At 67.3% G+C, this 54,729-nt stretch carries 46 protein-coding genes (2 of these 46 cut by a window edge); 22 read left to right on the top strand and 24 right to left on the bottom strand.

The genetic code is table 11. The features are described from left to right. Positions 1 to 2,604: the 5' portion of a DUF748 domain-containing protein gene (locus PSEK12I1_RS0106065; RefSeq protein WP_027600985.1), read on the bottom strand. It extends 252 nt beyond the left edge of the window; only the first 2,604 of its 2,856 coding nucleotides appear in the window; its start codon is at positions 2,602 to 2,604; its stop codon lies off the left edge, out of view. A gap of 430 nt (positions 2,605 to 3,034) precedes the next feature. Between PSEK12I1_RS0106065 and PSEK12I1_RS0106060 the strand changes: the two genes are divergently transcribed. The 5 genes from PSEK12I1_RS0106060 (at position 3,035) to PSEK12I1_RS0106040 (ending at position 8,578) form a co-directional block, all read left to right on the top strand. Then, the gene (locus PSEK12I1_RS0106060; protein ID WP_027600984.1) at positions 3,035 to 3,988 is read left to right on the top strand and encodes a bestrophin family protein; all 954 of its coding nucleotides are present in this window, start codon (positions 3,035 to 3,037) and stop codon (positions 3,986 to 3,988) included. Between the two features lie 251 nt (positions 3,989 to 4,239). Next, entirely contained in the window at positions 4,240 to 5,544 is a 1,305-nt protein-coding gene (locus PSEK12I1_RS0106055; protein ID WP_027600983.1) for an MFS transporter, read from the top strand. Position 5,545: 1 nt separating this feature from the next. Continuing rightward, positions 5,546 to 6,649: a metallophosphoesterase gene (locus PSEK12I1_RS0106050; protein ID WP_027600982.1), complete on the top strand. Its 1,104-nt coding sequence runs from the start codon at positions 5,546 to 5,548 to the stop codon at positions 6,647 to 6,649. A 48-nt stretch (positions 6,650 to 6,697) separates the two neighbouring features. Beyond that, the gene (locus PSEK12I1_RS0106045; protein WP_027600981.1) at positions 6,698 to 7,966 is read left to right on the top strand and encodes an arsenic transporter; all 1,269 of its coding nucleotides are present in this window, start codon (positions 6,698 to 6,700) and stop codon (positions 7,964 to 7,966) included. 78 nt (positions 7,967 to 8,044) lie between these two features. After that, entirely contained in the window at positions 8,045 to 8,578 is a 534-nt protein-coding gene (locus tag PSEK12I1_RS0106040) for a cytochrome b (RefSeq protein WP_027600980.1), read from the top strand. A 139-nt stretch (positions 8,579 to 8,717) separates the two neighbouring features. Here the strand turns inward: PSEK12I1_RS0106040 and PSEK12I1_RS0106035 are convergent, their stop codons facing one another. After that, the gene (locus PSEK12I1_RS0106035) at positions 8,718 to 9,650 is read right to left on the bottom strand and encodes a LysR family transcriptional regulator (RefSeq protein WP_027600009.1); all 933 of its coding nucleotides are present in this window, start codon (positions 9,648 to 9,650) and stop codon (positions 8,718 to 8,720) included. 164 nt (positions 9,651 to 9,814) lie between these two features. On the opposite strand from PSEK12I1_RS0106035, the gene PSEK12I1_RS0106030 reads away from it, so the two are divergent. Next, positions 9,815 to 12,046, top strand: a complete 2,232-nt coding sequence (locus PSEK12I1_RS0106030; RefSeq protein WP_027600979.1) for an FUSC family protein — start codon at positions 9,815 to 9,817, stop codon at positions 12,044 to 12,046. A 101-nt stretch (positions 12,047 to 12,147) separates the two neighbouring features. After that, positions 12,148 to 14,580 carry a glucan 1,4-alpha-glucosidase gene (locus tag PSEK12I1_RS0106025; protein WP_027600978.1) on the top strand — a complete coding sequence of 811 codons (2,433 nt, stop codon included), beginning with the start codon at positions 12,148 to 12,150 and terminating at the stop codon, positions 14,578 to 14,580. 30 nt (positions 14,581 to 14,610) lie between these two features. Here the strand turns inward: PSEK12I1_RS0106025 and PSEK12I1_RS0106020 are convergent, their stop codons facing one another. Together PSEK12I1_RS0106020 and PSEK12I1_RS0106015 are read right to left on the bottom strand one after the other, a co-directional pair. After that, entirely contained in the window at positions 14,611 to 15,063 is a 453-nt protein-coding gene (locus PSEK12I1_RS0106020; protein ID WP_027600977.1) for a hypothetical protein, read from the bottom strand. Continuing rightward, positions 15,050 to 15,652, bottom strand: a complete 603-nt coding sequence (locus PSEK12I1_RS0106015) for a nucleotidyltransferase domain-containing protein (protein ID WP_027600012.1) — start codon at positions 15,650 to 15,652, stop codon at positions 15,050 to 15,052. Before PSEK12I1_RS0106015 ends, PSEK12I1_RS0106020 begins: the two co-directional genes overlap by 14 nt. 385 nt (positions 15,653 to 16,037) lie before the next feature. Between PSEK12I1_RS0106015 and PSEK12I1_RS0106010 the strand changes: the two genes are divergently transcribed. Further along, positions 16,038 to 17,183 (top strand): acyltransferase, encoded by a 1,146-nt coding sequence (locus PSEK12I1_RS0106010; RefSeq protein WP_027600976.1) that lies wholly within the window; start codon positions 16,038 to 16,040, stop codon positions 17,181 to 17,183. Here the strand turns inward: PSEK12I1_RS0106010 and PSEK12I1_RS23585 are convergent. Together PSEK12I1_RS23585 and PSEK12I1_RS0106000 are read right to left on the bottom strand one after the other, a co-directional pair. Continuing rightward, entirely contained in the window at positions 17,110 to 18,012 is a 903-nt protein-coding gene (locus PSEK12I1_RS23585) for an NAD-dependent protein deacetylase (protein ID WP_028700302.1), read from the bottom strand. The genes PSEK12I1_RS0106010 and PSEK12I1_RS23585 overlap by 74 nt on opposite strands. A 103-nt stretch (positions 18,013 to 18,115) precedes the next feature. Next, positions 18,116 to 18,565: a GyrI-like domain-containing protein gene (locus PSEK12I1_RS0106000; protein WP_027600015.1), complete on the bottom strand. Its 450-nt coding sequence runs from the start codon at positions 18,563 to 18,565 to the stop codon at positions 18,116 to 18,118. 264 nt (positions 18,566 to 18,829) lie between these two features. On the opposite strand from PSEK12I1_RS0106000, the gene fdnG reads away from it, so the two are divergent. From fdnG to fdhE, 4 genes are read left to right on the top strand one after another with little or no spacing between them, the layout of a single operon-like run. Then, positions 18,830 to 21,895: a formate dehydrogenase-N subunit alpha gene (fdnG, locus tag PSEK12I1_RS0105990; RefSeq protein WP_155951399.1), complete on the top strand. Its 3,066-nt coding sequence runs from the start codon at positions 18,830 to 18,832 to the stop codon at positions 21,893 to 21,895. Positions 21,896 to 21,905: 10 nt separating this feature from the next. Continuing rightward, positions 21,906 to 22,826, top strand: coding sequence for a formate dehydrogenase subunit beta (gene fdxH, locus PSEK12I1_RS0105985; protein WP_027600974.1), 921 nt, complete (start codon positions 21,906 to 21,908; stop codon positions 22,824 to 22,826). Then, complete coding sequence (locus PSEK12I1_RS0105980) at positions 22,823 to 23,530, top strand: formate dehydrogenase subunit gamma (RefSeq protein WP_007160995.1); 708 nt, start codon at positions 22,823 to 22,825, stop codon at positions 23,528 to 23,530. The genes fdxH and PSEK12I1_RS0105980 overlap by 4 nt, the downstream gene beginning before the upstream one ends. Further along, positions 23,530 to 24,453, top strand: a complete 924-nt coding sequence (gene fdhE / locus PSEK12I1_RS0105975; protein WP_027600973.1) for a formate dehydrogenase accessory protein FdhE — start codon at positions 23,530 to 23,532, stop codon at positions 24,451 to 24,453. The genes PSEK12I1_RS0105980 and fdhE overlap by 1 nt, the downstream gene beginning before the upstream one ends. A 15-nt stretch (positions 24,454 to 24,468) precedes the next feature. Here fdhE and PSEK12I1_RS0105970 read toward each other — a convergent pair whose 3' ends face one another. Continuing rightward, positions 24,469 to 25,068: a TetR/AcrR family transcriptional regulator gene (locus tag PSEK12I1_RS0105970; protein WP_007160993.1), complete on the bottom strand. Its 600-nt coding sequence runs from the start codon at positions 25,066 to 25,068 to the stop codon at positions 24,469 to 24,471. Between the two features lie 72 nt (positions 25,069 to 25,140). On the opposite strand from PSEK12I1_RS0105970, the gene bdcA reads away from it, so the two are divergent. Beyond that, complete coding sequence (gene bdcA / locus PSEK12I1_RS0105965) at positions 25,141 to 25,854, top strand: SDR family oxidoreductase (RefSeq protein WP_027600972.1); 714 nt, start codon at positions 25,141 to 25,143, stop codon at positions 25,852 to 25,854. 69 nt (positions 25,855 to 25,923) lie between these two features. Here bdcA and PSEK12I1_RS0105960 read toward each other — a convergent pair whose 3' ends face one another. Beyond that, entirely contained in the window at positions 25,924 to 26,781 is an 858-nt protein-coding gene (locus PSEK12I1_RS0105960) for a LysR family transcriptional regulator (RefSeq protein WP_027600971.1), read from the bottom strand. A gap of 150 nt (positions 26,782 to 26,931) precedes the next feature. Here PSEK12I1_RS0105960 and PSEK12I1_RS0105955 point away from each other — a divergent pair, with 150 nt between their 5' ends. The 4 genes from PSEK12I1_RS0105955 to PSEK12I1_RS0105940 all read left to right on the top strand — a co-directional run bounded on the left by PSEK12I1_RS0105955 (position 26,932) and on the right by PSEK12I1_RS0105940 (position 30,903). Then, positions 26,932 to 27,678, top strand: coding sequence for an SDR family NAD(P)-dependent oxidoreductase (locus PSEK12I1_RS0105955; RefSeq protein WP_027600970.1), 747 nt, complete (start codon positions 26,932 to 26,934; stop codon positions 27,676 to 27,678). 167 nt (positions 27,679 to 27,845) lie between these two features. Further along, positions 27,846 to 29,270, top strand: coding sequence for an MFS transporter (locus PSEK12I1_RS0105950; protein WP_223855377.1), 1,425 nt, complete (start codon positions 27,846 to 27,848; stop codon positions 29,268 to 29,270). A 31-nt stretch (positions 29,271 to 29,301) separates the two neighbouring features. Further along, on the top strand, positions 29,302 to 30,132 hold the full coding sequence (locus PSEK12I1_RS0105945) for an oxidoreductase (RefSeq protein WP_027600968.1): 831 nt from the start codon (positions 29,302 to 29,304) through the stop codon (positions 30,130 to 30,132). Positions 30,133 to 30,324: 192 nt separating this feature from the next. Further along, positions 30,325 to 30,903 carry a membrane protein gene (locus tag PSEK12I1_RS0105940; RefSeq protein ID WP_027600967.1) on the top strand — a complete coding sequence of 193 codons (579 nt, stop codon included), beginning with the start codon at positions 30,325 to 30,327 and terminating at the stop codon, positions 30,901 to 30,903. A 37-nt stretch (positions 30,904 to 30,940) separates the two neighbouring features. Here the strand turns inward: PSEK12I1_RS0105940 and PSEK12I1_RS0105935 are convergent, their stop codons facing one another. After that, entirely contained in the window at positions 30,941 to 32,206 is a 1,266-nt protein-coding gene (locus PSEK12I1_RS0105935) for an Hsp70 family protein (protein WP_027600966.1), read from the bottom strand. 129 nt (positions 32,207 to 32,335) lie between these two features. After that, a complete protein-coding gene (locus PSEK12I1_RS0105930; RefSeq protein WP_027600965.1) occupies positions 32,336 to 32,779 on the bottom strand; it encodes a thiol-disulfide oxidoreductase DCC family protein in 444 nt (147 codons plus the stop codon). 152 nt (positions 32,780 to 32,931) lie between these two features. Here PSEK12I1_RS0105930 and PSEK12I1_RS0105925 point away from each other — a divergent pair, with 152 nt between their 5' ends. Next, the gene (locus PSEK12I1_RS0105925; protein WP_027600025.1) at positions 32,932 to 33,729 is read left to right on the top strand and encodes an SDR family NAD(P)-dependent oxidoreductase; all 798 of its coding nucleotides are present in this window, start codon (positions 32,932 to 32,934) and stop codon (positions 33,727 to 33,729) included. 134 nt (positions 33,730 to 33,863) lie between these two features. Here the strand turns inward: PSEK12I1_RS0105925 and PSEK12I1_RS0105920 are convergent, their stop codons facing one another. From PSEK12I1_RS0105920 to PSEK12I1_RS0105900, 5 genes are all read right to left on the bottom strand, one after another. Further along, on the bottom strand, positions 33,864 to 34,601 hold the full coding sequence (locus PSEK12I1_RS0105920) for a DUF502 domain-containing protein (protein ID WP_027600964.1): 738 nt from the start codon (positions 34,599 to 34,601) through the stop codon (positions 33,864 to 33,866). 86 nt (positions 34,602 to 34,687) lie between these two features. Continuing rightward, positions 34,688 to 36,505, bottom strand: coding sequence for a S9 family peptidase (locus PSEK12I1_RS0105915; RefSeq protein ID WP_027600963.1), 1,818 nt, complete (start codon positions 36,503 to 36,505; stop codon positions 34,688 to 34,690). A gap of 231 nt (positions 36,506 to 36,736) precedes the next feature. Next, complete coding sequence (locus PSEK12I1_RS0105910) at positions 36,737 to 37,801, bottom strand: PA0069 family radical SAM protein (RefSeq protein WP_027600962.1); 1,065 nt, start codon at positions 37,799 to 37,801, stop codon at positions 36,737 to 36,739. 114 nt (positions 37,802 to 37,915) lie between these two features. Next, positions 37,916 to 39,181: an OprD family porin gene (locus PSEK12I1_RS0105905; protein ID WP_027600961.1), complete on the bottom strand. Its 1,266-nt coding sequence runs from the start codon at positions 39,179 to 39,181 to the stop codon at positions 37,916 to 37,918. A 252-nt stretch (positions 39,182 to 39,433) separates the two neighbouring features. Further along, positions 39,434 to 40,831 (bottom strand): MFS transporter, encoded by a 1,398-nt coding sequence (locus tag PSEK12I1_RS0105900; protein WP_027600960.1) that lies wholly within the window; start codon positions 40,829 to 40,831, stop codon positions 39,434 to 39,436. Positions 40,832 to 41,279: 448 nt separating this feature from the next. Here PSEK12I1_RS0105900 and quiC point away from each other — a divergent pair, with 448 nt between their 5' ends. Beyond that, positions 41,280 to 43,181: a 3-dehydroshikimate dehydratase QuiC gene (quiC, locus tag PSEK12I1_RS0105895; protein WP_027600031.1), complete on the top strand. Its 1,902-nt coding sequence runs from the start codon at positions 41,280 to 41,282 to the stop codon at positions 43,179 to 43,181. Between the two features lie 54 nt (positions 43,182 to 43,235). After that, positions 43,236 to 43,892 (top strand): TetR/AcrR family transcriptional regulator, encoded by a 657-nt coding sequence (locus tag PSEK12I1_RS0105890; RefSeq protein WP_027600959.1) that lies wholly within the window; start codon positions 43,236 to 43,238, stop codon positions 43,890 to 43,892. Positions 43,893 to 44,420: 528 nt separating this feature from the next. On the opposite strand, the gene PSEK12I1_RS0105885 is transcribed toward PSEK12I1_RS0105890, so the two are convergent. The 4 genes from PSEK12I1_RS0105885 to PSEK12I1_RS0105870 form a co-directional block, all read right to left on the bottom strand. Then, on the bottom strand, positions 44,421 to 45,278 hold the full coding sequence (locus PSEK12I1_RS0105885; RefSeq protein ID WP_027600958.1) for a glucose 1-dehydrogenase: 858 nt from the start codon (positions 45,276 to 45,278) through the stop codon (positions 44,421 to 44,423). Positions 45,279 to 45,310: 32 nt separating this feature from the next. Beyond that, the gene (locus PSEK12I1_RS0105880; protein WP_027600957.1) at positions 45,311 to 46,384 is read right to left on the bottom strand and encodes a class I mannose-6-phosphate isomerase; all 1,074 of its coding nucleotides are present in this window, start codon (positions 46,382 to 46,384) and stop codon (positions 45,311 to 45,313) included. A gap of 56 nt (positions 46,385 to 46,440) precedes the next feature. Beyond that, positions 46,441 to 47,298 (bottom strand): SDR family oxidoreductase, encoded by an 858-nt coding sequence (locus tag PSEK12I1_RS0105875; protein ID WP_027600956.1) that lies wholly within the window; start codon positions 47,296 to 47,298, stop codon positions 46,441 to 46,443. A gap of 100 nt (positions 47,299 to 47,398) precedes the next feature. After that, positions 47,399 to 47,986: a TIGR00730 family Rossman fold protein gene (locus PSEK12I1_RS0105870; RefSeq protein WP_027600035.1), complete on the bottom strand. Its 588-nt coding sequence runs from the start codon at positions 47,984 to 47,986 to the stop codon at positions 47,399 to 47,401. 330 nt (positions 47,987 to 48,316) lie between these two features. Here PSEK12I1_RS0105870 and azu point away from each other — a divergent pair, with 330 nt between their 5' ends. Then, entirely contained in the window at positions 48,317 to 48,766 is a 450-nt protein-coding gene (gene azu / locus PSEK12I1_RS0105860; protein WP_027600955.1) for an azurin, read from the top strand. A 661-nt stretch (positions 48,767 to 49,427) separates the two neighbouring features. Here the strand turns inward: azu and PSEK12I1_RS0105855 are convergent. Beyond that, entirely contained in the window at positions 49,428 to 49,976 is a 549-nt protein-coding gene (locus PSEK12I1_RS0105855) for a glutathione peroxidase (protein ID WP_027600954.1), read from the bottom strand. 80 nt (positions 49,977 to 50,056) lie between these two features. After that, entirely contained in the window at positions 50,057 to 50,386 is a 330-nt protein-coding gene (locus PSEK12I1_RS0105850) for a hypothetical protein (protein ID WP_007163001.1), read from the bottom strand. Between the two features lie 232 nt (positions 50,387 to 50,618). On the opposite strand from PSEK12I1_RS0105850, the gene PSEK12I1_RS0105845 reads away from it, so the two are divergent. After that, the gene (locus PSEK12I1_RS0105845) at positions 50,619 to 52,025 is read left to right on the top strand and encodes an L-cystine transporter (RefSeq protein ID WP_027600953.1); all 1,407 of its coding nucleotides are present in this window, start codon (positions 50,619 to 50,621) and stop codon (positions 52,023 to 52,025) included. 51 nt (positions 52,026 to 52,076) lie between these two features. Here PSEK12I1_RS0105845 and ureC read toward each other — a convergent pair whose 3' ends face one another. The 3 genes from ureC to PSEK12I1_RS0105830 all read right to left on the bottom strand — a co-directional run. Beyond that, positions 52,077 to 53,777, bottom strand: coding sequence for an urease subunit alpha (gene ureC, locus PSEK12I1_RS0105840; RefSeq protein ID WP_027600952.1), 1,701 nt, complete (start codon positions 53,775 to 53,777; stop codon positions 52,077 to 52,079). A gap of 340 nt (positions 53,778 to 54,117) precedes the next feature. Further along, entirely contained in the window at positions 54,118 to 54,423 is a 306-nt protein-coding gene (locus PSEK12I1_RS0105835) for an urease subunit beta (RefSeq protein ID WP_007162998.1), read from the bottom strand. Further along, positions 54,420 to 54,729, bottom strand: the 3' portion of a protein-coding gene (locus tag PSEK12I1_RS0105830) for a GNAT family N-acetyltransferase (RefSeq protein WP_007162997.1). Its footprint extends 200 nt past the window's final position; only the last 310 of its 510 coding nucleotides appear in the window; the start codon falls outside the window, past its right edge; the stop codon is at positions 54,420 to 54,422. Before PSEK12I1_RS0105830 ends, PSEK12I1_RS0105835 begins: the two co-directional genes overlap by 4 nt.

Genomic DNA, 54,729 nt, shown 5'->3' with positions numbered 1-54,729 from the left:
TTGCGCCTGCAGTCGCAGGCGGTACAGGCCTTCCAGCAGGGGCGCGCGCATGTCGGCGGGCACCTGCAACTGGCTGGGATCGGCCGGGACCTTGTCGCCGCGGCGCTGCAGCAGGTTGAAGTACTGGGTCTGGAAGTCCTTTTCCAGCTGGTTGGCGGCCAGGGCGCGCCCGTCGCTGGCGGCGCCGGCATGCCCCTTGACCTCCACCGTCAGCTGCGGCCGCTGGCGCAGGGCCGCGGCCAGCTTGTCCAGCTCGCCGCGGGCCTGGGCCGAGAGGCTGGTGCTGCCGGGGGCGAAGTCGATGGCGCTGAGATCCGCCTCGTGCCCGCCGACCAGTCCCGCCAGCATGCGGAAGGGCGCCTGGACGGCGCGGCTGAGCACATTGCGCAGGGTCTGCCAGACCACCGGCATGACGCTGAAGTTGGGGTCGGCGAGATTGCCCGCCACCGGCAGGCGCAGGTCGATGCGACCGTGGCTGTCCTTGAGCAGGGCCACCGCCAGGCGCACCGGCAGGTCCACGGCGTCCTTGCTGTCCACCCGCTCGCCCAGTTCCAGCTGGTCGAGCACCACGTGGTTCTGCGCCTGCAGTTTGCCGTCGTCGATGCGGTATTGCAGATCCAGGTCGAGGCGCCCCTTGCGCACCGCGTAGCCGGCGAACTTGCCGGTATAGGGCGACAGGGTGGTGAGTTCGACCTGGCGGAAATAGGCGGTCACGTCCAGCTGCTGCAGGGGATCGAGGGGATCGAGGCGGCCCTTGATCTCCACTGGGGCGAAGCGATCGACCTTGCCGGCGAGGTGGATGTCGGCCGGCTTGGAGGCGGCGGTGTCCAGGGTGCCGATGCCGCCTTCCAGGGACTGGATGTTGGTGGCGAAGCCGGGCTTCAAGCTGTTGTCGGCGAAGTCGGCGCTGCCGTCCCTGATGCTCACCCCGCCGATGCGGATCTGCAGCGGTGGCGAGCTGTCCTTCGACTCGGTTTTCGGCTGGGGGACCAGCAGGGCGCTGAAGTTGTTGCTGAGGTCCTCGTTGATCACCAGGGTGCCATAGGGCTTTTCCAGGTCGATCCTGTCGATCACCAGCCGCTTGCCCAGTTCGAAGGCGATGCCCTGCACGTCCAGCCGCTGCCAGCGCATGAAGTCCTGCTGGTGCAGGGTGTCGAGCACATGCACCTGGGTGACCTGCGCCGCGCCGCTGACGGTGAGACCCAGGGGTTCGCCCGGGGCCAGGGCCACCTTGAGCCGGCTGGCCAGCTGGCCGCTGCGGATCTCCAGGCGCACATAGGGGCTGAGATAGGGCTGGGCCTGGCGCAGGTTGAGTTCGTCGATGCCGATGTCGAAGCTGCCCTGCAGCGGTGTCAGCGCCAGCTGGCCATCGGCGGTGATGCGCCCGCGATCACCCAGGGTGGTCTTGAGCGCCAGGTCGAAGGGCTTGCTGCCGGCGCTGTCGAAGCCTTTCACGGCCAGGTCCAGGCCACTGAAGTAGAGACTGGCCGGCTCCTGGGGCACGCGGTCCACCAGGTGCAGCTGGTTGTCGCTGAGCTGGGCGTCGTCGAGGCGCACGCGCCAGCCCGGGCCGCCGCTGCTCGGGGCGTCGCTGGCGGGGAACAGCTTCTGCCAGTCGAGCGTGCCGTCCTGCTCGCGATTGCCCCAGGCATCCAGGCCATTGCCGCGCAGGCGGGCGATGCTGACCTCGCGCTGCTGCAGATCCAGGGCGATGCCCTCGGCGGCCAGGCGCTTGAAGCTGGCCTTGGGTTCGGCGTTCACCGCCTGCACGGCGACGTCGTCCAGCGCCAGGCGGCCCTGGCTGAGCTGCAGTTGCAGGGTCTTGCTCAGGTCCAGGCGGTAGTGGGCGCTGGCTTCCAGGCGGCCCTTGCCCAGCGCCAGGGGCAACTGGTTGCGCACATAGGGCCACCAGGGCGCGAGGCTGACGCCCTTGAGGGTCAGGTCGCCTTCGCTGCGCAGCGGCAGGAGATCCAGGCTGCCCTTCCAGGTGAGCTGGCCGCCCTGGGCGGTGGTGGCGGTCAGTGCCAGCTGGCCGGGGGTGTCGCCGCTGCGGGTGCGGAACTCCTGCAGGGTGGCATCCAGGGGGGTGAAGGTGGCTTCCACCGGCTGGGCGCCTTGGGCGTCGAGGAAGTGCAGCCGGCCACCGACCAGGGCGATGCGCTCGATGTGCACCGGGAAGGGTTGACCCGGCTCCGTGGCGGCCGGCGTCGGCGTGACGGGGGTAGCGGGCTCGCTGCGCCAGAGCTGGGCCAGATTGACCTGGCCGCCCTTGGCGATGCGCAGATCGACCTGGGGCTGGTCGAGGCGCACCTCGGTCAGGTGCAGGGTGCGCCGCCAGAGGCTGTCCCACTGCAGGTCGGCCGAGAAGCCTTCGGCGGCGATTACAGGATGCTCAGTCGGGCCGATCAGCAGCTTTTCGGCGTGCAGCTGCAGGGTGAAGGGATTGAACCTCAGCGCCTGCAGACTGGCCGGCTGGGTGAGGCGCTCGGTCAGCGTCTGGTTGAGGTAGTGCAGGGCGAGGCGCGGTCCGACCAGGAATCCGAGCAGACTGTAGAGGGCCAAGAGCACGAGCAGCACGAGGCTCGCTTTCACAATTCTGGACATGCAGGCATCTGGGACGGCGAAGGTGTCCGGATTATGGCACGGCACCCCCGGCGACGAGGGCGCTGGCCGTCCCAAAAGCGCTGCTGGCTATGCGAGCCATCAGGGACACGACTACAGGAGCGGTTGCAGGATCGCTCACATTTTCGCCAACCCGGACGAGTGGAGCGGACGTACGACCGATCAGTGGTCAGGTGGATGGGAAGGCTTCTGGTAGAGGCGTCGGGGCCTTTGCCGAAGGCTCTAACACGGCACTTTGCCATGATCCGCCCGTCGCTCCAGATTAAGTTTGACTTAAGGACCGCCGACTAGTCTCGCGAACAGGTTGCATTCTCAGGGAGGGGAGGCGGTGACGGGCTCGACGGCTCGCGGCGTGACGACAGGACGGCCAGGGCAACCGCGAATCGAGAATCCGCGTCGCCGGGAGTAGCAGATGTCCAGTCCGATCCAGCTCCATTCCATCCAGAAGAAGATCCAGTTTCTGCGCACCACCTTCAGCTATGTCGGCTGGTCGCTGTTCGGTCTGCTGCTGTGGGACGTGGCGGTGACGGTGGACGCCATGCTGTTCGTCGACGATCGCTTCGACCTGCCGCTGACGCCCCTGACCCTGCTGTGCTCGGCGCTGGTGGTGCTGATCAGCTTTCGCAACAGCAGCGCCTATGCCCGCTGGTGGGAGGCCCGTACCCTGTGGGGCGCCATGGTCAACAGCTCGCGCAGCTTCGGCCGCCAGGTGCTGACCCTGATCGACGACCAGGGCAAGGCGCAGAACCGGGTCAAGGCGGTGCTCCTGCGTCGGCACATGGGCTATCTGCATGCCCTGCGCGCCCAGCTCAAGCGCCAGGATCCGGCCCAGGCGGCCGCGCCCTATCTGGCCCGTCATGAACTGGTGCTGGCCGAAGGCAGCCTCAACTTCGCCAACGACATCCTCGCCGGCACCGCCGAGCTGATCGCCAGCGAATACCGCCAGGGCCGGCTGGACAGCATCCGCCTGGCGCGGCTGGAAGAGACCCTGGTGGACATGTCCAACTGGCAGGGCGGCATGGAGCGTATCGCCAACACCCCCTTGCCCTATCCCTACGTCTGCTTTCCGCAGCTGTTCAGCTTCCTGTTCTGCATCGCCATGCCGCTGGGCCTGGTCTCCACCCTCGGCTGGTTCACTCCGCTGGTGTCCACCGTGGTCGGCTTCATGCTGCTGGCCCTGGAGCGCATCGGCAGCGATCTGCAGGCGCCCTTCGCCGACAGCCAGCACCAGATCACCATGGACAAGCTGTGCGCCACCATCGAGGCCAACCTGCTGTCGATGCTGCGGCCGCGCAGCGAAGAGGGCAGTGCGGTGGCCCTGGCCCAGCCCGAGGCCGACGCCGCACCGAGCCGACGGGTGGCCTGACCGGCGGCGTCAGCCGGGGAGAGCGGGGCAGGTGGGAAGGAAAACGTGCGGAAAGTCCCGCGCCAGAGGCATTTCTTTCGTGAGGGCACGGCACTAGCGCCGCTTCGTTCCGGTCACATTTTGCAATCTCCCCTGGCAGCGGTGGTTGGCTGGGGCCCAGCGGCGCTTGCCGTGGGTCGCTGGCGGGCCGGGGCGAGAGGTGCCGTGGGACCTGCGTCCCGCGACCTATATCTCGCTACGGATGCCCGCTCATGTCCGAAACCCGTCTCCCGACCGCCGGGGCCAGCGCCGAACCCTCGCGCCGCGCGCGCCATGCCCTGGATGCCCTGAACTTCACCCTGGCCGACGTCCGCGACGGCCTGGGCCCCTATCTCGCCATCTACCTGATCGCCGTGCGCGGTCCGGGGGAGGGTTGGAACGAGGCCACCGCCGGTTTCATCATGACCCTGGCCGGCATCGCCGGGCTGATCGCCCAGACCCCCGCCGGCGCCCTGATCGACCGCACCCGCCACAAGCGCCTCATGGTCGGCGTCGCCGCCCTGGTGGTGACCCTCTGCAGCGTGCTGCTGCCTTTCGTCTCCAATTTCTACGTGGTGGCGGCCACCCAGTCGCTGGCCCACGCCGCGGCGGCCATCTTCGCCCCGGCGCTGGCGGCCATCACCCTGGGCATCGTCGGACCCAAGGCCTTCACCAAGCACATCGGCCGCAACGAGGGCTTCAACCACGCCGGTAACGCCGTCTCGGCGGCCCTGGCCGGTGGCCTGGCCTATTTCTTCGGTCCCACCGTGGTGTTCTGGCTGATGGCGTTGCTGGCGGCGGCCTCCATCGTCGCCATCGTCCGCGTACCCCAGGACGAGATCGACGATGACCTGGCCCAGGGACTGGGCGAGGAAAACGGCGCCCGCGATGCCAAGCCGGTGTCGGCCTGGCAGGCGCTGCTGGCCAATCGCAAGCTGCAACTGCTGGCGCTGCTGGCCGCCATCTTCCACCTGGCCAATGCCGCCATGCTGACCTCGGTCGGCCAGCAGCTGACCCATATCGTCGGCAAGGACAGCGCCACCTCGCTGGTGGCCGTCTGCATCGTCGCCGCCCAGTGCGTGATGGTGCCGGTGGCCATCCTGGTGGGGCGCAAGGCCGATGCCTTCGGGCGCAAGCCGATCTTTCTCTTCGCCTTCGCCGTGCTGGCGATCCGCGGTGTGCTCTACACTTTTTCTGACAGCCCCTACTACCTGGTGGCGGTGCAGCTGCTCGATGGCATCGGCGCCGGGATCTATGGCGCCCTGATGCCGGTGATCGTCGCCGACCTGACCCGCGGCAGCGGACGCTTCAACGTCAGCCAGGGCGCCATCGCCACCGCCCAGGGGCTGGGTGCGGCCATCAGCGCCACCATCGCCGGGATCATCATCGTCCGCTTCGGCTATGCGGCGGCCTTCACCACCCTGGCCGCCATCGCCGCGGTGGGCTTCGTGCTTTATCTGCTGCTGATGCCGGAGACCCGCGACGAGCACGTCGCCGGAGAGGCGGCGCGTTCCACCGGTACTGTGGTGGGAGGCTGAGATGGCACGCCAGGATGATTTTCTCGCCTTCGCCCATATCGGCGACCTGCACCTGACCACCGCCGAGGCCGACAACGCCCGGGACCTGCAGACCCTCCTGCAGCGCCTGCGCGGGTGCACCGAACTGGATTTCGTCTATCTGCCCGGGGACAACGCCGACAACGGCACCGCGGAGCAGTATCGGCTGCTCAAGCGGCTGCTGGACGACTTTCCGCTGCCGGTAACGGTGATCACCGGCGACCACGACATGGAGGGCGGCGATCTCGGCCCCTTCTATGCCGAGTTGCAGGTGCCGCAACTGCCTTATTCCAGGGAGGTGGGCGGCGTGCGTTGCCTGTTCCTCGACATGTGCGGACCGGGCACCGGCGGCCCGGATTTCCGCCTTGGTAGCGAGCAGCTGCAGTGGCTGGAGCAGGAGTTGCACGAGGCGACCCGGCTGGAGCAGCGTTGCGTGGTCTTCATGCACAGCTATCCGGCGGACCTGCAGGGGCCCGGCGAAGCCGAGCGGGTGGCGCGGCTGCTGCACGAGGGCCCGGTGCGCCTGGTGGAGATCGGCCATACCCACTACAACGAACTGGCCCACGACGGCGGCGTGCTCTATGCCGCCTGCAGATCCACCGGCCAGATCGAGGAAGGCGGTGTAGGATTCGCGCTGGTCACCCTGGACGGTCCGGCGGTGAGCTGGCGCTTTCGCGAATTGCCCGACGGCTGGCCCTGGGTGCAGATCACCGCGCCCGGCGATCCCCGCCTGAACGGCGCTGGCGTGGCCGAGGGGCACGAGTGCCGAGTGCTGGTGCTGGGCGACGCCGACCTCTCCGCCTGCGAATGGCAGTGCGACGACGGCCCCTGGTGGCCGCTGCAGCCGTTGGGCAAGGGTCGCTACCAGGGCGATCGGTCAGTGCCGGAAGGGACGCGGCGGTTGCAGGTGCGGGTCAGGGACTCTCGCGGCGGCGAAGATATCGACCGGCTCGACCTGGACGGCGGTCACCGGCTGCTGGCGACGCCGGCCGACTGGGGTTCGGATCGCACCCAACTGGGTGAATGGCAGGCCAAGGGCGTGCTGGGGACCCAATTGGGACCCAATCGCAATGGCCGCAAATGGTGAGGTCGGCAGCGCCGACCTCGCGACTCGACTAGAAGGAACAGCGCTTTCATGGGGTCCATCGTCACCACTCCCCACGTCCTGACGTGGGTCATCGCCGCCCTGGCCACCCTCGGGGTGGTCTCGCGGCCCTTCGGTCTGCCGGAGGCGCTGTTCGCCGTGGCCGGTGCCGTGCTGCTGGCGCTGTTCGGCCTGTTGCCGCTGGACGGCGTCTGGCACGGCATCGCCAAGGGCACCGACGTCTATCTGTTCCTTATCGGCATGATGCTGCTGGCCGAGATCGCCCGCAAGGAAGGGCTGTTCGACTGGGTCGCCGGCCACGCGGTGCGCGCGGCGAAGGGCTCGGCGCTGCGGCTGTTCGCGCTGGTCTATGGCGTCGGTATCCTGGTCACGGTGTTTCTTTCCAACGACGCCTGCGCCGTGGTGCTGACCCCGGCGGTCTACTACGCCACCCGCGCGGCGAAGGTGAAGAATCCGCTGCCCTATCTGTTTTCCTGCGCCTTCATCGCCAACGCGGCGAGTTTCGTGTTGCCGATCTCCAACCCGGCCAACCTGGTGGTCTTCGCCGAGCACATGCCCGAGCTGAGCCGCTGGCTGGCGCTGTTCACGGTGCCGTCGATCCTGGCCATCGCCGCGACCTTCCTCACCCTCTGGGCGACCCAGGCCAAGGTCCTGCGCGCCGAGCGGCTGTCCGAAGGGGGCACGGTGGATGCGCTGCCCACCACCGGACGCATCGCCGGCTGCGGCCTGATCCTGACCATCCTGGTGCTGCTCGGCGCCTCGGCGCTGGATCTGGAGCTGGGTCTGCCGACCTTCCTGGCCGGCTTCGCCACCTTCCTGGTGGTGGTGGCCTGCAAGCGCGGCGGCGGCCTGGAATTGCTCAAGCACATCTCCTGGGGCGTGCTGCCGCTGGTGGCCGGACTGTTCGTGCTGGTGGAGGCCCTGGAGACCACCGGGGTGCTGCAGGCGCTGGCCAATCAGCTGCAGGCCGCCGCCCAGGCGACCCCGGAGCGCGCCGCCTGGGGCGCCGGGCTGCTGGTGGCCTTTGGCAGCAACCTGGTCAACAACCTGCCGGCCGGGCTGCTGGCCGGGGCGGCGGTGCAGGCCGCCCATGTCTCGGAAAAGATCGCCGGCGCCGTGCTGATCGGCATCGACCTCGGCCCCAACCTGTCCATCACCGGTTCCCTGGCGACCCTGCTATGGCTGGCCGCGCTGCGCCGCGAAGGGCTGTCGGTGAGCTTCTGGCAATTCCTCAAGCTGGGCGCCGTGGTGATGATCCCGGCGTTGCTACTGGCGCTGGCTGCGCTGATCCATCTCTGACGGACGGTCTCCAGGCGTAGCGGCGCTGCCGCTGCGCCTGGGGCACTATCGGGGTTCGTCCGCTACGGAGCATCGCCCATGGCCATCGCCCGCTATACCGGCTTCGCCCAGGCGCTGCACTGGCTGACCGTCGCCCTGCTGTGCCTGCTCTTACCCTTCGTCTGGGTGGCGGAAAACTTTCCGCCCGGTCCGGTGCGTACGCTCTGGTACCTGCTGCACGAATCCACCGGGATCTCGGTGTTCCTGCTGGTGCTGATCCGCCTGACCTGGCGCTGGCGGCATCCGGCGCCGCCGACCAATCCCCGCGACGGGCGCCTGCTGCGGCTGCTCGCCGGTCTCAATCACGGCCTGCTCTATGCCGTGCTGCTGCTGATGCCGGTGACCGGCTACCTGATGGCCGGCCAGGGCCAGCCGGTGCCGGTGTTCGGGTTGTTTTCCCTGCCGGGTTTTCCCCGGCATGAAGCCCTCGGCATCCTCGCCAATCGCATTCATGTGGCCGGTCAGTTCGCCGTCTATAGCCTGGTGCTGCTGCACGTGGCGGCGGTGGTCTGGCACGTGGCGATCCGCCGAGATGGGACGTTGGAACGGATGCTGCCCGAGCAACGCCTCTAGGTTCTGTACGAAAACTGCCTGCACTCGGTGATGCGTCGTTGAAAACCGCTTCGGAATGCTCATTTACCACACGTAAATTCCGCTTCCTCAGCGTTTTTCGCCTCGCCTGACCTTCGTTCGGCGACTTTTCGTACAGAACCTAGGCGCTGCCTTCCACCCGCTGCCGGTCACGCTCCAGCAGGGCTGGCAGGGTCTCGCGCAGGTGGTCCACCAGGGTGCGGATCTTGGCGTCGAGAAAGCGCCGCGAGGGATAGAGCGCATGGATGTCCAGGGCATAGAGCCGGTGCCCGGGCAGCACCCGTTGCAGGCGGCCACTGGTCAGACCCTCGACCGCGGCGTACAGCGGCAGGGCACCGATACCCAGGCCGCTGGCCACGGCCTCGGCCAGGGCGTCGGCGGTGTTGACCTGGAAGGGCGGTCGATCCACCGCCACCTCGGCCAGGCCCTCGGGCCCTTCCAGCAACCAGCGATCCGGCGCCATGGCGCGATTGACCAGCCGCAAGCAGCGGTGCCCGGTCAGCTCCGCCGGGGTGGTCGGTCGGCCCTGGCGTTCCAGGTAGGCAGGCGCCGCGCAGAGCACGCTGTGGGTGCTGCCCAGGCGCGCCGAATGGAAGGCCGAGTCCGGCAGGCCGTCGGCGAGGATCAGCGACAGGTCGTAGCCTTCCTTGAGGATGTCGGTGAAGGTGTTGGTCAGTTGCAGATCCAGGTCGACCTCGGGATAGCGTTCGCCATAGCTGGCCAGACTCTGGATCAGGTAGTGCTGGCCGAGGCCGGTCATGGTGTGGATGCGCAGCCGGCCGCGCGGCACGGCCAGGGCATGACGAGCCTCGGCGTCTGCTTCGTCGAGGTCGGCGAGGATGCGCTGGCAGCGCACCAGGTAGCGTTCGCCGGCCTCGGTCAGGCGCAACTGGCGGGTGGTGCGGTGCAGCAGCCGGGTCTGCAGGTGCTGCTCCAGCTGGCTGACCGCCCGGGAGACATAGGCGGTGGTGAGTTCCAGCTGGCGCGCGGCGGCGGTGAAGCTGCCGGTCTGGGCCACGCAGGCGAAGGCGCGCAGATTGAAGAGATGATCCATGGGCGGGGCAGGGCGGTGGAAAGGGCCATTGTGGGCCATTACCCGCCCGTTGGTTAACGCTCTTTGCTGTCGCACCCGGCTTAATCCGGACGGACCCGGCTTCCTAGAATGGCCGCCGAGGCGCCGCGTCTCGCCCCCTCCCGTCGATCCCGTCGTTGCCCAGCATGCCCCTCGCTTCGCCGTTGCCCCTGCGGCCCGCCCGCTCCATTCCGCGCCAACGCTGGCCCAGCCTGAATGCCTGGCGCCGCGCCGGCCGCGAGTGGGCGCGTACCGATGGCCAGACCTGGGCCTTCATCGCCAAGGCACTGCTGGCCGCGGCCCTGGCCCTGTGGCTGGCCTATCGCCTGGAACTGCCGCAACCGAGCACCGTGCTGGTCACCGTCTTCATCGTCCTGCAGCCGCAGAGCGGCCAGGTGCTGGCCAAGAGTTTCTATCGCATCCTCGGCAGCCTGGCCGGCCTGAGCTTTACCGTGGCCGCCATCGCCCTGTTCGCCCAGGAGCGGGTGCTGCTGCTCGGCGCCCTGGTGCTGTGGATCGGCTATTGCACCCGCGGGGCGGCGCGCTATCGCGACTTTCGCAGCTATGCCTTCCTGCTGGCCGGCTATACCGCCTGCTTGGTCGGGCTGCCGGCGGTGGCCCAGCCCCAGGGCGCCTTCTTGCAGGCGATCTGGCGGCTGCTGGAGATCGCCCTGGGCATCTGCTGCGCCGGGGTGGTGAGCGTGGCGATCCTGCCGCAGACCACCCGCGGCGTGCTGCGCCGCACCCTGGCGCAGCGCCTGCGCGACTTTCTCACCATGGCCCATGACGGCCTGCTCGGCCACCTCGACGCCGACCGCTTCGCTGCGCTCAGCGCCCGCTTCGCCGCCGATTCCGTGGGGTTCGAAAGCCTGCGCAGCGCCAGCGTCTTCGAAGAGCCCTATCTGCGGCGGCGCAGCGGGCGCCTGGCGGCCCTGGGCAATCGGCTCATGCTGCTCAACACCCGCTTTCATGCCCTTTACCAGTTGCTGGCGCGCCTGACCGAGCGGCCGCCGGCGGTGCGTCAGGCCCTGGCGCCCGCCCTGGAACTGATCGCCGCCGCCCTGGCACCGAGCCTGGGCCGACTACCGGAAGAGCGTGATCTGCGCCGGCTCAACGAGCGCCTGGCCGCGGAGCGCGAAACCTTGATGGCGGCGATCCGCGCCGGTCGTCAGCAACTGGCTCGCACGGCGCCTGCGGCCGAGGTCGACCGGCTCGACTACGACACCGCCGCCGAATTGCTCTATCGCTTCGCCGAGGATCTGCATCTGCTGCTGAATACCCAGCTGGAGCTGGACCTGCCGACCAGCACCGCGCCCAAGACGCGCGAGACCTTCACGCCGCTCGCCAGTCGCGCGGTGGCCTGGATGGCCGGGGTGCGCAGCGCCCTGGTGGTGCTGGGCGTAGGGCTGTTCTGGATCGAGACCGCCTGGCCGAGCGGCGCGGCCTGCACCCTGGCGGCGGCGCTGATCTCGGCGCTGGCCTCCACCTCGGCCGATCCGCGCCGCTATTGCCTGCAACTGGCCGGTGGCACCCTGGTCGGGGCCCTGGCCGGCGGGCTGCTGCAATTCCAGGTGCTGCCCTGGATCGACGGATTCGCGCTATTGCTGCTGGTGCTGGCGCCGGTATTCACCGCCGGCGCCTGGCTGATCACCCGGCCACGCCTGGCCGGCTATGGCACCGGGTTGATGGTCTGGTTCTGCTCGGCGGCCCTGCCGGGCAATCTGCCGCGCTACGACGCCGATCTCTTCTGCAACACCTACCTGGCTTACCTCGTGGCCTGCGGCGTGGCGGTGGTGGCCGTCAGCGTGCTGCTGCCGCCCAGCCAGCCCTGGGTCTGGCGGCGGCTGGAGGCTGCCCTGCGCGAGCGCCTGGTCCACGCCATAGGCGCGCCCCTGGCCGGTCTGAGTGGCCGCTTCGATTCCGGCCTGCGCGATCTGCTCAACCAGGTGCAGGTGCTCACCGTGGGCCAGTCGCTGGTGCAGCGGCAGCTGCTGCGCTGGACCTTTCTCAGTCTGGAACTGGGCCACGCCATCATCGAGTTGCGCCTGGAACAGGCCGCGCTGCCGCCCTTGCCCTGGTATCGCGAACAGCGCGCCTGGCGCCTGGCGATCCGCGCCCTGGGTCGGGCACTGGTGCGGCTGGCTCGCCAGCCCGATGCCGCCAACCTGGCCCGCGCCCTGGGCGCCGTGGACCAGGCCATCCTGCTGGCGCACCAGGCCCAGCGCCACCTGGAGCCCACGCCGGGCGACTTCGACCGGTCGCCGCTGCGGCGCATCGCCAGCTACCTGCACGTCATCCGCACCTCGCTGCTGGCGCCGGATTCGCCTCTGGCCGGGCATCTGCCGCAGGCCCGGCCACCGGCGCGCGACGAAGGCTAGCCAGCAGCCGGCCAAAATCCGACTAGGCTTACGGACGGGGAGGGCCAGCAGGCCCTCTGCCATGCGACTTTCGGCACAACCAGAACAAGGCCCGCCTGCCCATGCCCGTCCGCTTCGTCCGTCCGCTGTTCTGTTCCGCCAGTTTTCTCCTGACGCCCCTGGCGTCTGCCCTGGAAGCCCCGGGCGCCCCCGGCGCCGCACCCTTCTGGTCCTATTCCGGCAAGACCGGCATCGGCACCAGCTACGAGGCCTATCGCGATGGCGCCTACAGCGACCAGGCCAGTACCGGCCGCGTCTCGCGGGTCTGGTTCTCCCTGGCCCAGGGCGTGGTCACCGAGACCATGCAGGGCCTCATCCACGAGGCGCAGCTGCGCGAGATGCAACTGGTGATCCGCGGCCCGGACTTCACCCACCTGGAACGCGACGACACCGACAGCCGTATCGAATACCTGGCCACCGACGCCGCCGGCCGGCCCACCTCGCTGGCCTACCGGATCGTCAATCGCGACCGCCAGGGCCGCTACGAGATCGAGAAGCACGTCTTCACCGACCCGGACCAGGACACCCTGGTCATGCGCGTCATCTTTCGCAGCCAGGACCCGCGCATCCAGCCCTATCTCTATGTCGATCCGGCGCTGGCCAACAGCGGCAGCCATGATCGCGCGGCGGTGAAAGGCGCGGTGCTCTACGCCAGCGAAGGCCAGCACGCCTTGGTGGTGAAGGCCAGCCAGCCGCTGCAGACACCCACCGTGGGTTTCGTCGGCAGCTCCGACGGCCTCGACGACCTGCGCCGCAACGGCAAGCTGACCCAACTCTACAGCAGCACCGGCGACCAGGCCGGCAATGTCGCCATGCTGGCCAAGCTGCCGCTCAAGGGCGCCGAGACCACCCTGGACGTGGTGGTGGGCTTTGGCGCCAATCCGCGCCAGGCCGAGGCGGCGGCCGATGCCACCCTGGCCCGCGGCTATCAGAAGGTGCTGGCCCACTATAACGGCGAGGGCGACGCCATCGGCTGGCAGGACTACCTCGCCAGCCTCGATCAGCTGCCGCGCCTGCAGGCCCAGGCCGGCGACGGCGGCAAGCTGGTCAACGCCAGCGCCCTGGTGCTCAAGGCCCAGGAAGATAAGACCCACGCTGGCGCCCTGATCGCCTCGCTGTCCAACCCCTGGGGCGAGACGGTGCCGGCGGCCAAGGGCACCACCGGCTACAAGGCGGTCTGGCCGCGCGACTTCTACCAGTGCGCCATGGCGCTGCTGGCGCTGGGCGACCGGCAGACGCCCAAGGTCGCCTTCAGCTACCTCAAGCAGGTGCAGGTGGACGCCAACACCGCGCGCAAGCCGGCCGACAGCTCCGCCTTCATCCACCAGCAGAAGCAGGGCGACGAGGTCCGCGCGCCGGGCGCCACCGGCTGGTTCCTACAGAAGACCCATGTCGACGGCACCATCGAATGGGTGGGCGTGCAACTGGACCAGACCGCCATGCCGATCATGCTCGGCTATCGCCTCTGGCAGGGTGGCCTGCTGGGCGATGCCGAGATCGATCGCTGGTATCGCGACATGCTCCGGCCCGCGGCGGATTTCCTCGCCCGCGACAGCCAGGTCAACCTGGGCTGGAACACCTGGCAGGTCAAGCCGCCGCAGACCCAGCAGGAGCGCTGGGAAGAGCAGTGGGGCTATTCACCGTCCACCACCGCGGCAGTGATCGCCGGTCTCGCCACGGCGAGCGAACTGGCACGCCACGCCGGCGACGAGGCCAATGCCAGCCGCTACCGCGACACCGCGCGGCGCTATTCGAGCCAGGTGGAAAAGACCATGGCCACCACCCAGGGCAGCCTGGGCGCCGGCAACTATTACCTGCGCATCACCCAGAACGAGGATCCCAACGACAAGGGCAAGCTGGTGGACAACAACAGCCGCCCGGGCCTGCCGGAAGACCAGGTGCTGGACGCCGGTTTCCTCGAACTGGTGCGCTACGGCGTGCGTCCGGCCGGTGATCCCCTGGTGCAGAAGAGCCTGGCGGTGCTGGACGACGAGGGCCTGCCGGAGGATCTGCGGGTCAAGTACAGCTTCCAGTACCCGGGAGTGCAGGGCACCTTCCCCGGCTGGCGCCGCTACGGCAACGACGGCTATGGCGAGAGCGAAAGCTCCGGCATCAACTTCCCGGCCACCGAGCAGCCGGTGCCCAACTCCGGACTGCGCGGCCGGGTCTGGCCGATCTTCACCGGTGAGCGCGGGCACTACGAGCTGGCGCGCCTGGTCCTGCAGGGCAAGCCGGATGCGGCGGCGCTCGGCAAGCTGCGCGACACCTACGTCCGCGGCCTGGAGCTGTTCGCCAACGCCGGCCTGATGCTGCCCGAGCAGGTCTGGGACGGCGTGGGCGACAACCGGCGCCACGGCTACACCAAGGGGCAGGGCACCGATTCGGCGACGCCGCTGGCCTGGTCCCACGCCGAATACGTCAAGCTGCTGCGCTCCATGGCGGACGGCCAGGTGTGGGATCACTACCCGGTGGTGGCGCGGGCACTGGCGCCCTGAGTAAGGAATGCTGCCGGGTCGCGAGCGCCGTCAGGGCTCGCGACCCGGCAGCAGGTCGGGTCGTTGTTGCTCCAGCCATAGTACGATCTGCTGGAGCAGGGTTTCAGCCTGCCGTAATGCCTCTTCGGCCATCGAGTCGCTGACCAAGTCGCCCGAGTAGTCGATGACATTGCGTTGCTTCCGCAGGGTGTCCAGTACCAGCATCGTTGGCGTAGCGAGACCTATGGTCCGGGGCAAGGACTGGATCATGGTCTGATGATGGCCAGGGCGACTGGTCAGGGTGCGATAGCCATTGGCCTGAAGCGCTGCATTGGCGCCCTGCATGATCGCCTTGTAGGCCAGATCGAAGCGGCTTTCACTGCTCAGCGTCGGCAGGCGGGCGTCCGTCAGGCTACGCTGCGCTGCCTCCAGCAGGCGCCGGATACCTGCCGAATCCGGCGTAATCGCTTCGAGACTTTTGCCAATCAAATTATCCAGGGTCATCTGTCCATCCTTGTGACAGTTCGCCAGCGTCGCCTATGACGAACAGCTTGGGCTTTTCTAGCAGATCCGTGACGAAGGCTCCCCCTTCCGCCAACAGCTTCTGCCATTCCTCTTGCCGGTATACCTTGGGATTGATCTCGCGGCCAAGCCTTTCCTGGCAGGGGTAAAGGGCCGCCACTACTTCACCGAAGGTCACGGTGCCCAGGATCATGAGGTCTATATCGCTTCCACTGTTCGCCTTGCCGCTGGCCATCGAGCCGAAGACGAAAGCTGCTTCTATCCGGTCTGCAACAAGGCCCAATGCCTCGGCCAGGATGTCGGTAAGGCCACTGGTCTTGCGCAGAATGCTCGCCAGCTCTTCGAAGATCGGGCAGTCCGGATTGGCACGGTAGTGCTGCTGATTACCCACGCGCGTTTTCACGGCCAGACCCGCCGAGACTAACTTGACGAGTTCGCGGCTGAGGGTACCGGACTGGGTCTCGGTCAATCGCGCGATTTCACGCTGGTGATAGCTACTATCCGGATGGAGCAGCAGCAGCGCCAAGACCTTGCGGCGATAGTCGGGAAAAAGGACGGACGCGAGTGACATCGAAAACCTTATTGCTGCCTTTTAGGCTGCAATTGAAGCTTAAAAGGCAGCAATCATCCAGCACTACCATGCCTCAAACGATCAGTTGGATGCCTAACCGACAAGCGGTAGATCTCTGCTATAGCCAGTGCCAGAGCCTGTTTTACCTTTGATCGCTCAGGGAACGCCTGTAACAAGACTTGTCTGATGGGCGTTCTCGCGCTTTCCTGAGGCGGCGGATCCTTCCGCTCGCCGCTGTTCTCCTCCCTTTCCGGTCCCTCTGCCCTCGGTCGCGTACCGCGCGGTAGCGTGCCCGGCTGTCGCGCTTTTCTCTCGCTCGCTCCGGCGACCGCTCCGGTGGTCTGGGGGCGGGTCTTTGCCGGTTCCTGTCAAGAAGGTCACGGATATGACTGACGTCGCTCTCCCCATCGCCCTCTACCTGGGCACCCTGGTGCTGCTGGCCTTCGCCTTGCGCCGCAGCCCGCTGCTGACCGAGGAGACCCTGGCGCGCTCCTCGCCGCTGGATGCCCTGCGCGGCATCCTCGCCACCGCCGTGGTCTGCCTGCATTTCGTGCTGACCTATCACCTCAAGGCCGAGGGCCAGTGGCGCGAACCCGACAGCGACCTGCTCTACAACATGGGCGTGGTACCGGTCTCGCTGTTCTTCATGATCACCGGCTACCTGTTCTTCGGAAAGGTCTATCGCCGCACGCCGGACTGGGGCGAGCTGCTCCGTTCGCGGGTGCTGCGGGTGATGCCGCTGTATCTCTGCGTGGTGGCCGTGGTGGTGCTCTTCACCCTGATCCGCACCCACTTCGTCATCGCCGACGGCCAGCGCTTCATGCTCGAGCTGCTCAGCTGGGAGCTGTTTTCCGGCTTCAGTCTCAACGGCCTGGAGGAGAGCGGCTGGATGACCGCCGGCGCCCACTGGACGCTGCGCTACGAGGCGCTGTTCTACCTGGCCCTTCCGCTCATCGCCGCGCTGTTCAATCGTCGTGGCTTCGGCCTGCCGTTGCTGGTCTCGGCGCTGCTGGTGGGCGGCCTGGTCGCCGCCGGCTATCACTACCACGTGCTGGGCGCGCGCTTCGGCCTGCTGTTCCTGCTGGGATTCCTGCCGGTGTTCGTCAAGGTCCATCGGCCGGCGTTGCTGGCACGTTTGCGCACGCCCCTGGTGGCCGCGCTGTCGCTGGCGCTGGTGGCCTATGCCATGACCCAGCCGGACTACAACCTCAGGCAGATGCTGGCGCTGGCGCTGCCCTTCGCCGCCATGGCCAGCGGTAACGACCTCTTCGGCCTCCTGCGCAGTCGCGGCCTCAAGGTGCTGGGCGAGATCAGCTACAGCCTCTACCTCACCCATGGCCTGCTGCTCTATGGCCTCTTCACCCTGCTCAACCTGGGGTCGGTCGAGGTCCTGGGTACGGTCGGCTTCATGGCCCTGCTGCCACCGGTGCTGGTGCTCGCCTGCCTGCTGTCGATGCTCAGCTACCGCTGGATCGAGCGTCCGCTGATGCACCTGGGCCGGGCGCCACGGCCTCGGCAAGTGCCGGCCTAAGCGCCGGCGCCGCCCCGGGATACTCCAGCAGAAAGGCCAGTGCCTGGGCGCAGGAGGCTTCCACCTTGAGCGCGAGCAGGTCGTCCGCGCGGGTGCGGCCATAGCCCAGGGCGGCGATGGGCAGGCCGGCGCGAGCCGCGGCCTGGGCGAAGCGAAAGCCGGAATAGACCATCAGCGACGAGCCCACCACCAGCAGCGCATCGGCGCGGCCCAGGTGGGCGAAGGCGCGCTCCACCCGCGCACCGGGCACGTGCTCGCCAAAGAACACCACGTCCGGCTTGAGCAGGGCGCCGCAGCGCGGGCAGTCCGGCACGCGAAAACTCATGAAGTCCACGCCTTCCAGATCGGCATCGCCATCCGGCGCGGTAGCCGCGTCCAGCTGCAGCCAGTCGCCATTGAGTTCGCCCAGCCACTGCTGGAATTCCTGGCGCGGCAGGCGCAGCTCGCAACCCAGGCAGCGGATCTGGTCGAGGCGCCCGTGCAGGTCGATCACCGCCTCGCTGCCGGCGGCCTGGTGCAGCCGATCGACGTTCTGGGTCAGCAGCATCTCCACCTGGCCGCGCCGCTCCAGGGCCGCCAGGGCCTGGTGGGTGGCGTTGGGCCGCGCCTGGCAGAAACGCGGCCAGCCGATCAGGCTGCGGGCCCAGTAGCGGCGGCGCAACAATTCGTCACCGACAAAGGCCTGCAGGGTGACCGGTTGCGGGCGCTTCCAGGCGCCGTCGCGGTCGCGGTAGTCGGGAATGCCGGAATCGGTGCTGCAACCGGCACCGGTGAGCAGAAAGATCCGCTCGTGCCGGGCGATGAAGGATTGGAGCTCGGGCAGGGACATCGTGCACCTGGGGTTGCGGGCGATATCCCCAGCTTGGAAAGGGTTATGCCGGGAGGCAAGCCGCAGCTGACGAACGTCCTGTCCGCGCTGCGGCGAGCGGCCTCTAGAAGACCGGCACGTAGATGTAGATCTGCGAATCCTGGGCATCCACCCCGGTGAAGGCCTCGGTGTAGTGCTCGAAGCAGGCGCCCGGGCGGGGTTGTAGGCCACGGGCGGGAAGCAGCTCGGCGAACAGCCGGCCCAGGCTCTTGGCCACGCTCGGCGCGGTGCCCAGGTGCACGTAGCGGGCGTAGCGGCCTTCCGGCAGTTCCTGGCGCACCATGCCGGCGGGCAGGGGGGCGCCCGGGGTGGTGGCCACCGCGGCCAGGTAGTGCATGGTGCCGGCCTGGCGCCAGCTCAGGCCATACCATTCGGCGTCGCCCTCGCGCCCGGTGATCTCCCCGGCGCGGTCGGCGAAGCGCCGCCAGAGGGCGGCGATGTCTTCGCCCTGGCCAGGCTCGAACAGCAGACCGGTCACTTCCAGGGCGGGATGGTCGACGATTTCCAGCGACATGGGACAGACTCTCTCGAAGATGCGATGAAGGCCGTCACCTTACTCCAGCGGCGCGCGGCGGTCAGCCGGGGCGGCCATCGGACGAAAGGTCGCAGCCGCCGCCAGGCCCTGCCGCAGACCCTGCCAGGTCCTCTTGCCGCTTCGCTAAAACACTGATTTTGAATGATTTTTCGACGAAGAAAGACGACGCTTCGCTCGAACTGCCAGGCCCGGCTCAGGACGAAGTCCTACCGTGATGTGCCTGGAGTTACCCAAGAAATGTCGATCAAGGTATCGCGCCGCAACTTCCTCAAACTCAGTACGGCGGGGGTCGCCACCTCGAGCATGGCCATGCTCGGCTTCGCCCCGGAACCGGCACTGGCGTCCATCCGCTACTACAAGCTCGCCGCCGCCAAGGTGACGCGCAACACCTGCACCTACTGCTCGGTGGGTTGCGGCATGCTGCTCTACAGCCGCGGCGATGGCGGCATCAACACCGTCAGCGACATCTACCACGTCGAAGGCGATCCGGATCATCCGGTCAGTCGCGGTTCCCTCTGCCCCAAGGGCGCCGGGGTGCTGGACTTCATCAAGAGCGAATCGCGCCTCTCCCATCCCGAGGTCCGCGAGCCGGGCAGCAACGAGTGGAAGCGCATCAGCTGGAACGAGGCGCTGGATCGCATCGCCCGCTACATGAAGGAGGACAGGGACAAGAACTTCGTCACCCATGACGCCGATGGTCATCTGGTCAACCACTGGATCACCACCGGCTTCCTGGCGGCATCGGCCTGTTCCAACGAGACCGCGTACCTCACCCAGAAGGTGATCCGCAGCCTCGGCATGCTGGCGATCGACAACCAGGCGCGCGTGTGACACGGACCGACGGTGGCAGGTCTTGCCCCTTCGTTCGGCCGCGGTGCCATGACCAATCACTGGGTCGACATCCGCAACGCCAATCTCATCCTGTCCATGGGCGGCAACTCGGCCGAGGCGCACCCGGTGGGCTTTCGCTGGATGGTGGAGGCCAAGGAAAAGAACAACGCCAAGCTGATCACCATCGATCCGCGCTTCACCCGGACCTCGGCGGTGGCGGACTACCACGCCTATATCCGCACCGGGACCGACATCGTCTACCTGGGCGGGCTGATCAACTTCCTGCTCACCACGGACCAGATCCAGCATGAGTACGTAAGGGCCTACACCGACGTCGCCCTCATCGTGAAGGAGGACTACGGCTTCCACGACGGCCTCTTCTCCGGCTTCGGCGAAGACAAGCGTCGCGCCTACGAGAAATCCAGCTGGAGCTACGAATTCGACGAGCGCGGCATGGTGAAGGAAGACCCGACCCTGCAGCACCCGCGCTGCGTCTACCAGTTGATGAAGGCGCACTACAGCCGCTACACCATCGAGCTGGTGGAACGCGTCTGCGGCATGCCGCGCGAGCAGATCCAGACCACCTGGGACATGATCGCCGAGACGGCACGCCCCGAGCGCACCATGAGCATCCTCTACGCCCTGGGCTGGACCCAGCATTCCATCGGCGCCCAGATCATCCGCACCGCCTCCATGGTGCAGCTGCTGCTGGGCAACATCGGCATGCTCGGCGGTGGGGTCAACGCCCTGCGCGGCCACTCCAACATCCAGGGGCTGACCGACCTGGGCCTGCTCTCCAACCAGTTGCCGGGCTATCTCTACCTGGCCTCCCACGAGGAGCAAGAATACCGCGACTACATCAAGCGCCGCGCCAAGCAGCCCCTGCGCGAAGGCGAGGTCTCCTACTGGAAGTACTACGAGCGCTTCCACGTCAGCCTGATGAAGGCCTGGTTCTCCGAGGCGGCGACCAAGGACAACGACTGGTGCTACGACTGGCTGCCCAAGCTCAGCGAGCCGCTCTACGACGTCCTGCACACCTTCGAGCGCATGCACCACGGCGAGATCACCGGCTACTTCTGCCAGGGCTTCAACCCGCTGGCCTCCTTCCCGGACAAGAACAAGGTCAGCCAGGCGCTGAGCAAGCTCAAGTACCTGGTGGTGATGGATCCGCTGGCCATCGAGACCGCCGAATTCTGGCAGAACCACGGCGAACTCAACGACGTGGATCCGAGCCAGATCCAGACCGAGGTGTTCCGCCTGCCCACCACCTGCTTCGCCGAGGAGAACGGCGCCATCGTCAACAGCTCGCGCTGGCTGCAGTGGCACTGGCGCGCCGCGCCGCCGCCGGGCGAGTCGCGGCCGGACGTGGCCATCCTCGCCGGGCTGTTCCATCGCCTGCAGCAGATGTATCGCGACGAGGGCGGCGCCTTCCCCGATCCCATCCTCAATCTCACCTGGCCCTACAGCAATCCGGAGGAGCCCAATCCCGAGGACATCGCCCAGGAATACAACGGTCGCGCTCTGGCCGATCTGCCCGGGCCGAACGGGACCATTTCCCACAAGCGTGGCGAACTGCTCGACGACTTCGGCTTCCTCGCCGACGACGGCAGCACCACCTGCGGCTGCTGGATCTATTCGGGCTCCTACAACCGCCAGGGCAACAACATGGACCGGCGCGACAACGCCGATCCCTACAACATCGGCATGACCCTGGGCTGGGCCTGGTCCTGGCCGCTCAATCGCCGCATCCTCTACAACCGCGCCGGCGCCCGGCCGGACGGCACCTCCTGGGCGCCGGAAAAGCGGCTGATCTGGTGGAACGGCGAACGCTGGGCCGGCGCCGACATCCCCGACTTCCCCTGGACCTCGCCACCCTCGGCCAAGGCCGGGCCCTTCATCCTCAACCAGGAGGGCGTCGCGCATTTCTTCGGCGGCAGCCTGCTGGCCGAGGGGCCCTTCCCGGAGCACTACGAGCCCTTCGAGTCGCCGCTGGACCACAACCCGCTGCACCCGGACAACCCAAGGGCCAAGAACAACCCGGCGGCGCGGATCTTCCCGGGCGATCGGGCGCGGCTGGGCACCCGCGAGGAATTCCCCTATGCGGCCACCACCTACCGGCTGACCGAGCACTTCCACTTCTGGACCACCCATGCGCGGCTCAACGCCATCGCCCAGCCGGAGAAGTTCGTCGAGATCGGCGAGGACCTGGCGACCGAGCTCGGCATCAAGGCCGGCGACTGGGTCAAGGTCAGCTCCAAGCGCGGCTACATCAAGGCGGTGGCGGTGGTGACCAAGCGCATGCACGGGCTGCAGGTGGAGGGGCGCACCGTGCACCACATCGGCATCCCCATCCACTGGGGCTTCAAGGGCGTCACCCGCCCCGGATTCCTCACCAACACCCTGACCCCCTACGTGGGCGACGCCAATACCCAGACACCGGAATTCAAGTCGTTCCTGGTGAACGTGGAAAAGGTCTGAGGGAGGTTCTATGAGAGGCGATCAAGTCAACTTCCAGAACATCGTCGCACGCTCGGCCACCTCCGAGGAGTCGCCCCACACCCGCATCGGCGGGGTGGAAGCGGTGGCCAAGCTGATCGACGTGTCGCGCTGCATCGGCTGCAAGGCCTGCCAGGTGGCCTGTTCGGAATGGAACGACCTGCGCGACGAGGTCGGGCATTGCAACGGTACCTACAACAATCCGCCGGACCTCACCCCGGAGACCTTCCAGGTGATGAGATTCGACGAATACGTCAACGAGAAGGGCAACCTGGAGTGGCTGATCCGCAAGGACAACTGCATGCATTGCGCCGAGCCGGGCTGCCTCAAGGCCTGCCCGGCGCCGGGGGCCATCGTGCAGTACGCCAACGGCATCGTCGACTTCAATTCCGAGCACTGTATCGGCTGCGGCTATTGCGTCTCGGGCTGCCCCTTCGACGTGCCGCGCATCTCCAAGAAGGACCAGAAGGCCTACAAGTGCACCCTCTGCTCCGACCGCGTCTACCACGGCCTGGAGCCGGCCTGCGTCAAGTCCTGCCCGACCGGGGCGATCATGTTCGGTACCAAGGAGGACATGACCGAACACGCCCAGATGCGCGTCGGCCAGCTGCATGACCGCGGCTTTCCCGGCGCCGGTCTCTACGATCCGGCCGGGGTGGGCGGCACCCATGTGATGTACGTGCTGCAGCATGCCGACAAGCCGAAGCTTTATACCCACCTGCCGGCCGATCCGCAGATCAGCCCCATGGTCAGCCTGTGGAAGGGCGTGACCAAGCCGATCATGTCGGCGCTGCTGGGCGTCACCGCCATCGCCGGCATTGCCCACTACCTGACCAAGGGACCCAAGGAAGAACCCGAGGAATCCCCGGACGAGGCAGAGCGCCACGCCGCGCGCGAGGAGGATCGGCCATGACCACGCCGTCGGACAACAAGCGCGGCATCCTGCGCTACACCACCTTCAGCCGGCTGAACCACTGGTTCATCGCCTTCACCTTCGTCTGCCTGACCCTGAGCGGCCTGGCCTTCTTCCACCCGTTCTTCTTCGACCTCACGGCGCTGTTCGGCGGGCCGACCATGACGCGCATCCTGCACCCCTTCATCGGGGTGGCCATGAGCCTGGGCTTCGTGGTCATGGCGGTGCGCTTCTTCAAGGTCAACCTGTTCAAGCGTCACGACGTGGCCTGGGTGCGGCGCATCGGCGACGTCCTCGCCAACCGCGACGAGCTGGCGCCGCCCATCGGCGCCAACAACCCAGGGCAGAAGCTGGTGTACTGGGTGATGCTGCTGTCGGTGCCGGCGCTGCTGCTCAGCGGCTTCTTCATCTGGCGCCCGTATTTCGCCGACATCCTGCCGCGTGGCTGGCTGCGCTTTTCCAGCCTGGTGCACGCCTATGTCGCCTTCGTCGCCATCGTCACCCTGATCATCCACGTCTATTCGGCGATCTGGGTGAAGGGCTCCTTCCGCGCCATGACCCAGGGCCGCGTCAGCCGTGCCTGGGCCAAGCACCACCACCGGCTGTGGTACGACGAGATCGTCGAGCAGGAACGCCGCGAAGGCGGCGAGCGGGGCGAACGCCCCCTGGATGAACACCGCATGCCTGACAAGGGGACCCCCTGATGCATCAGTACGGCACCTCGCCCACCGGCATCCTCAATCCGCCACCGGTGGTCCTGCCCGATCGCCAGCTGTTCGCCCGTCGCGCCCGCCGCCTGCGCGAACTGGCCGAGCGCAGCCCCGAGCTGGGCGATTTCCTCGGCTTCATGGCCCTGCTGGTCCAGGCCCAGGAGGCCGTCCTGCAGGACCGCCAGCCCAGCTGGCAACCGGCGCCGGATGCCTTCAGCCTGGCCCTGGAGCACGGCATGCCGCCGCTGCAGGGGCAGGCTCTGCTGCGGGATCTGGACTGGCAGGGCGATCTGGAGGCGCTGCTGGCCAACCTGGAACTGCGCATCGCCGCGCGTCAGCGGCCGGTGCTCGAACAGCTGGCCGCCTTGCCGGCGACCGAGTGTCAACGGCTCGCCGAGCAGTTGCTCGCTCAGGAGCCCGGCGCCCCAGAGGTCCGGGCGCTGCTGCCGCTGGTGGGCGCTGCCCTGCAGGTGGCCTGGGTGCGCCTGGCCCTAGGCCTGCCGCAACCGCCCCAGCGCCATGGCGACGCCAGCCGGGTGCTGTGCCCGACCTGCGCGGCGCCGCCGCTGGCCAGCATCGTCCACGCCGACCGCGATCGCGACAACGTGCGCTACCTGCATTGCAGCCTCTGCGCCACCGAGTGGCACCTGGAGCGCAGCAAGTGCAGCTGCTGCAACACCAGCGCCCAGGTGCGCTATCTGGCCCTGGAAGACGCCGCTGGCAAGACGCCCCTGGCCGCCCAGGCCGAGACCTGCGACAGCTGCGACAGCTACCTCAAACTGGTCAGCAAGAGCTTCAACCTCGGCGCCGAGCCCCTGGCCGACGACCTCGCCAGCCTGCCGCTGGACTTCGCCCTGGCCGAAGAAGGGCGCTATGCCCGCAGCGGCTTCAATCCGCTGTTCATCGCCGGGGAATAAAGCGCCAGCGCCGCGTCACGCCTCCGCGGCCAGGGCCTGGGTCAACGCCAGGCCCGCCAGGCGCGCGCTCGCCAGCAACCGCTCCAGGCTCTGCCCATGCCGCGCGCTGGCGGAGAGCCCGGCCATGGTGGTGATGACGAAGTCGGCCAGCTCCTGCGCACGCTGCGGCTGGCGACCGGCGATATGGGTGCGGATAAGCGTCTGGGCCGTCTGGTGGTGCCGGTCGGCTGCCGCACGGGCCTGGGGATCGTCGGAATGGGTGCCCTCCAGCACCAGGCAGCCGGTCGAGCTGGGGTCGGCTACATAGCTGCGCGCCGCCTCTTCCAGCACTCGGGTGAGCGCTACCGCCAGGGACTGTTCGCCGTCCAGGATCTCGTGCAGCAGCACGGCGCCCGTCGAGATGTAGCGTTCGAGCACCCGCTGGTACAGCTCCAGCTTGCTGCCGAAGGCCGCATAGAAGCTCGGCGGCCTGATGCCGAGCGCCTGGGTCAGGTCGGCGACGCTCACCCCGTCATAGCCCTTTTCATGGAACAGGCGCTGGGCCTGGACGATGGCCTCGTCCGGATCGAAGCGGCGGGGCCGCCCACGGGTTGCGGGTTTATTTGTAGTGCTCATTACAAAATTACTTTGACAGCGAACGGGAGAAGATTATTGTAGCACTCACTACATTAATCAGGAGGCTGACTCATGAGCAATTTCGCAGGCAAAAAGGTCTTGGTGCTGGGCGGCAGTCGCGGCATAGGCGCGGCCATCGTGCGGCGCTTCGCCACCGATGGCGCCCGGGTGACCTTCACCTATGCCAGTTCCAGGGACGCCGCCCAGGCCCTGGCGGCGGAAACCGGTAGCACCGCCGAGCTGACCGACAGCGCCGACCGCGACGCGGTGATCGCCCGGGTGCGCGCCTGTGGTCCGCTGGACGTGCTGGTGGTGAATTCCGGCGTGGCGCTGTTCGGCGATGCCCTGGAACAGGACCCGGACGCCGTCGATCGCCTGTTCAGCATCAATGTGCAGGCGCCCTATCACGCGGCCGTGGAAGCCGCGCGGCAGATGCCGGCGGGTGGGCGGATCCTCGTCATCGGCTCGGTGAATGGCGATCGCATGCCACTGCCCGGCCTGGCCGCCTATGCCATGAGCAAGTCGGCCCTGCAGGGTCTCGCCCGCGGTCTGGCGCGGGACCTTGGTCCGCGCGGCATCACCGTCAACGTGGTGCAGCCGGGCCCCATCGATACCGAGATGAATCCGGCCGATGGCCCCATGAAGGAGCTGATGCACAGCTTCCTGGCGATCAAGCGCCACGGTAGCGCCGACGAGGTGGCCGGCATGGTCGCCTGGCTGGCCGGCCCCGAGGCCGGCTTCGTCACCGGCGCCATGCACACCATCGACGGCGCCTTCGGCGCCTGATCGAGTGCGTACCCCTATCGTCCAGGGCCCAGGCGATAGGGGCGACGGCCGGCTATCCGGCAGGCCAGCCTAGTGCGCCGGTCCCAATAGCTCCTCGGCGATATCCAGCAACGCCCGCAGCCTGTCCATGTGGCGCAGGTCCTGGTGATAGCCCACCCAGATATCCCGTGATGGAGGACTGCCGAAGCGCTCGATGAGCTGCAGTCCGGCGGTCGCATCGCCGAGCGGGCGGGGCAGGACGGCCACCCCCAGGCCACGCCGGCACATCTGCGCCTGAACGGTTCGACTGGTACTGGTGAAGGCCCGTGGCGAGTCCGGCAGCCGCTCGAGCAGCCAGGCGACATCGGGAAAATGCGATTGCGCGCTGTTCATGAGGATCAGCCCGACCGCAGCCGTATCCTCCTGCACCGCTAGCGCCGTCTCTGCGGAGCCATAGAGGCCGTAGGGCATCCTCAGGAAACGGCGCTGCACGATATCCGGTTCGCTGAAGGGCACCAGGCGAAAGGCCACGTCCGCATCGCGTCGGGAGAGATCCAGCAGTCGATAACTGGCAATGACCTCGGGTACCACGGCAGGGTGCCGCCGGGTCAGGTCGGCCAGGACCGGCGCCAGCACATAGCCGGCGAACCAGTCCGCCGAAGAGATGCGCAGGATTCCCTCCAGGCGCTGGTGATTACCTGCCAGGCGCCGCTCCATCGCCAGGGCCGAGGCTTCCATGGACTCGGCCAGGGCGAATACGGCATCTCCCGAATTCGTCAGGATCAGGCCCTCGCGGGTGCGCCGTAGCAGCGCCTGTCCGGCTTCATCCTCGAGCGTTTTGATCCGTCGACCTACCGTTGGGTGGCTGATTCCCAAGGCTCGCGCGGCCGAGCCATAGGAACCGCCCCGGGCGACTGCCAGAAAGATCCGCACATCGCTCCATTCCATGGCGTACCTGCGTACAAAAATGAACATTAAATATGCAGGAAAGACAGTCCCCAAACAATATCGTAGGGGTGACCATGACAGCTCACATCGACGTAGATCCGTTGGCTTCAGCCAGGCATGTTCGAACTGGCGCTGTGCAGGTGAGCAGATATGAGCAGATTGCTAGATAGGGTTGCGATTGTAACGGGTGCCTCCAAAGGCATCGGTGCGGGTATTGCCCGGCAACTGGCGGCGGACGGCGCCAAGGTCGTCATCAGCTATGCGTCCGGCAGGAGAGGGGCGGATGCCGTCCTCGCCGACATCGATGCGGCGGGGGGTACCGCTATCGCGCTACGCGCCGACGTCCGCCAGCGGGCCGATATGGAGGCCTTGGTAGAGGCGGCCCGCGAACACTTCGGGCGCCTGGATATCCTGGTGAACAATGCCGGCGTCTATCGATTCGCCAGGATCGAGGACACCACGGCAGACCTGTATCGGCTGCAATTCGACATCAATGTGCTCGGGCCCTTGCAGCTGATAAGCGCCGCCAGCCCCTACCTGGGCGCCGGCAGCAGCATCATCAACGTCAGCTCGAATGTCACCAGCGTCCTGCCGGCGGAAAGCGCCGTCTACAGCGGCACCAAGGGTGCGCTCGATGCGATCACGGGTGTGCTCGCCCGCGAGCTGGGCCCTCGCGGTATCCGCGTGAATGCCGTCAATCCTGGCCTCATCGACACCGAGGGCACCCAGACCGCCGGCGCCCTCGGCGCGGAATTCCAGGCCTGGAACGAGGCCCGCACCCCGCTCGGCCGTATCGGCCAGGTAGGGGATATCGCCCCCATCGTCGCCTTCCTGGCGTCCGACGATGCCCGCTGGGTGACCGGCGAAACTCTCTTCGGCTCCGGCGGCATGCGCTAGACCAGGCGGTGGCCCCTGCCGCGCCGACAGCGGTCGGCCGCTTGCCAACCGCTCGCGGGCACGCTCCTGCCAGCTGTGGCCGCGCTTTTCAAGTAATCGCTGCATCAACCCGCCGCGCGCCGGCAACGCGCGCGGATCAGGATGCGGCCCGATTAAAGGTAAAAGTCATGAGCTCATCCCTTCCCATGGCCCAGCCCGATAGCCGTCGCTGGTTCGCGCTGGGCGTGCTGCTGGTGGGTACGCTACTGCCACCGCTCGACTTCTTCATCGTCAATGTGGCGCTGCCGGTGATCCGTCACGACTTCGCTACCTCGTCGGATCTGGCCCAGCTGGTGGTATCCGTCTATGCGACGGCCTATGCGGTCACCCTGATCCTGGGCGGTCGCCTGGGTGACATGTTCGGCCGCAAGCGTGTCTATCTGGGCGGCATGCTCGGCTTCGGTATCGCCTCCGCGCTATGCGGGTTCGCGCCAACACCAGCTGTGCTGATCGCCGGGCGGCTGCTGCAGGGGGTGGCGGCGGCCATCATGGCGCCGCAGTCCATGGCCCTGATCCATGCGACCTTTCCGGCAGAAGAGAAGAATCGGGCGCTCGGCCTGTACGGCGCGACCTTCGGACTCGCCGCTGTGCTGGGCCAGGTCCTGAGCGGGGTGCTGATCGAGGCCAATCCCTTCGGACTGGGCTGGCGCAGCATCTTCCTCATCAATCTTCCCGTCATTCTCTGCGCCCTGCCGGCCGCGCTGGTCGCACTGCGCGAGAGCCGGGCCCCGCAACCGGGCCGGCTGGATGTCATGGGTGCCGGCCTGCTCGCGGCGGGGCTGTTGGCGCTGGTGGTGCCCCTGGTCGAGGGGCCACGCCTGCACTGGCCCTGGTGGTCGCTCCCCCTGCTCGTCGTCAGTGGCGGATTGCTGATCACCTTCTGGCGCTACGAACAACGCAAGGAGGCGGCCGGCGAGACGCCCCTGGTGCTGCCTTCCCTGCTTGCCGCCCCCCGGCTGAGACGCAGCCTCCTGGCGACCTTCCTGTTCTATGCCCTGGCGCCTTTCTTTCTCGTTTTCGCCGTCTACCAGCAGGCCGGTCTGGGGCATGGAGCCCTGGCTGCGGGGTGGGCGATCCTGCCGCTGGGGATCGGCTTCCTCTTCGGGCCCCTCTGCAGTCCGCATCTTGCCCAGCGGCTGGGGGCACGCACCGCCGCCTTCGGCATGGGCCTGGAGGTCATGGGCCTGCTGTTGGCGGCCGCGCTGGCGGGCCTGCCCTCCTGGCTGCCGGTGCCGTTGCTGTTGATCGGCCTGGGGCAGGGCATAGCGCTTCCGGCCCTGGTGAGAGTCAACGCGGATCAGGTGGCGCCGAGCCTGGCCGGACTCGCCGCCGGCTTGACGAATGCCACCCTGCAGATCAGCGCCGCCCTGGCGGTGGCGCTCATCGGCGGCCTGTTTTTCGCCCTCGCCCCCGATGGTGCTGGCGGAAGAGAGGTGCAGACCGCCTTTTCCGCTGCCGCCCTGACGATGGGCGGGGCCTTGGCGCTAGCGGCCGTTTTGAGCTGGCCGAGCGCTCCGGCGACCGCCACGCGAGGGGCCTGCGATGCAGACTGAACAGCGCCCTTCACCGCGCGAGGAGAACAGCATGAGAAAGACCTGGCTTATTACCGGTTGCTCGAGCGGTCTAGGCGGCCATATTGCGGCCATGGCCGCCGCGCGTGGCGACAGGGTCGTTGCAACGGCTCGCGATCCCGCCCTGTTGCAACCCCTGGTTCGGCAATTCCCGGAGAACCTGAGAGCCGTACAGCTGGACGTCACCAAGCCCGCCTCGGTGGCTGCCGCGATTGCCTATGCCGAGCGGGAATTCGGCGGTCTCGATGTCTTGGTCAACAACGCCGGGATAGGCTTCATCGGTGCCGTGGAGGAGGCCGAGCCCAGCGAATACCGGCCGGTATTCGAGGTGAATGTATTCGGTCTGATCGAAACGACCCGCCTGGCATTGCCTGCCCTGCGGCGACGCGGCGGCGGCCGCATCGTCAACCTCTCATCCGGGGCAGGGCTCTCGGGAGGACCGGGTTCCGGCTACTACAGCGCGAGCAAGTTTGCTGTCGAGGGATTTTCCGAGTCGCTGGCCAAGGAAGTGGAACCCTTCAGAATCCGCGTGACCATCGTCGAGCCCGGGCCGTTTCGCACCGATTTTCTCGGGCGCTCCATCGCCATGGCGAACCGGGTGATCCCGGCCTATGCCGACACGGCCGGGCGACGACGTGCCTACCGGGACAGCAACGATGGCAAACAGGCCGGCGATCCGCGCAAGGCTGCCGCGGTGATAGTGCAGGCCGTCATGGCGACCGAGCCACCCTTGCATCTGCCGCTCGGACCGGTCGCCTACGACATCGCGGAGCGCAAGTCGCAGGCGCTGCGCGCTGATATGGCGACCTGGCGCGACATCGCCCTGCCTACCGACTTCGACTGATAGATCCAGGCGGGGCTGCGTGGCCCCCGACCCTTCCACGCACCGCGCGGATCATCTCGATCCCCCCGTTGCCCGACCCGCCTGGGCGGCCTGCTCATCGCCGGGGGGCCGGGGCCGTTTCGCCCGGTGAGTGGCTGCTTTTCTCGGCAAGCCTTTTTGCCGTTCCCTGGATGAACACCGCTGGAGTACTCCATGAGTCATGCCTTAGGCGCTTCGACCGGCAGCCCCTGGCTGCAACGCTACTATTTGCTCAGGGCGGCGGTTGCGCTGCTGTGGATCGCGTTGGCCCTCGCCCTTGGCCACGCGACGGCTTGGGCGGGGCCGCTCCTGCTCGTCCTCTACCCTGCGTGGGATGCCCTGGCGAACGTCCTCGATGCCCGCCAGAGCGGCGGACTGCGGCACAACGTTGGGCAGCGGCTCAACGCCGTCGTCAGTCTGAGCGTCGCGGTGGCGATAGGGCTGGCACTGACGTCTGGCATGGGCGCCGCGATCGGGGTGTTCGGGGTCTGGGCCATGGCCGCTGGGCTTCTCCAGCTGGCGGTGGCGATACGGCGCTGGCGGACGTCCGCTGGCCAGTGGGCGATGATCCTGAGTGGCGCTCAATCCGCCCTGGCGGGCGGATTCTTCGTGAAGCAGGCAGCTGACGGTGTCCCGCTGGATGTTTCCAGCGTGACGCCTTATGTGGCTTTCGGTGCCTGCTACTTCGGGGTCTCGGCGGCTTGGCTCGCGGTAGCGAGATCGCGGCGGAGCGCGGCCGGCAAGCGAGCCTGATGCGGAGTCGACGCCGGCCCCAACAGTATCGAAGGACTCAGCCGTAGCGCTTGAAGGCCTCGATGGCCAGGCCGTTGCCGATGTTGCCGAAGCGATCGCCGTCCACCAGACGGGCGCCGGGGAAGCGCCTGGCGAGGGCCTGGCGCAGCGCCGGGATGCCGCTGGAGCCGCCGGTGAAGAACAGGCTGTCGACCCGCGCCGGATCCAGGTCGGCGCGGGCCAGCAGGTCGTCCACGCCACGGCTCAGGCGTTCCAGTTGCAGGGCGATGGCGGCGTCGAACAGCGGGCGTTCCAGATCCGCGGCCAGGCCGGTCTCGATGCGATCCAGGCGCAGGGTGCGGCGCCAGTCGTCGGTCAGGGCGATCTTGGCGTCTTCCACCTGGATCGCCAGCCAGTGGCCGGCGCGCTGTTCGATCAGCTTGAACAGCCGATCCATGCAGCGGGTGTCCTGGGCGTCGTATCTCATGTCGCGCAGGGTCAGCACGCTCTTCTTGGCATAGACGGCGTTGATGGTGTGCCAGGTCGCCAGGTTGATGTAGTGGCTGGTGGGCATGGTGGCGCCGCTCTTCATGGCGCTGCCGTAGCCCAGCAGCGGCATGACCCCTTCCAGACTCAGCTGGCGGTCGAAGTCGGTACCGCCGACGTGCACGCCGCCGGTGGCGAGGATGTCGCCGGCGCGATCGGCCAGGGCACGGCGCTCCGGTGCCAGGCGCACCAGGGAGAAGTCCGAGGTACCACCGCCGATGTCGACGATCAGCACCAGTTCCTCGCGTTCGATGCTGCGCTCGTAGTCGAAGGCGGCGGCGAGGGGTTCGAACTGGAAGGAGATGTCGCTGAAGCCCACCTGGCGCGCCACGGCGGCCAGGGTGTCCTCGGCTTCCTGGTCGGCGACCGGATCGTCATCGACGAAATGCACCGGACGGCCCAGCACCACGGCGTCGAAGGGGCGATCGGCCTGCTGTTCGGCGCGCTGCTTGAGGGTGCCGAGAAACAGGCCGAGCACCTCGGTGAAGGGCAGGGCGCTGCCGAGGATGCTGGTCTCGCCCTTGAGCAGGTTGGAGCCGAGCAGACTCTTGAGCGAGCGCAGCAGGCGCCCCTCGTAGCCTTCCAGGTATTCGTGCAGCGCCTGGCGGCCATAGGCCGGACGGCGCTCCTCGGCGTTGAAGAAGATCACCGAGGGCAGGGTGGCCTTGCCCTCTTCGAGGGGCAGCAGGACCTCGCCCGAGGGCCTGAACCAGCCGGCGGTGGAGTTGGAGGTACCGAAGTCGAGGCCCAGGGCGCGGGCGGGTAGAGCAGCAGACATGTCAGGATCCGTAACGCGAGCAGCCGCGCAGTTTAGCCGAGACGCGCCTGCAGGCGAACCCTGGCCGGATGCCAGCAGGGTGGGCCCGCGCGTCTGCGGGACTGAAGCGGGTGCGAGCGAGTGGCGGCGTCAGCCCCGGCGCGAGCGGTCGCGCGGCTCGTCCAGGGTGCAGACGTCATCCTGGCACCGCCGACTGCCCTCGGGATGGGGCAGCCAGGTCAGACCCGGGCGCAGCTTGAGGAACAGGCGATAACCCAGTTCCAGCAGGGGCCGCAACGGCCGCCAGGCCAGCGGTCGCGCCCAGTGGCCGAGGCCGGCGGTGCGCCAGCTCCAGTAGGTGGCGTCCAGGCCCTTGAACCAGCGGCCGTCGGCATCCCGGGCGTGCAGCAGATCGAGCATGGCCTGGCGCGGTGGCGCATCGACCGGCGCCTGGTTCGGGTAGTCCGGCGCGGCCAGATCCACCAGCTGCAGTTGGCCGGGGTCGGCATGGCGCCGCAGCCAGGCGATCTCGCGGGCGCACAGCGGGCAGGCGCCGTCGTGAAAGAGGGTCAGGGGCAGGCGGGGTGCGTGCATCGTGAACTTCCCAGGGGTCTTGCCTATCTGGACCGGCAGACGGGGCTGCCGTTGCGCTTTCCGCCGAACGGTAAGCGCAACGGCGCCTCGTGGCGAGTCGGAATCAGAGACGCCGGATCACGGCATTGAAAAAATCTGCGAGCGAGGTCGGTATGGATCTGGGAATCAAGGGGCGCGTCGCCCTCATTACGGGTGCCAGCGGTGGCATGGGTCTGGCCACGGCGAAGCTGCTGGCCGAGGAAGGCGTCAAGCTGGTGCTCTCCGACCTGGAGCAGGGCAAGCTGGAAGAGGCGGCCAAGGGCCTGCCGGGCGATACGCTGCTGATCGCGGCCGACATGACCGACCAGGCCGCGGTGGACCGGCTGGTGGAGCAGGGCGAATCCCGCTTCGGCCAGATCGACATCGTGGTGCACACCGCCGGCGTCACCGGCGCCAAGGGCGATCCCCTGGAACTGGCCGATGCCGACTACGAGGAAGCCTGGGCCACCGACTTCTTTTCCGCCGTGCGCGTCGGTCGCGCCGCCATTCCGCGCATGCGCAAGCGCGGCTGGGGTCGCTTCGTCTGCATCACCTCGGAAAACGCCGTCCAGCCCTATTGGGAAGAGGCCGTCTACAACGTGGCCAAGGCGGCCCTGGCCGCCTTCATCAAGAACCTGTCATACAAGGAAGCGGCCCACGGCGTGCTCTGCAATACCGTGTCCCCCGCCTTCATCGAGACCGGAATGACCGACGGCATGATGGAAAAGCGCGCCGAGGAAAAGGGCGTCTCCTTCGAAGAGGCCATCGAAAGCTTCCTCGACGAAGAACGGCCCGGCATCGTGCAGAAGCGCCGCGGCAAGGTGGAAGAGGTGGCCGCGGCCATCGCCCTGCTGGTGTCCGAGCGCGCTTCCTTCATCAACGGCAGCAACCTGCGCGTGGATGGCGGCTCGGTCCAGGCGGTGCAGAACTAAGGTTAAAAAGTGCCTGCGCTCGGTGATGCTGCGTTAAAAACCAGCTCGGAATGCTCATTTACTATTTGTAAACTCCGCTTCCTCGCTGGTTTTTGCCTTGCCTGACCTTCGCTCGGCGACCTTTTAGCAAATCCTTATCGAGGCTGACGGGGCGGCTCCTCGGCCGTCCCGTTTTCCTGCTGGCGGCACACGGCTTCTTCCAGGGGAATGAATTCCACCTGGCGATCCTTGACCACTGGCGGCAGGGTGATGCCCATGGAGACATAGATGCTGGTGAACATGTCGATGCCCATGTCCGCCGGCTTCACCCAGTCCACCGGGACATAGAGCAGGCCGCCCCCCACGGGGACCGGCGCCGAAGGTACCAGCACGGCGTGATAGTGACGACCCTCGATGTCGATCACCGCCGGATTGGGCAGCAGTGCAAGCACCGCCACGCCCTGACCCCCGAAGAAGCACCACACCGGACTCATGGCGCGGATGTCCGCCCCGCCTTCCTTGCGATCGAGCAACTCGACGAAGCGCTCGGCCAGGCCATAGAGCTTGCCCACCACCGGAATGCGGCGAAAGGTCATGTCGGCGAACCAGCCAAGCGGCCGACGCAGGCCCAGCTTGACCGCCAGCCCCAGCGGATAGAGCAGCACCAGCAGCAGCAGGGTGCCGAGGCCATAGGCCGCCATGGAATTGCCGACGAAGGGATGACCGACCGCCACGAACAACCGGCCCAGGGTGGTGTTAGGGCCGATCAGGCCATTGAGGAAACTGACGATCCAGCCGATCAGCGCCAGGGTCAGCACCAGTGGCAGGAGCAGCAGCAGGCCGGCCAGCCAGGTGGAGACGATGCTTTGAATACCGCGGCGAACGAAGGGCATGCAAGAACTCGACGGCTAAAGCGCCATTCTATACGGGCCAGGCGCGCTCAGCGTCGGCCTGGACCGACTTTCTCAGTGCGCGGCCGTTATAGCCAGCGGCGATAGAAGGCGGCTTCCTGTTCCAGGGCATCGGCCTGGTTGGCCGCTCGGCGAAAGCCATGGCCTTCGTCTGGATAGCGCCTGACCACCACCGGTATGCCACGCGCCTCCAGCGCGGCCGCCATGGCGTCGGTCTGGGCGGGGACCACCACGGCGTCCTTGAGGCCCTGCAGAAAGATCACCGGTGCCTGGATGCCCTCGGCATGCAGCAGCGGCGTCCGCGCCTCGTAGCGCGCGCGATCGGCCTCGGGATCGCCGATCAGCCAGTCCAGGTAGTCGGCCTCGAACTTGTGGGTGACCTTGGCCAGCGCCAGGGGATCGCTGACGCCATAGAGGCTGGCGCCGGCGCGAAAGACGTCGCGGAAGGCCAGGGCGCAGAGCACTGTGTAGCCGCCGGCGCTGCCACCACGGATAAAGGCTCGCGTCGGGTCCACCAGGCCTTGGACACCCAGGTGGTCGACCACCGCGCAGGCGTCCTCGACGTCCACCACGCCCCAGCGCAGGTGCAGCGCCTGGCGGTAGGCCCGGCCGTGGCCGCTGCTGCCGCGATAGTTGAGATCGGCCACGGCGAAGCCCTGGCGCACCCAAAACTGGATGCGCGCATCGAACACCGGATAGGTGCAGGAGGTGGGACCGCCGTGGATGCTGACCAGCAGCGGCGGCGGACCCTCGCTGTGCCGTTCCGGCAGATAGAGAAAGCCCTGGGCCTGGCCGTCGCCACTGGGATAGCTCAGCGGCTGGGGGGCGACGATGGCGCTGTCGCCCAGGGGCGCGACGCCGCCGGTGACGATCTCAACCGCGCCGCTCTGGCGATCGATGGCCAGCACCGCCGAGGGGCGCGTGGGCGCCGCAGCGATGCAGTAGCAATGGCTGTCGTCCAGGGCCAGCCCGCGGAAACGGCTGAAGTCCGCGGCCAGGCGGCGGGTCTCGCCCGCTGCCCGGCGCTCGCCGAGCACGCCGAAGCCGTCTTCCTGCCAGGTCGCCAGCCAGCCTTCCGCCGTCGGCAACCAGCTGGCGCCGCCCAGTTGCCAGGGCGCGGCGGCATGATCCGCCGCAGGCGCCTCCTGGGGCGCGAAGCCCGCCGCGGACTCGCACCAGGGCTGCCACCAGCCCTGGCGATCGCTCAGTGCCCAGAGCCGCTGCTCGCTATCGAACAGCGGCTGTTGCAGCGACTCCTCGGGATCGGCCGACACCACGGTGGGCGCACCGGGACGTCCCTCGGCGTCCAGCGTCGCCGTCAGCAGCCGGGTGCAGGTCCAGGGCTGGTGGGGCCTGTCCCACTCGATCCAGGCCAGGCGGCTCCCGTCGGCGCTGGTGCGCGGTGCGGCATAGAAATCCGCACCCTCGGCCAGCACCTGGCGTGCGCCACCGGCACTCAAGGCGACCAGGCGATGGCGCGGCGGCTGCTCGCGGCGATCCTCCTCGACCGCCAGCACCTGCTGCCGGACACCATCCCAGTGCAGATCGCCGTAGCGCCAGGCCTCGCCTCCGGCCAGCCATTCGGGCGCGCCGCCATCCCGCGGCTGGCGATAGACCGCCTGGTCGGCTTCATTGACGAACAGCGGTCCCTGATCGCCCAGGCAGAGGGCGCCGCCGCCGTATTCGTAGACCTTGCTGCGCAGGCTGAACCCCGCCGGCGTGAGGCAGCGCGGCGCGGCGCCGGCCTCGCGGACCCAGAGGCGGGTGGCGCCATCGGTGGGATCGTACTGACTCCAGTAGAGGCCGCTGGCATCGACCTTGAGTTCGGCGAAGTCGATACCGGCGGCAACGGCCTGGGCCGGCGTGAGCGGGGTAGGGGCGGTCATGGCGACTCCAGAGATAGGCACAGCCGTTTAGCCTAGCAGCTGGATGGCGAGGGCTGGGTGAGGGAGGCCACGCCGTTGGGCTTGGCTGCGCTCAACCCGACCTACGAGGCGTGCGCCGCCGCTTTTCCCCTCTCCCCTTGGGAGAGGGCTGGGGTGAGGGGCTGCGGCGCTTTTCCCCCTCTCCCTTTGGGAGAGGGTTGGGGTGAGGGAGCACCCCGTTCTGCACCCGTGCTAAAACAACCCCAGCTGCTCTCCCGGCGGGGCGAACTGGCTGCAGTCCAGGCCTTCGCCCTCGCGGCGCTCCAGGCCGAAGCGGCGGCGTGCCAGGCGAAAGCGCTGGGCCAGGAGCTCGGCGAACTGGCCTTCGCCCTTCATGCGGATGCCGAAGCGACTGTCGTAATTCTTCCCGCCGCGCGACTGCCGGATCAGGCTCATCACATGGGCGGCACGCTCGGGGAAGTGCGTCTGCAGCCATTCCTCGAACAGCTCGACGATCTCCAGCGGCAGTCGCAACAGCGTGTAGCCGGCCGAGCGGGCGCCGTGATCGCGGGCCGCTTCCAGCAGGGCTTCCAGTTCATGGTCGTTGATCATGGGAATCATCGGCGCCAGCAGAGCGCTCACCGGCACCCCGTGCTCGTGCAGGGTGCGCATGGCGCGCAGCCGGGCCTGGGGCGCCGCGGTGCGGGGTTCGAGGATGCGCTTGAGGTCATCATCCAGCGTGGTGAGGCTGAAGGCCACCCGCACCAGGTTGCGCTCGGCCAGCTGCACCAGCAGATCCAGGTCGCGCAGGATCAGCGCGCTCTTGGTGATGAGGGTCACCGGATGGCGATAGCGCAGCAGGATCTCCAGCGCCTGGCGCGTCAGCTGGTATTGCCGTTCGATGGGCTGGTAGCCGTCGGTGTTGATGCCCAGGGCGATGGGCTGCGGCTGATAGCCCGGCTTGCTCAGCTCCGCCTCCAGCCGCTCGGCCAGATTGGTCTTGGCGATCAGCTGGGTCTCGAAATCGATGCCGGGCGAGAGGTCCCAGTAGGCGTGGGAGGGGCGGGCGAAACAGTAGATGCAGCCATGCTCGCAGCCGCGATAGGGATTCACCGAGCGATCGAAGCCGACGTCCGGCGACTGGTTGCGGCTGATCACCGTCTTGGCCGTTTCCTGGCGGACGGCGGTGGTAAAGGTCAGCGGGGTGGCTTCCTCGTACCAGCCATCGTGCTCGGCCTCGCTGCGGGTGGCGGCAAAGCGATTGTGCGGATTGCTGGCGGTGCCACGACCCCGTGGCGGGCGCTGGGGCTGGGTCATGTCGAGGCCTCTTTGCTGTATCTTTGTACAGTATAAGGCCTGGGCGATCCGGGCAAGCGACAGCGGTCGGCTGGGCGGGCGGAACGGCCACCCGCCCAGCCGCGAACCGGCGCCCTACAGCACCGAGATCGGGTAGTTGAGGATGATGCGGTTCTCGTCGAAGGAGCCGCTGGCACTGTAGTCGCGTCTCATGCTGGAGTTGCGCCAGCGGATCAGCAGCTTCTTCAGCGGGCCGCTCTGCACCTCGTATTGCACCTCGGATTCGCGGCCCCATTCCTTGCCGTCGGTGATGCTGCCGGTGTGCACGTTGTCGCCGCTGAGGTAGCGATTCATCAGGGTCAGACCCGGCACGCCGAAGGCGGCGAAGTTGTGGTCGTAGCGCACCTGCCAGGAGCGTTCCCGGGCGTTGTCGTAGCTGGAGTTGTAGCTGTCGTTGGCCAGGGTGCCGCCGCTGGTGCCGTTGACCCTCATCCAGGCGCTGTCGCCACTGACGCGCTGCAGGCCGACATAGAAGGTGCCGCCGCCCTGTTTGGCCGAGAGCAGCGCATAGGCGGTGCGGTTGTCCAGGGCACCGGCGCGGGCCGAACCGTCGTCGTCGCCGATGAAGTAGCCGAGGTTGGCGCCTAGGGTCCACTTGCCCAGGGGCTGGTAGTGGATGAGGTTGATGAATTTCTGGTGGTAGATGTCTTCGAGCTGGGCGTACCAGAGGCCGACTCGGGTGCGCTTCTCGTTGAAGGTGTATTCGCCGCCAACGAAGTTGAAGCGGTCGGAGGTGGCATTGGCGCGGCCCTGCATGAACATGTCTTCCATGCTGGCGTCGTTGCGCGGGCTGTTCTGCCGCATCTGGCCGCCCCAGAGTTCCAGGTTCTGGATCTCGGTGGAGTGGATCTGCGCGCCCTGGAAGGTCTGCGGCAGCGAGCGGCCATCGTCGGACCTGAGGATCGGCAGCACGGCGAACCACTCGCCGACCTTGATATCGGTCTTGGAGACCTTGGCCTTGGCGGCCACCGCCAGGCGCCCGAAATCCTTGGCCGGCTCGTTGCCGGCATGGGTCGGCAGCAGCTGGGTGCCATAGGTGCCGGCGCCACCGTCGAGCTTGACCGAATAGAGACCCAGGGCATCGATGCCGAAGCCCACCGGCCCCTGGGTATAGCCGGAGGTCAGGCCGAAGATGAAGCTCTGGGTCCATTCCTCGGCCTTGTTCTGCGCGGTGTAGGCGGGGTCGACGAAATTGCGATTGAAGTAGAAGTTGCGCAGGTTGAGATTGGCCTTGGTGCCTTCGATGAAGCCGTCCGCGGCCCACAGCGGCGTGGTGCTGGCGAGGGCGGCAAGGGCGGCGCAGGCACGGGCGAGCCGGCCGGAAGCGAGTCGAGTGCTCATGGTGTTCCTTGTTCTTGTAGGTAAGGGGTGCCCTGCCGGCGCGGGGGCGGCATCTGACGAGGGCGGGTCGGGCGGTGAGGCGAGGGACGGCTAGGAGGGTGCAGGCGACATGGGGGATTCCTTTCTTATTTGAATTATCGGAAAGCAGCGACCGAGGCGTTCGGCTGGGTAGTTATATGACAACGTATGTCTTGCGGCAAGGCTACCAAGGTAGCAGGGCGGAGCCCTCGCCAGGCGAGGGCTCGCGAGGGATCAGACGCTGGCCTTGAGGCTGTCCTGGCGGGCCGTGTCGTAGGAGTGCTTGTCCATCTGCAGGGCGCCTGGCTTGCCCAGGTCGCTCATGGGCACCCGGTAGGTCTCCGGCGACAGGTAGGCCGCCAGGGCCGACAGGCAGGTCACGCCGAAGGCCAGGCCGCCGACCACCAGCCAGATGTTCTCGGTGCCGGGCGGGGCGACCAGGGTGAACAGCGCCGGCAGCATGGCGGTGAACATGGTGCCGATGTTCTGGGCGATGGCCATGGCCGAGACGCGGTAGCGGGTCTGGAACTGCTCCGGGTAGAAGCTCGGGAACACGGCGTTGTAGCCCTGGTAGACCACGCCCCACATCAGCAGCGACATGAGGAAGGCCAGCGGCAGGTTGTGGATGCTGATGGCATAGAGGTAACCGAAGGCCAGCAGACCCGAACCCAGGGCGCCGCCGATCATGGTCGGCCGGCGGCCGATGCGATCGGAGAGGTTGCCGACGAAGGGGATCACCAGCACGGCGACGATGTTGCCCACCACCGGTATCCACAGGTAGACGCTCTTGTCGAAGCCGATGCCGTAGGCCGGCTGCACCGCATAGGCGGCGCCGAAGATGGTGGCCACCACCGGGATGACGTTCATCAGCGCCATCAGCGCGACCAGGATCATGGCCTTCCAGCTGGTGCTCAGGGCTTCGCCGATGGGCGAGCGCCGGGCCACGCTGGCGGTCTCGGTCTTGGCTTCTTCCTTGACGAAGGCGGGCGTCTCATGGACCTCGCGGCGGATGATGAAACCGGCCAGCAGGACGAAGGCGCTGAGCAGGAAGGGGATGCGCCAGCCCCAGCTGTTGAAGGCGTCGGCGGGCATGAAGTAGGCCAGTGGCAGGAAGATCGCCGCGGCCATCACCTGGCCGGCCTGGACGCCCTGCAGGGTAAAGCTCGCATAGTAGCCACGCCGGCCGAAGGGGGCGTGTTCGAGCACCATGGAGCTGGCCCCGGAGATCTCGCCGGCCACGGCGAACCCCTGGATCAGGCGCAGCACCACCAGCAGGATGGGCGCGAGGATACCGATCTGGTGGTAGGTGGGCAGCAGGCCCACGGCCATGGTGGCGATGCCCATGAGGAACATGCACAGCAGCAGGACGTTCTTGCGGCCGCGGGTATCGCCCCAGTGACCGAGCACGAAGGCACCGACCGGACGGGCCAGATAGCCCACGCCATAGGTGGCGAGGGAGGCGACGATGGCCATCTTGGGATCGCTGGAGGGGAAGAAGATCTGCGGAAAGATCAGCGCCGCCGCCTGGGCGTAGATGAAGAAGTCGTAGTATTCCAGCGCCGAGCCGATCCAGCCGCTGGCAGTGGCTTTCTTGGCTTGGGAGCCGGGGGTGGGGGAGGCGGTATTGGCCATGGTTGTCTCCGGAATTTTATTGTCAGGCCAGGAGGGTTTCAGCGCCGCGCACGAACTCGCTCGGGTCGCGGGAGCCGAAGATGGAAAGGACGGGAGGACCTAGCCTGGCCGTCGCCGACTGCGCGTGGTAGGGCTGCAGACGAGACGGGGGACGCAGGATAACGTGGATAGCTGGGGCATGGACGCACACTCTTGTTTGTCTTGTTATGGTCGACGCGGCGGAAGCGACAAGCGCTGGGCTCTACGATCATAGTGCGAGGCGCTAACGGGACTGGTCAATTCGCCGGAAGCCCAACTGTTCGATCAGCGAACAGAAACTAACCGGTTCGTACATAATCCATTGTTGGGTCGCCGGGCGCCACGAATAATCGGCACCAGACCCGACAGATCCGTGTCACCCCGCCCTGGCCCAGCCCGCGGAGTGGCCGTTCAACACAGGAGCACCGGCATGCAGCGTTCCATCGCGACCGTATCCATCAGCGGCACCCTGACCGAAAAGCTCGAGGCCATCGCCGCGGCGGGCTTCGACGGTGTGGAGATCTTCGAGAACGACCTGCTGTATTCCGGTGCCAGTCCGCGGGAGATCCGCCAGCGTGCCCAGGACCTGGGACTGGCGATCACCCTGTTCCAGCCCTTTCGCGACTTCGAGGGCAATCGCCGCGAGCGGCTGCAACGCAATCTCGACCGCGCCGAGCGCAAGTTCGACCTCATGCAGGAGCTGGGCACCGACCTCATCCTGGTGTGCAGCAACACCGCCGCCGACAGCCTCGGCGACGAGCGCCTGATCGCCGACGACCTGCAGCTGCTGGCCGAGCGCGCCGCCCCGCGTGGCCTGCGCATCGGCTACGAAGCCCTCGCCTGGGGGCGTCACGTCAACACCTGGCAGCAGGTCTGGCGGCTGGTGAAGGCGGTCGATCACCCCAATCTCGGCGTGCTACTCGACAGCTTCCACACCCTGTCCATTGGTGGTGATCCGGCGGGCATCGCGCAGATCCCGGGGGACAAGATCTTTTTCGTGCAGATGGCCGATGCGCCCGTGCTGCAGATGGACGTGCTGGAGTGGAGTCGGCATTTCCGCTGCTTCCCGGGGCAGGGCGAATTCGACCTGGCCGGTTTTCTCGCGCCCATCCTGCAGACCGGCTACCAGGGGCCGCTGTCACTGGAGATCTTCAACGACGGCTTCCGCGCCGCCCAGACCCGCGCCACCGCCGCCGATGGCCTGAGGTCCCTGCTCTACCTGGAGGAGCAGACCGCCGCGCGACTGCAGCGCGAAGAGAGCCCGGTGGCAGCGCCGCTGTTCGCCCCGCCCGAGGCGCCGCGCCTGGAGGGCACCGAATTCCTCGAATTCGCCGTGGACGACGGCCATGGCGCCGACCTGGCGGGCTGGCTAGGCAAACTGGGCTTTGCCCGGGCCGGCCGGCACCGCTCCAAGAACGTCACCCTGCTGCGCCAGGGCGAGATCAACCTGGTGCTCAATGCCGAACCCTATTCCTTCGGCCACAACTTCTTCGAGGCCCACGGCCCCTCGCTGTGCGCCATGGCCCTGCGCGTGCCGGACAGCCAGGCCGCCCTGGAGCGCGCCCAGCAGTACCGGGCGCAACCCTATCGCGGCCTGGTCGGTCCCAACGAGCGCGAGATCCCGGCGGTACGGGCGCCCGATGGCAGCCTGATCTATCTCGCCGATCGTGGCGCCGACGGCCGCAGTCTCTATGACACCGACTTCGACGTCAGCGCCGGCGCCAGCGGCGGCCTCGGCCTGACCCACGTCGACCACGTGGCCATCGCCCTGCCGGCCGATGCCCTGGACAGCTGGGTGCTGTTCTACAAGAGCCTGTTCGATTTCAGCGCCGACGACGAGGTGGTGGTCCCGGACCCCTATGGCCTGGTCAAGAGTCGCGCCCTGAAGAATCGCCAGAGCAGCGTGCGCCTGGCGCTGAACATCTCGGAGAATCGCAACACCGCCATCGCCCGGGCGCTGTCCAGTTATCGCGGCTCGGGGGTGCACCACATCGCCTTCGCCTGCCAGGACATCTTCCAGGCGGTGGAGCAGGCCAAGGCCGCCGGGGTGCCCCTGCTGGAGATCCCGATGAACTACTACGACGACCTGGGAGCGCGCTTCGATTTCGACGACGACTTCCTCAGTCGGCTGGCCTACTACAACGTCCTCTACGACCGCGATGCCCAGGGCGGCGAGCTGTTCCACGTCTACACCGAGTCCTTCGCCGACCGCTTCTTCTTCGAAATCCTCCAGCGCAAGGATTACAGTGGCTACGGCGCCGCCAACAGCCCGGTCCGCCTGGCGGCCATGCTGCAGGCGCGCCAGGGTCGCCCGGCGCCCCTGGAATTCTGAGCCAGGCGGGCACCCCGGGGTGCCCGCGCCTCTCCTCCGACAAGAGTCAGCCCGATGCAGGACACCCCGGCGCTCGCGCCCACGCTGCGTACCCCGCGCAAGAACAATCCCGAGAAGACCCGCCAGGCCATCCTCGCCGCCGCCGTGGCCGAGTTCGCCGACCTGGGCCTGAGCGGCGCGCGGGTGGACGCCATCGCCGAGCGCACCCACACCTCCAAGCGGATGATCTACTACTACTTCGGCAGCAAGGAGCAGCTCTACCTGACGGTGCTGGAAAAGCTCTACAGCGACGTGCGCGGCAACGAGGCCGAACTGCCGCTGGACCGCCTGCCGCCGCTGGAGGCGATCCGTACCCTGGCGGAATTCCTTTTCGAGCATCACCGCAGCCACGACGACTTCATCCGCGTGGTGAGCATCGAGAACATCCATCGCGGTCGCCACCTGGCGCAGTCCGAGACCATCTCCAGCCTCAACTCCTCGGCGCTGGAAGCCCTGCGCCGCATCCTCGCCCGCGGCGAAGCCAGCGGCGAGATCCGCAACGGGCTGGACGCGGTGGACGTGCACCTGCTGATGTGTTCGTTCTGCTTCTACCGCGTCTCCAACCGCCACACCTTCGGCCGCATCCACGACATCGACATGGAAGAACCGGCGGTGCTGCGCCGCCACAAGACCATGATCGGCGATGCCATGGTGCGCTACCTCCAGCCGTAGGGCCTGCGGGCGACCCTCACCCCGGCCCTCTCCCAGGGGGAGAGGGGGCGTCTGATCGAGGCTTCCAGTCGCCGGCATGGATTCGTAGGATGGAAAACCGCGTAGCGTTTTCCACGCGGCTGCCCGAGCAATCTTCTCTCTGAGAGAGGGGCAAGCCTCTTAGGTTGGGTTGAGACGGCTTCACCGTCGAAGCCCAACGCTGCCGGATACCCCACGTTGGGCTTCGCTGCGCTCAACCCAACCTACGGAATCATCTACTTTCTCGCCCTCGGAGAAAGGGCGAACCCAGATATGTAGGGTGGAAAACCGCGCAGCGTTTTCCACGCGGCTACCCGAGCAATCTTCTCTCTGAGAGAGGGGCAAGCCTCTTAGGTTGGGTTAAGACGGCTTCATCGTCGAAGCCCAACGCTGCCGGATACCCCACGTTGGGCTTCGCTGCGCTCAACCCAACCTACGGAATTATCTACCCCCTCTCCCTGGGGGAGAGGGCCGGGGTGAGGGCAAACCCAGGCACCCCAGCCAGAACCCTCAGAGCACCGGCATCCCGCCCGTCACCGGCAGCATGGCGCCGGAGATGTAGCTGCCTTCGTCCGAGGCCAGCAGCACATAGGCCGGGGCCAGCTCCACCGGCTGGCCGGCGCGACCAAGAGGGGTACTGGCGCCGAATTGCTCAGGTTCGTCGGGCTTCATGGTGCTGACGATCAGCGGCGTCCAGATCGGGCCGGGGGCCACGCTGTTGGCGCGGATGCCCTTGTCGCCGAGCAGTTGCGCCAGGCCCGCGGTGAAGTTGGCGATGGCGCCCTTGGTCGCCGAATAGGCCAGCAGGGTCGGCGGGGCGATGTCGGCGTTGATCGAGGCGGTGTTGATGATGGAGCCGCCGCGCGGCATGTGTTTCACCGCCGCCTGGGTGATGCGGAACATCGCATGGATGTTCACGTTGAAGGTATGCACCCATTCCTCGTCGGGAATCTCGTCGAGGCTGTCGCGCACCTGCTGGAAGGCGGCGTTGTTGACCAGCACGTCGATGCGGCCAAAGGCTTCGACGGTTTTCTGCACCACGTCCAGGCAGGTCTGGCGGTCGACCAGGTCGCCGGGCAGCAGGACGGCCTGGCGCCCGGCCTCGGTGACCAGGCGGGCGGTCTCGCGGGCATCCTCGTGCTCGTCCAGGTAGGCGATGGCGACATCGGCGCCTTCACGGGCGAAGGCGATGGCCACGGCGCGGCCGATACCGCTGTCGGCGCCGGTGATCAGCGCCGCCTTGCCCTTGAGGCGACCCGAGCCGCGATAGGTGTCGGCGCCGCTGTCGGGCAGCGGATCCATGCGCGCTTCGGAGCCGGGAAAGGTCTGGGGTTGGGGTTTCAGCGGGGGCTTGGGATAGTCGCTCATGGGGACTCCTTGAAGGTCAGTGAGCTTGCAGTTCAGGAAGAGCATTCGATACCCAGGTCGGCCATGACCGCGGGGCCGTAGCCGGCGGCGGCCAGGGGCGCCTGGATGTCCTGATGCAGATCCGGCATGTAGCCGACCAGCAGGTCGGCCGGGCCGCTCAGACGGATTTCGCCGAGCGCGGCCGGCAGCAGCAGGGATTCGGCGGCGCCGAGCATGCCGCTCCAGCCAGCCGACTCCAGCCGTACCGGACGCCCGACGTTGCTCAGCAGGCGGGCGCTGGAGAAGCGATAGTCCAGCGGCGGCGCGCCGGCACCGGCCAGCCGCCAGCGTTCCAGGGCGAAGTGCCGGCAGGCCGTGCACAGCAGGCGGTCGTGCCCATCGTCCAGGGGCAGGCGCAGCCCGGGGGTGACCCGCGGATCGGCATCCAGATCCAGTTCGTCCAGCAGCGCCTCGATACCGGCGCGCCAGTCGGCGTGGGGCAGCGGCTCGCCATCGGTCATGCGCCAGGGCATGGCCTGCTGCTGGATGTCCGAGGTCTGTTCGATCTCGTAGATCAGGGTGCCGGGACCGAAGCTGTGCAGGGTGCCGCCGGGGATGAAGAAGGTCTCGCCGGCGCGCACCGGCAGGCGCCGCATGACGGCGTCGTAGTCCTGCCGCAGCAGGGCGTCGCGCACGCGCTCGCGACTCTGGCCGGGCTTGAGGCCCACCAGGGCGGTGGCGCCCGGTTCGGCCCAGAGGATGTGCCAGGCCTCGGTCTTGCCGTTGGGCTGGCATTCCAGGCGGCGGGCGGTGGCGTCATCGGCGTGCAGATGCACCGGCAGGCGGCCGCTGCCGTCGATGAACTTGGTCAGCAGGGGAAACCAGGGACCCTGCCAGCCGGGCGCGACCAGTTGTTCGGGATAGGCCTGCACCACGTCGTGCAGGCTCTGGCCGGCGAGGGGACCGTCGAGCACCGTGGCACTGCTTCCCGGTACGTCGCTGATTTCCCAGGTCTCGGCGATGCGGCCTGGGGGAAGGCCACGCTTGCCGAGGCGCTCGGCGATCTCGTGACCGCCGAATACATGGGTGCGCAAGGGGGTGGAAAGGCGCAGGGGTTGGCCGAGCATCGGGGGGACTCCAGCGGCAAGAAAGGCGCCCCGGCCCGGGCCGGGGCAGAGAACACTCAGAGAATCGGCTTGCCGCCGGTGACGGCGATGCGCGCGCCCGAGGTGTAGCTGGATTCGTCGGAGGCCAGCATCACATAGACCGGCGCCAGTTCCACCGGCTGGCCGGGGCGGCCGAGCGGGGTGTTGCCGCCGAATTCCTTGACCTGCTCGGGCGGCATGGTGGCCGGGATCAGCGGGGTCCAGACAGGGCCGGGGGCCACGCTGTTGGCGCGGATGCCCTTTTCGCCAAGCAGTTGCGCCAGGCCCGCGGTGAAGTTGGCGATGGCGCCCTTGGTGGTTGCATAGGCCAGCAGTGTCGGCCGCGGCATGTCCGAATTCACCGAGGTGGTGTTGATGATGGAGCCACCCTGGCCCATGTGCTTCACCGCGGCCTGGGTGATGCGAAACATGGCGGTGATGTTCACATCGAAGGTGTAGACCCACTCGTCGTCGGGAATCTCATCGAGGGTCTCGTGGGTCATCTGGAAGGCGGCGTTGTTGACCAGCACATCGATCCGGCCAAAGGCCGCCACGGTCTTGTCCACCACTGCCAGGCACTGGTCGCGCTTGGACAGGCAGCCCGGCAGCAGCAGGGCCTCGCGCCCGGCTTCGCGCACCAGGCGGGCGGTGTCCTCGGCGTCTTCGTGCTCGTTCAGGTAGCTGATGGCGACATCGGCGCCCTCGCGGGCGAAGGCGATGGCCACGGCGCGGCCGATGCCGCTGTCGCCACCGGTGATCAGCGCCTTCTTGCCGGCCAGACGGCCAGAGCCCTTGTAGCTTTGCTCACCGCAATCCGGGACCGGATTCATGCGCGATTGCAGGCCGGGAACCTCCTGCTGCTGTTCCGGCATCGGGGCTTTGGGAAAATCGGTCATGGAGGAATCCTCGTCGCTCGTGTGACTTTTGCGGGCCTGTCAGTACCGACAGGCCACAAGCGGCGAGGGTTCGAGACCCGGGACGGGCGGTGTAGCCGCGCTAGCGCGGTGCCGCTTCGGCCCAGCGCGGCGGCACTGTGGGCTGCCAGGTGGCGAGGGCGTCTAGCAGGGCGGTTGGCGAAGCCTCTACCTGCAGCATGGCGCGGTGCGGCGCGGCGACGAAGCCCTGGGCGACCAGGTGATCGAGGAAGCCTTCCAATTGCGCATAGAAGCCATCGACCTCCAAGAGACCCATGGGCTTGGCGTGATAGCCGAGCTGCCCCCAGGTCCAGACCTCGAAGAGTTCTTCCAGGGTGCCCAGGCCGCCGGGGAGGGCGATGAAGGCATCGGCCAGCTCCGCCATCCGCGCCTTGCGCGCATGCATGCCGTCGACCACTTCCAGCCGAGTGCAGCCCGTATGGCCCAGTTCGGCGGTCTTGAGACTCTGGGGAATGATGCCGATGACTTCGCCACCGGCGGCCAGGGCGGCATCGGCGACCACGCCCATCAGGCCGACCTTGCCGCCGCCGTAGACCAGGGTGAGGCCGCGCTCGGCGAGGGTACGCCCGAGGTGCGCGGCCGCTTCGGCGAAGACCGGCGAGGCGCCGGGCTTGGCACCACAGAAGACACAGACGGTTTTCAGCGACATGGGGACTCCTAGGCAGGCAAAACGCCTAGCCTAGCTGCCCGTCACCCGTGATCAAAGCACCGTCATCGCGCGAGGAAAGCCTCTTCCGGCGCATTGCCACTGGCGGCCTGGGCATAGCTGGCAAACAACTCGTGCAGCAGGGCGGTAAGGGTCATGGCGGGCGTCCTTGGCTGGCGGGTGATGGAGGGATAGTACCCAGAGGTAAGGCCTGGCGACCTGGCAAAGGTTTCGATGGAGGCGATAGAGCGAAGCCGCTCCCTTGCCATGGCCGCTGGAACCCGCCACCCTCGCATCGGTCTGACTGGCGACTTTCACGCATCCGGAGGGTTCATGAAATCCACGCTTTTCGCCGCCGCGCTGTTCGCCCTGGGAAGTACCGGCGCCTGGGCCGCCGACAGCTGTACCACCCAGATCGAAGCCGGCGACCAGATGACCTACAGCCGCGCTTCCATCCAGGTCCCGGCCTCGTGCAAGACCTTTACCGTGGAGTTGATCCACAACGGCAGCCTGCCCAAGAACGTCATGGGCCATAACTGGGTGCTGACCCGCTCCACCGACGCCTCGGCCGTCGACGCCGCCGGCATGAACGCGGGCGAAGCCAAGGGCTACCTGCCCGAGGGCGACGAACGCATCATCGCCCATACCAAGATGTTGGGTGGTGGCGAGAAGGATTCCGTGACCTTCGATACCGGGGCCCTGGAAGCCGGCAAGGAATACACCTTCTTCTGCTCCTTCCCGGGGCATTTCGGCTCCATGCGCGGGGTGTTGCAGCGCGGGTAAGGGGAAGGTTGGGTTGTGGCGGTCGACCGTCGCAATCCGACCTCTTGAGCAGAAGACGCCTGGAGATTGGGTTGAGCGTTAGCGAGGCCCAACGTTGCAGGGCTCACGCTTGTTTAGTAGGTGCCATGGCTGCTTATTGAGTGCTTGGAGAGTTTTTGTTTCGCCCACCCGGGCGAGTTACTTTTTGCAGTCGCGGCTGCGCGCCCCGCAAAAAAGTAACCAAAAACGCTTGCCCCACCATCCGGCCTTTCGCTTCGCTCCAGGTCCGCTCACGCCAGCGCCGTTCCGGGGTCGGTCCAGATGGGCCGTCCATGGCCCACTGGACCTCTCGCCGCACCCATGCGGCTCGACCCACTCCACGGCACTGGCATTCGCCCTGCTGAACGGGGCGATTCGCCAGCCTGAAATTATTGGTTGAATAACCCGTAACCCGTAGCGTGGACAACGGCGAAGCCTTGTCCACTGTCGGCGATCAAGCTCAGACGTCGTCCTTGAGCTATTGGAATCGCGGTCATGGACCGCTCCTACAGCAATCGGAAGATCCCGTAGGAGCGGCCCATGGCCGCGATAAAGACGTTGCCCCTATTCGGTAGTCAAGCTACTGCCAGCGGAAAACGCTGCGCGGTTTTCCACGCTACAGCTCTGGTGAACACTCAAGCCCTCAGCCCTTCGCCAATTCCTTCTCAATCGCCTCCACCAACCGCGGATCATCCGCCGTCACATCCGGCGCGAAGCGCCCCACCACCTCGCCATTGCGCCCGATCAGGAATTTCTCGAAATTCCACAGCACTTCGGGCTTGGGATTGGGGCTGCCGCCACGGCTCACCATGCGTTCACGGAAGGGACCGTCACCGGTCGCCTCGGGCTGGGCACGGGTGAGTTCGTCATAGAGCGGATGCTTGTCTTCACCCACCACGCTGAGCTTGGCGAACATAGGGAATTGCACGCCATAGGTCAGGGTGCAGAATTCCTTGATCTCGGCGTCGCTGCCGGGCTCCTGCTGCTTGAAGTTGTTGGCGGGAAAGCCGAGCACTTCCAGGCCGCGTTCGCGCTGGGCCTCATAGAGACGTTCAAGGCCCTCGTACTGGCTGGTCAGGCCGCACTTGGAGGCGACGTTCACCACCAGCAGCACCTTGCCCAGGTAGCGTTCCAGGGTCAGGGTTTCGCCATCGATGGATTGCAGCGGGAGTTTCATCAGGGTCGCGGTCATGGTCGGCTCCTCGGAAAGAAGCGACCAGCCTAGCGCAAAAACGCCGCCTCCATGGGCGGCGCCTGTCGGTCGGGCGGGGCTCAGCGCTTGAGCTTGACCACGTCGCCGGAAACGGTGGTGGTGTAGCCGTTCAGGACATAGGCCCAGAACCAGTTTTCCTGCACCTGGGCATTGATCAGGGCATCGCCGCCGCGGGACTTGATGGCGGCCTGCTGGGCGCGCACGAAGCGGTCGTTCTGCTGGACCGGGATGAAGCCCAGGATCATGAGACCGGTGGCCTTGCCCTCGCCATGACCGACGACGGTGTACTGCGACGGATCCAGATTCTGCGTCTTCATCGCGGTGCCGGTGCAGCCGGCGACGGCGGCGGCGAGGGCGAAGGAAGCGGCGAGCTTGGCGAAACGTTGCATGGAGTCACTCCTTTTTGGGATGGCAGCGTCGGGCATCGTTTCCCGACGGAGCGCACTCTAGCAGTGCCAGGCCCGGCGGAAATACCGTTCGCCCCGGCGATAGAACCGCTCCTCCCAAGGTCCCAGGGTTATCAGGTGATAGCGCCTCGATCTAAGCCGAGTCGGCCCGAGCTGCTACCATCGCCGCCTTTTCGTCCGGCGGCCGCGTCGGGCGCCGTATCGGAGACCTCGTGTGAATCTGCCTCTCGTCCTCAACCTCGTCGCCTTCGCCGTGCTGCTCGGCCTGCTGGCGCGTACCCGCAACACCGGCTGGAGCCTGGCCGTGCGCGTCTTCATCGGTCTCGCCCTGGGCGTGGCCTTCGGCCTGGTGCTGCAACTCGTCTACGGCCATGACGCCCCGGTGCTCAAGACCTCCATCGGCTGGTTCAACCTGGTCGGCAACGGCTATGTGCAGCTGCTGCAGATGAGCATCATGCCGCTGGTGTTTGCCTCCATCCTGGCCGCCGTGGCGCGGCTGCGCGAAGCCTCCTCCATGGGGCGCATCAGCCTATTGACCCTGGGCACCCTGCTGTTCACCACCGCCATCGCCGCCCTGGTCGGGGTGCTGGTCACCTGGCTGTTCGGCCTGAGCGCCGAAGGCCTGGTGCAGGGCGCCCAGGAGACCGCGCGCCTGACCGCCCTGCAGAACAGCTATGTCGGCAAGGTGGCGGATCTGTCGGTGCCGCAGTTGCTGCTGTCCTTCATTCCGAAGAACCCCTTCGCCGATCTGTCCGGCGCCAATCCCACCTCCATCATCAGCGTGGTGATCTTCGCCGCCTTCCTCGGCGTCGCCGCCCTGCGCCTGCAGCGTGACGATCCGGTGCGCGGCGAGAAGGTGCTGGCCGGCATCGACGTGCTCCAGGCCTGGGTGATGAAGCTGGTGCGCCTGCTGCTGCAACTCACTCCCTATGGCGTGCTGGCGCTGATGACCAAGATGGTCGCCACCGCCAGTCCCCAGGACGTGCTCAAGCTGGGCACCTTCCTGATCGCCTCCTACCTGGGCCTGGCCATCCTCTTTGGCGTGCATGCGCTGCTGCTGACCCTGAGCGGCCTGTCGCCGGCGCGCTTCTTTCCCAAGGTCTGGCCGGTGCTGAGCTTCGCCTTCACCAGCCGCTCCAGCGCGGCGACCATCCCGCTGAACATCGAGGCCCAGACCGAGCGCCTCGGCGTACCGCCGGCCATCGCCAGCTTCGCCGCCTCCTTCGGTGCCACCATCGGCCAGAACGGCTGCGCCGGTCTCTATCCGGCCATGCTGGCGGTGATGGTCGCCCCGACCCTGGGCATCAATCCCTTCGATCCGCTGTGGATCGCCACCCTGGTGGGCATCGTCACCCTGAGTTCGGCGGGCGTGGCCGGCGTGGGCGGCGGCGCCACCTTCGCCGCCCTGATCGTGCTGCCGGCCCTCGGCCTGCCGGTCACCCTGGTGGCGCTGCTGGTGTCCATCGAACCTCTGATCGACATGGGCCGCACCGCCCTCAACGTCAACGGCTCCATGACCGCCGGTACCCTGACCGCGCGCTGGATGGGCCAGCTGGACAAGGCCGCCTATGACCGCAACGACCGGGCCGAAGCGCCAGCGGCGCCGATCAGTCGCGGCTGAGTCCGTAGGTTGGGTTGAGCGAAAGCGAAGCCCAACATTCCCTGTGCCTGGTTAGAACAGGAAATACCGCTGCGCCATCGGCAGCACCTCGGCCGGTTCGCACCAGAGCAGCTGGCCGTCGGCCTTGACCTGGTAGTTCTGCGGATCGACCTCGATGGTCGGCAGATAGCCGTTGTGGATGAGGTCGCTCTTCTGCGCGGTGCGGCAGCCCTTGACCACGCCGATGCGCTTCTTCAGCCCCAGTTGCTCCGGCACCCCGGCCTCGAAGGCGGCCTGGCTGATGAAGGTCAGACTGGTGTCGTGGAGCATGCCGGCGTAGCTGCCGAACATGGGGCGGTAGTGCACCGGTTGCGGGGTGGGGATGGAGGCGTTGGCGTCGCCCATCAGACTCGCCGCGATGGCGCCGCCCTTGAGGATCAGCGTCGGCTTGACGCCAAAGAACGCCGGGCGCCAGAGCACCAGGTCGGCGAACTTGCCCACTTCGATGGAGCCCACCTCGTGGCTGATGCCATGGGTGATCGCCGGGTTGATGGTGTACTTGGCGATGTAGCGCTTGACCCGGAAGTTGTCGTTGCCGGCGGCGTCTTCGGGCAGCGGGCCGCGCTGCTTCTTCATCTTGTCGGCAGTCTGCCAGGTGCGGGTGATGACCTCGCCGACACGCCCCATGGCCTGGCTGTCGGAGCTGATCATGGCGAAGGCGCCGAGGTCGTGGAGGATGTCCTCGGCGGCGATGGTCTCGCGGCGGATGCGACTCTCGGCGAAGGCCACGTCCTCGGCGATGCTCGGGTCCAGGTGGTGGCAGACCATGAGCATGTCCAGGTGCTCGTCGATGGTGTTCTTGGTGAAGGGCCGCGTCGGGTTGGTGGAACTGGGCAGCACGTTGGGGAAACCGCAGGCCTTGATGATGTCCGGCGCGTGGCCGCCCCCGGCACCTTCGGTGTGATAGGTGTGGATGGTGCGACCCTTGAAGGCGCCCAGGGTGGTCTCGACGAAGCCGGATTCGTTGAGGGTGTCGGTGTGGATGGCCACCTGGATGTCGAAGCGATCGGCCACCGCCAGGCAGTTGTCGATGGCGGCGGGGGTGGTGCCCCAGTCCTCGTGCAGTTTCAAGCCGATGGCGCCAGCGCGGACCTGCTCCTCCAGCGGACCCGGCAGGCTGGCGTTGCCCTTGCCGGTGAAGCCGATGTTCATCGGGAAGGCGTCGGCGGCCTTGAGCATCTGCGCCATGTGCCAGGGACCGGGGGTCACGGTGGTGGCATAGGTGCCGGTGGCCGGCCCGGTGCCGCCGCCGATCATGGTGGTGGTGCCGCTCATGAGCGCCTCTTCGATCTGCTGTGGGCAGATGAAGTGGATGTGGGAGTCGATCCCGCCGGCGGTGAGGATCATGCCTTCACCGGCGATGACCTCGGTGGCGGCGCCGATGGGCACGCTGACACCCGGCTGGATGTCCGGGTTGCCGGCCTTGCCGATGGCGTGGATGCGGCCGTGCTTGAGGCCGACGTCGGCCTTGACGATGCCCCAGTGGTCGACGATCAGCGCATTGGTGATGACGGTATCGACCACCTCGGCGGCGGGCAGCTGGCTCTGGCCCATGCCGTCGCGGATGACCTTGCCACCGCCGAATTTCACCTCTTCGCCGTAGACGGTGTGGTCTTCTTCGACCTCGATCCAGAGCTCGGTGTCGGCCAGGCGTACCCGGTCGCCGGTGGTGGGGCCGAACATGTCGGCATAGGCTTGGCGGGAGATTTTCATAGGCGTTGATCCCGAATAAAGGTGGTCCGGTTTGCCCTCACCCCGACCCTCTCCCGGAGGGAGAGGGGGAAGGGCGGGTGGCATCCTGTTGCCTCGCAGGGCGTCGTCCCTGGGAGGCTGGGTGTTCTGGTTGGCCCTCACCTCGACCCTCTCCCGGAGGGAGAGGGGGAAGGGCGGGTGTCGTCCTGTTGCCTCGCAGGGAGCCGTTCCTGGGAGGCTGGGTGTTCTGGTTGGCCTTCACCCTTCCCCTCCCCCGGAGGGAGGGGGAAGGGCGGGAGCTCGATGTCTGCTTTTAGCCCCCTCTCCCCTTGGGAGAGGGTTGGGGTGAGGGCGCTTGCCGCTACAACTTCCCCATTACCCGCCCGGCGAAGCCGTAGACGGTGCGCAGCCCCGCCAGCTCGACCAGTTCCACCTCGCGACTCTGGCCCGGTTCGAAGCGCACGGCGGTGCCGGCGGCGATATTCAGGCGCATGCCGCGCGCCAGGGCGCGGTCGAACACCAGGGCGTCGTTGGTTTCGTGGAAGTGGTAGTGGGAGCCCACCTGGATCGGCCGGTCGCCGCTGTTGGCGACGGTCAGGCTGAGGGTGCGGCGGCCGGCGTTGAGTTCGATGTCGCCGTCCTGGATCTGGTATTCGCCGGGGATCATGGGCGCTGCTCCAGCATCAGTTGCATGAAGGTGAGGTCCAGCCAGCGACCAAACTTGGTGCCGACCTGGGGCATCTGCCCGGTGGTGAGGAAGCCGAGGCGTTCGTGCAGGCGGATGGAGGCCTGGTTGCCGCTCTCGATGGCGGCCACCATCACGTGCTTGTCGCAGGCGCGGGCGCGTTCGATGAGCACCGTCATCAGCCGCGGACCGATGCCCTGGCCGCGCTGGTCGGGATGGATATAGACCGAGTGCTCGACGGTATGGCGAAAGCCTTCGAAGGGGCGCCAGTCACCAAAGGAGGCATAG

Origin of the sequence: Pseudomonas sp. MOIL14HWK12:I1, assembly GCF_000510705.1 — a bacterium.
Classification (GTDB): domain Bacteria; phylum Pseudomonadota; class Gammaproteobacteria; order Pseudomonadales; family Pseudomonadaceae; genus Chryseomonas; species Chryseomonas oryzihabitans.
Note: the sequence above shows the minus strand (reverse complement) of the source record. Positions and strands in the feature narration are given on the sequence as shown.

What these genes read in the sequence shown, in the direction of transcription:
- PSEK12I1_RS0106000 (WP_027600015.1), bottom strand. Translation starts at nt 18,565, where the DNA reads ATGTCGCTGGAAATCGTCGACCATCCCGCCCTGGAAGTGACCGGTCTG.
- PSEK12I1_RS0105905 (WP_027600961.1), bottom strand. Translation starts at nt 39,181, where the DNA reads ATGAGCACTCGACTCGCTTCCGGCCGGCTCGCCCGTGCCTGCGCCGCC.
- PSEK12I1_RS0106035 (WP_027600009.1), bottom strand. Translation starts at nt 9,650, where the DNA reads ATGGATCATCTCTTCAATCTGCGCGCCTTCGCCTGCGTGGCCCAGACC.
- PSEK12I1_RS0105940 (WP_027600967.1), top strand. Translation starts at nt 30,325, where the DNA reads ATGAGTCATGCCTTAGGCGCTTCGACCGGCAGCCCCTGGCTGCAACGC.
- PSEK12I1_RS0105935 (WP_027600966.1), bottom strand. Translation starts at nt 32,206, where the DNA reads ATGTCTGCTGCTCTACCCGCCCGCGCCCTGGGCCTCGACTTCGGTACC.
- fdxH (WP_027600974.1), top strand. Translation starts at nt 21,906, where the DNA reads ATGAGAGGCGATCAAGTCAACTTCCAGAACATCGTCGCACGCTCGGCC.
- PSEK12I1_RS0106040 (WP_027600980.1), top strand. Translation starts at nt 8,045, where the DNA reads ATGGCCATCGCCCGCTATACCGGCTTCGCCCAGGCGCTGCACTGGCTG.
- PSEK12I1_RS0105885 (WP_027600958.1), bottom strand. Translation starts at nt 45,278, where the DNA reads ATGAGCGACTATCCCAAGCCCCCGCTGAAACCCCAACCCCAGACCTTT.
- PSEK12I1_RS0106015 (WP_027600012.1), bottom strand. Translation starts at nt 15,652, where the DNA reads ATGTCACTCGCGTCCGTCCTTTTTCCCGACTATCGCCGCAAGGTCTTG.
- PSEK12I1_RS0106060 (WP_027600984.1), top strand. Translation starts at nt 3,035, where the DNA reads ATGTCCAGTCCGATCCAGCTCCATTCCATCCAGAAGAAGATCCAGTTT.
- PSEK12I1_RS0105870 (WP_027600035.1), bottom strand. Translation starts at nt 47,986, where the DNA reads ATGTCGCTGAAAACCGTCTGTGTCTTCTGTGGTGCCAAGCCCGGCGCC.
- PSEK12I1_RS0105950 (WP_223855377.1), top strand. Translation starts at nt 27,846, where the DNA reads ATGAGCTCATCCCTTCCCATGGCCCAGCCCGATAGCCGTCGCTGGTTC.
- PSEK12I1_RS0105900 (WP_027600960.1), bottom strand. Translation starts at nt 40,831, where the DNA reads ATGGCCAATACCGCCTCCCCCACCCCCGGCTCCCAAGCCAAGAAAGCC.
- PSEK12I1_RS0105925 (WP_027600025.1), top strand. Translation starts at nt 32,932, where the DNA reads ATGGATCTGGGAATCAAGGGGCGCGTCGCCCTCATTACGGGTGCCAGC.
- PSEK12I1_RS0105875 (WP_027600956.1), bottom strand. Translation starts at nt 47,298, where the DNA reads ATGACCGATTTTCCCAAAGCCCCGATGCCGGAACAGCAGCAGGAGGTT.
- PSEK12I1_RS0105910 (WP_027600962.1), bottom strand. Translation starts at nt 37,801, where the DNA reads ATGACCCAGCCCCAGCGCCCGCCACGGGGTCGTGGCACCGCCAGCAAT.
- fdhE (WP_027600973.1), top strand. Translation starts at nt 23,530, where the DNA reads ATGCATCAGTACGGCACCTCGCCCACCGGCATCCTCAATCCGCCACCG.
- PSEK12I1_RS0105880 (WP_027600957.1), bottom strand. Translation starts at nt 46,384, where the DNA reads ATGCTCGGCCAACCCCTGCGCCTTTCCACCCCCTTGCGCACCCATGTA.
- PSEK12I1_RS0105855 (WP_027600954.1), bottom strand. Translation starts at nt 49,976, where the DNA reads ATGACCGCGACCCTGATGAAACTCCCGCTGCAATCCATCGATGGCGAA.
- PSEK12I1_RS0106045 (WP_027600981.1), top strand. Translation starts at nt 6,698, where the DNA reads ATGGGGTCCATCGTCACCACTCCCCACGTCCTGACGTGGGTCATCGCC.
- PSEK12I1_RS0105980 (WP_007160995.1), top strand. Translation starts at nt 22,823, where the DNA reads ATGACCACGCCGTCGGACAACAAGCGCGGCATCCTGCGCTACACCACC.
- PSEK12I1_RS0105970 (WP_007160993.1), bottom strand. Translation starts at nt 25,068, where the DNA reads ATGAGCACTACAAATAAACCCGCAACCCGTGGGCGGCCCCGCCGCTTC.
- PSEK12I1_RS0105835 (WP_007162998.1), bottom strand. Translation starts at nt 54,423, where the DNA reads ATGATCCCCGGCGAATACCAGATCCAGGACGGCGACATCGAACTCAAC.
- PSEK12I1_RS23585 (WP_028700302.1), bottom strand. Translation starts at nt 18,012, where the DNA reads ATGTCCCTGCCCGAGCTCCAATCCTTCATCGCCCGGCACGAGCGGATC.
- PSEK12I1_RS0106025 (WP_027600978.1), top strand. Translation starts at nt 12,148, where the DNA reads ATGCCCGTCCGCTTCGTCCGTCCGCTGTTCTGTTCCGCCAGTTTTCTC.
- PSEK12I1_RS0106010 (WP_027600976.1), top strand. Translation starts at nt 16,038, where the DNA reads ATGACTGACGTCGCTCTCCCCATCGCCCTCTACCTGGGCACCCTGGTG.
- PSEK12I1_RS0105890 (WP_027600959.1), top strand. Translation starts at nt 43,236, where the DNA reads ATGCAGGACACCCCGGCGCTCGCGCCCACGCTGCGTACCCCGCGCAAG.
- PSEK12I1_RS0105960 (WP_027600971.1), bottom strand. Translation starts at nt 26,781, where the DNA reads ATGGAATGGAGCGATGTGCGGATCTTTCTGGCAGTCGCCCGGGGCGGT.
- PSEK12I1_RS0106050 (WP_027600982.1), top strand. Translation starts at nt 5,546, where the DNA reads ATGGCACGCCAGGATGATTTTCTCGCCTTCGCCCATATCGGCGACCTG.
- azu (WP_027600955.1), top strand. Translation starts at nt 48,317, where the DNA reads ATGAAATCCACGCTTTTCGCCGCCGCGCTGTTCGCCCTGGGAAGTACC.
- PSEK12I1_RS0105915 (WP_027600963.1), bottom strand. Translation starts at nt 36,505, where the DNA reads ATGACCGCCCCTACCCCGCTCACGCCGGCCCAGGCCGTTGCCGCCGGT.
- PSEK12I1_RS0105955 (WP_027600970.1), top strand. Translation starts at nt 26,932, where the DNA reads ATGAGCAGATTGCTAGATAGGGTTGCGATTGTAACGGGTGCCTCCAAA.
- PSEK12I1_RS0106055 (WP_027600983.1), top strand. Translation starts at nt 4,240, where the DNA reads ATGTCCGAAACCCGTCTCCCGACCGCCGGGGCCAGCGCCGAACCCTCG.
- quiC (WP_027600031.1), top strand. Translation starts at nt 41,280, where the DNA reads ATGCAGCGTTCCATCGCGACCGTATCCATCAGCGGCACCCTGACCGAA.
- bdcA (WP_027600972.1), top strand. Translation starts at nt 25,141, where the DNA reads ATGAGCAATTTCGCAGGCAAAAAGGTCTTGGTGCTGGGCGGCAGTCGC.
- PSEK12I1_RS0106020 (WP_027600977.1), bottom strand. Translation starts at nt 15,063, where the DNA reads ATGACCCTGGATAATTTGATTGGCAAAAGTCTCGAAGCGATTACGCCG.
- PSEK12I1_RS0105930 (WP_027600965.1), bottom strand. Translation starts at nt 32,779, where the DNA reads ATGCACGCACCCCGCCTGCCCCTGACCCTCTTTCACGACGGCGCCTGC.
- PSEK12I1_RS0106030 (WP_027600979.1), top strand. Translation starts at nt 9,815, where the DNA reads ATGCCCCTCGCTTCGCCGTTGCCCCTGCGGCCCGCCCGCTCCATTCCG.
- PSEK12I1_RS0105920 (WP_027600964.1), bottom strand. Translation starts at nt 34,601, where the DNA reads ATGCCCTTCGTTCGCCGCGGTATTCAAAGCATCGTCTCCACCTGGCTG.
- PSEK12I1_RS0105850 (WP_007163001.1), bottom strand. Translation starts at nt 50,386, where the DNA reads ATGCAACGTTTCGCCAAGCTCGCCGCTTCCTTCGCCCTCGCCGCCGCC.
- ureC (WP_027600952.1), bottom strand. Translation starts at nt 53,777, where the DNA reads ATGAAAATCTCCCGCCAAGCCTATGCCGACATGTTCGGCCCCACCACC.
- PSEK12I1_RS0105945 (WP_027600968.1), top strand. Translation starts at nt 29,302, where the DNA reads ATGAGAAAGACCTGGCTTATTACCGGTTGCTCGAGCGGTCTAGGCGGC.